Raw genomic sequence first — 56633 nt, forward strand, 5'->3', positions numbered from 1 at the left:
GCCGTGAAGCCGGCGTGCTGATTTCCTTTGGCTCGCAAGTGACGGCCGGGGCGCAAAGCCAGGGCCTGACGGGCAACTACACCACTGAAGAAGGCTTGAATGCACTGCTCAAAGGCAGCGGCCTGCAAGCCCGCGCCGAGGGTAACAATGCCTACAGCCTGCAACCGCTGAACGCCCCGGCCACCCTGGAGTTGGGTACCTCCAATGTGGTCGGCGACTGGCTGGGCGATGCCGCGCAAACCAATGTCTTCGAACACCCCGGCGCCCGTGATGTGATCCGTCGCGAAGAGTTCGAGCGCCAGGGCGCCACCCAGGCCCGCGATGTGCTCAACCGCATTCCCGGGGTCAATGCTCCGGAAAACAACGGCACCGGCAGCCACGACATGGCGCTGAACTTCGGCATTCGCGGACTCAACCCGCGCCTGGCGTCACGTTCGACCGTGTTGATGGACGGGATCCCGGTGCCCTTCGCACCGTATGGCCAACCGCAACTGTCGTTCGCGCCGATCAGCATGGGCAACATGGATGCGGTGGACGTGGTGCGCGGCGGCGGCGCCGTGCGTTACGGGCCGCAGAACGTCGGCGGCGTGGTCAACTTCGTGACCCGGGCGATTCCCGATGCGCCGACCGTCAAGGGTGGCCTGCAGACCGAGACCAGCCCGTCCTCCAGCCATGATGGCTTCAAGACCACCGGCAACCTGCTGGCGGGCGGCACCGCCGACAACGGCCTGGGCGGCGCGATTCTGTATTCCGGCACCCGTGGCGGTGACTGGCGCGAACACAGCGACACACAAATCGACGACCTGATCCTCAAGGGCAACTACCAACTGGATGAGGCCAACAGCTTCAATGCCATGGCCCAGTACTACGAAGGTCAGGCCGATATGCCCGGCGGCTTGAGCACTGCGGCCTACAAGGCGGACCCGTATCAATCCACCCGCCCCTACGACAAGTTCTGGGGCCGCCGTACGATGTTCAACGTCGGCTATCGCTACCAGGAAGACCGCCGCGAATTCACCGTCAACAGTTTCTTCACCAAGACCTTGCGCAGCGGTTATCTGGACCAGGGCAGCTTCCTCTCGCTGTCCCCGCGCGAGTATTGGGTACGCGGCCTGGAAACACGCCTGGCGCAAGGCTTCGACCTCGGCCCGACCAGCCATGAAGTGGGCATCGGCTACCGCTACATCAACGAAGCCGGGCACGAATTGCGCTACCGCACGCCGATCAGCGCCAACCAGCAATTGCCCAACACCGACAGCCGCAACGACCGCGATACTCGGGGCGGCACCGAAGCCAATGCGTTCTTTGTCGACGACCGGATTGATATCGGCAAGTGGACCGTGACCCCTGGCATCCGCTACGAAATGATCAAGTCGCAACAGACCAACAACCTGACCAACGTCAAATACAAGGGCGACTACAACACCGCCTTACCAGCGTTGAACGTGCTCTATCACCTGACCGACGACTGGAACCTGTACGCCAACACCGAAGGTTCCTTCGGCAGCGTGCAGTACAGCCAGATGCCCAACCGTGTGAGCAGCGGCGCGGTCAAGCCAGAAAAGGCCCGCACCTGGGAAGTCGGCACGCGCTACGACAACGGTGCGCTACGTGCGGAAATCGGCGCCTTCCTGATCAACTTCGACAACCAGTATGAAAGCAACCAGACCAACGACTCGGTGATCGCCCGGGGCGAAACCCGCCACCAAGGCATCGAGTCCAGCCTCAACTACGCCCTCGACGGTTTGAGCCCGGCGCTGGCCGGTTTTGATGTGTACGCCAGCTATGCCTACGTCGATGCAACCATCCGCGAAGACGGCCCGAACAAAGGCAACCGCGTGCCGTTCTCGTCCAAGCACAAAGGCACCCTGGGCGTGGGTTATACCGAAGGCCAATGGAAGTTGAACCTGGACAGCACCTACCAGAGCAGCCAGTTCGCCGACAACGCCAACACCCAGGCCGAAAGCGCTGATGGCAGCACCGGGCGCATCCCCGGCTACATGCTGTTCAGCAGCCGCGCCGCCTATGATTTCGGCCCGCAGTTATCAGATTTGAATGTGGCGGTGGGGGTGAAGAACATCTTCAACACCCAGTACTACACCCGCTCGTTTGACGACAACAACAAGGGCAAATACGTGGGTGAGCCGCGTACGGTGTACGTACAGACGTCGGTCGCGTTCTGACGGCCGGACTACCGGCTTTTTGTAGGAGCGAGCTTGCTCGCGAAAAACCTGAGGGTAATGCGGGGAATCAGGTTCCCCGCGTTATCGTTGACGCCCTTCGCGAGCAAGCTCGCTCCTACAGTGAAGCGTTCATCAGATACAAAAAAACGGGCCTGCATCTGCAGGCCCGTTTATTTGGGGTTGAAAAACACTCAGCAATCAGCTGTTAAGCGCAGCCTGTTCGTTTTCCAGGAATTCCTCTTCAAGCCCGGCATCATCGACTTGGTTGTTTGGCGTGCTTTTCTCTGCACGCGGCTTGCCCTGCAGCCTGCCGAACAGATTACTCAGCGCGTGTTCCAGCTTGGTGGCCGCCCCGTCGATCGCCTGTTCCAGGGTGTCGGCTTTCTGAAGCACCGAAATCGGTTGATGACCCTTTGGCCGCGCTTCCAGGCGGCAACTCAAATCGTGGGGGCCCGGCTTGTCGCCGTTCTCATCGCGCAGGTAAACCTCGACGCGGGTCAGGTCTTCTTCATAACGTTCGAGCGTGCTCTCAATGGTAGTACGTACCCACTCCTCCAGTCGGATGCTGCTTTCAATATGGTTGTCGCTGTTGACTTGGATTTGCATAGTGTTTCCCTTATTTCAGCTAGCTCGCCAGAGGTCACAACTGCAACACCGATGCGGTGAAACCATGACCTCTTGATTACACAATTGAGCACCTGACGGAACAATTCAACCCCTTTGCAAAGATAAATCCCACATTACAAATTAAGTCTGACAACCGCCCAAAGCGCTGTTATCGTCGGGAGTTGGGTACATCCTCCTACCTCAATAAATCCTCACAATTGCCCCTCTCCCAAGGGGTGCAATCCGCGAAAGATCCCCGCCTCTTCCACCAGCCAGTCATGCACCGCACGCACGCCCGGATGATTCAGTGCGCCTGGGGCATAGAGCAGCACATAACGTTTGTGATTCGGCACCGCGAGGCCGAACGGCACGATCAGGGTGCCACGCTCCAATTCGTCATTGAGCAGGGTTCTTCGGGCAATCGCCACGCCCATGCCGGCAATGGCCGCTTCGATGGTCAGGTGATTACGGTTGAAGGTGTGACCGCGCCGCACATCAGCGTCGTGATAGCCGATAGCGTTCAGGTAAAACTCCCACTCGGCGTACTCATAACTCCCACGCCAGGCGGTGATGTCGTGCAGCAGCGGGAAATGGGCCAGGTCGGCCGGCCCGTGCAGCGGCGGGCGCCCGCGCAACAGGCTCGGTGCACATACCGGGAATATCTGTTCGTCGAGCAAGGCTGTGGATAACAAACCAGGATAACTGCCGTCGTTAAGGTCGATGGCCAGGTCGAAGTCGCCTTCGTGCAGGGCAATGCTGCTGTCTTCAGCCACCAGGCGCAGTTGGATATCCGGGAAGCGCTGCTGCAAACGGGGCAAACGCGGTGTCAGCCATTTACCGAGGAAGGACGGAATGGAGCGCAGGCGCAAGGTACCGCTGATCATCCCCGCATCCAGGCGCTGCAACTCGGCATCGATGCTGCCGTAGGCCTCGCTCACCGTGATCGCCAAGCGCTGCCCCTCGGCACTCAATTCCACGCCGCGCGCGCGTCGATGAAACAGGCGAAAGCCCAGACGCTCTTCCAATTGGCGAATCTGCTGGCTGACCGCCCCTGGCGTGATGTGCAGTTCTTCGGCGCAACGGGTGAACGACAAATGCCGCGCAGCGCAGGCAAAGACGTGCAGCCAGACATAGGTCTGGGCATGAAGCGGGCGAGCCATAGAGTTTAGTCCTGCTAAAGGGTGTCTTAGGATAATTCGTTGGTCAGTGCCGATCTAGAGGCTCAGTATCGCGCCAATTCCGCTTGTCCTACAAAACATGGCAGCGATTCCTACTCCATTGCTTGTAAGGCTTTAGCATGGCTATCAGCGTTTTTGATCTATTCAAGGTCGGCATCGGCCCGTCCAGTTCCCATACCGTGGGCCCCATGCGGGCAGCGGCCACCTTCGCCCAGACCCTGATAGACCAGCAATTGCTGGAGCAAACCCAGCGCGTTGAAGTACGCCTGTACGGTTCTCTGTCCGCCACTGGCGTGGGCCACGCCACCGACCGGGCCTGCGTGATGGGGTTGATGGGCGAATGGCCGGATCGGGTTGACCCTACCTCGATCGGGCCGCGTATCCAGCAGTTGCGCGAATCAGGCCGATTGTTGCTTGCCGGTACCCAAGAAATCTCCTTCAACTGGCAGCACGACCTCCTGCTGCTGGAGGAAAGCCTGCCCTACCACCCCAACGCCATGTCCCTGCATGCCTACGGGACAGACGGCCTGTTGAGCGAACAGACCTACTACTCGGTGGGCGGTGGTTTCATCATCGAGGCCGCGGAAGCCGAGTCGGGCATTGCTCCCACAAGCGAAGTCGAACTTCCCTACGATTTTTCCAGCGCCGTTGAACTGCTGGCCCTGTGCAACAAACACGGCCTGCGGGTTTCCGAATTGATGATGGCCAACGAGCGCGCCTGGCGCAGTGACGCAGACATCCGTAGCGGCCTGCTGCATATCTGGTCGGTGATGCGCGAATGCGTCGAGCAAGGCCTGCGCGACGAGGGCATCTTGCCCGGCGGTCTGGATGTGCCGCGTCGTGCCGCCAAGCTGCACCGCAGTTTGCTGGAAATCGGTAAACCGAATGTGATCACTTCAACCTTGTCGGCGATGGAATGGGTCAACCTGTTCGCCCTCGCCGTCAACGAAGAAAACGCCGCCGGTGGGCGCATGGTCACCGCCCCCACCAACGGCGCAGCCGGGATCATCCCGGCGGTGTTGCACTACTACATGAAATTCAACGCCGACGCGTCTGATGATGATGTGGTCAATTTCTTCCTGGCGGCGGCCGCCGTCGGCATCCTGTGCAAGAAAAACGCCTCGATCTCCGGCGCCGAAGTCGGCTGCCAGGGCGAGGTCGGCTCGGCTTGCGCCATGGCCGCTGCGGGCCTGGCGGATATTCTCGGCGCCACCCCTGAGCAACTGGAAAACGCCGCTGAAATCGGCCTGGAGCACAACCTCGGCCTGACCTGCGACCCGGTAGGCGGCCTGGTCCAGGTGCCGTGCATCGAGCGCAACGCGATTGCCGCCGTCAAAGCCATCAACGCCACGCAAATGGCCCTGCGCGGTGACGGCAAGCACTTTATCTCCCTCGACCGGGTAATCCGCACCATGCGCGATACCGGCGCCGATATGCATGACAAATACAAAGAAACTTCACGGGGCGGCCTGGCCGTGAGCTGGGTGGAATGCTGAGGAGCATTCCCTGACCGCCCCAACGTGAGCCCGCGCAAAAATAATAACGAGGCAATAACGATGACCGATGTACGTACACCTGCTGCCGAAAATCCCGCTTCTGTCACGCAAACCGTAACAACCGGCTGGAGCAAGCACGACACCACCTGGATGCTCGGCCTCTACGGCACCGCCATCGGTGCCGGCACCCTGTTCCTGCCGATCAACGCCGGGGTCGGTGGCTTCTGGCCGTTGATCATACTGGCGCTGCTGGCCTTCCCCATGACCTTCTTCGCCCACCGTGGGCTGACGCGTTTTGTGCTGTCGGGCAAATCCGGCGACATCACTGACGTGGTGGAAGAACATTTCGGCGTCGGTGCCGGCAAGCTGATCACCCTGCTCTACTTCTTCGCCATCTTCCCGATCCTGCTGGTCTACAGCGTCGCCCTGACCAACACCCTCAGCAGTTTCATGGAACACCAACTGCACATGACGCCGCCGCCACGGGCGATCCTGTCCCTGGTGCTGATCCTCGGCCTGATGGCCATCGTGCGTTGCGGCCAGGGCGTGATCGTCAAGGCCATGAGTGTGCTGGTCTACCCGTTTGTCGCCGCCTTGCTGTTGCTGGCACTGAGCCTGATCCCCAACTGGAACGGCGCGTTCTTCGCCTCGGCCAGCGAGGGCATGCCGCTGCCGGCATTCTTCAAGACCCTGTGGCTGGCGATTCCAGTGATGGTGTTTTCGTTCAACCATTCGCCGATCATCTCGGCCTTCGCGGTAGACCAGAAGCGCGTGTACGGCGCCCAAGCCGAACGCAAGAGCAGCGGCATCCTGGCCATGGCCCACGGCATGATGGTGCTGACGGTGATGTTCTTCTGCTTCAGCTGCGTGCTGGCGCTGTCGCCGGCAGATCTCGCCGCCGCCAAGGCACAGAACATCTCGATCCTGTCCTACCTGGCCAACCACTTCCAGACCCCGGTCATCGCCTATGCAGCGCCGTTGATCGCGCTGGTGGCCATCACCAAATCCTTCCTCGGCCACTACATCGGCGCCAGCGAAGGCTTCCAGGGCCTGATCGTCAAATCCCTGCGCGGGCGCAACCGCACCCTGTCGGCGCGCTGGCTGGAACGTTGCACCGCCGTGTTCATGATCCTCAGTTGCTGGGCCGTCGCCACCTTCAACCCAAGCATCCTGGGCATGATCGAAACCCTGGGCGGGCCGATCATCGCGTGCTTGCTGTTCCTGATGCCGATGTATGCGATCCGCCGCGTGCCATCTTTGCGCCAGTATTCGGGCCAGGTGTCCAACGTGTTTGTGGTGCTGGTCGGGTTGATTGCGCTGTCTGCGGTCATTTTCTCGCTGGTGCCCTAAAACAGATCACCCTGTAGGAGCGGGCTTGCCCGCGATGGCGGTATGTCAGCCACTGAATGGTTGGCTGATCCACCGCAATCGCGGGCAAGCCCGCTCCTACAGGGGTCACTCATCGTCTGAAAGATACCTGTACGGCACGCCCCTTGCTGTACACCCTCTGAAGGAAAACGGAGCTTGTGACCGGTGGTCAGGCAACACGAACCAATCCCGATACCGGTCGTCAATCAGTGCATGTTCTTATCAGGCGGTAACGCACCATGGACAATCCTTTTCAGTTGATCACCGACACGTTCACCCCAAAGTACCGGGTCAACCTGAGCATCCAGCGCCTGGACGGCAGCATCATGCTGACCCTCTCCGACGACAGCGGCGTGGTTGCCAAACGCATGATCAGCGCCGAACAGCGCAACGACCCACAACGCCTCAAACGCCTGGTGCAAAGCGTGCAATTCGGCATTGCGATTGAACAGGGACACAGCGCCATGGAGATTCTGGCGGTGATGACCGACGGCGACAGCCACAAACTGCTGCAGCGCCCGCCGAGCAACCGGCCGCCGATCACGGCCGGACTCTGACTCAGGACTCGGACTTTTCCTTGACCGATGGGTAACGTGACGACGCAAAACGCACCACCAGGATGGCAAACGCCAACAACAAAATCCCGCCACACAGGTAAATAATCCCCAGGTCCGGGGCGTTGTGGTGGGACACGTCGCCGATCAGCAGACGGGTCAATGCGGTAATTGCCACGTAGAGCAGGAAGCGGATGGGCATGTGGTTGGTCTTGAAATAGATCCCCACCATGGCGCCCAGCTCCAGGTAGATAAACAGCAGCAGGATGTCATCCACACTGATGCCGCCTTTTTGCAACATGTCGATAAAGGTCATTATTGCCGCATAGGCGGTGATTGCACCGATACCAAACAGCGCCAGATAGTGAAACGCCTCCACCGCCAGATTGCCCAGGGAATCTGCGTTCGCGTGCAAGCTTTTGCGCACTTTGTCGGCCCACTTCATTTCTGTCATTGCTCACCACCACTGTTTAAAAATAGCCAACCCGGCCAACACCTGCCTCGTGCCTCACGGCGGATCGGATAATGCCCGTTCGGCGTGACGATAGTTAGGCATGCAGAAAAAAGGCCAGGGATTGCAGAGTGAGATGATAGCCAGTTGACATTAGGCACTTCAATCAACGGAATGCTTTGCGACCTTGGCGTCAATCAGGGCCCGCATTTCTGCCATGACCTGATCATGAGGGATGCCTGGGTGACCGTCATCCAGAGCTGCTTGAACTTGAATGCGAAACCAGCGGTCGTAGCTGTCGACTTGCTCTTGGCTATCTGCGGGGAAATCTGAGGAAAAGGAAGTATCCATAAAAACTCAAAGCCTATACCAGTTTTGTAGGAGCTGGCTTGCCAGCGAAGAACCTGAGAACCGCGCGGGGTATCAGGCACCCTGCGTTATCGTTGACGATTTTCGCTGGCAAGCCAGCTCCTACAGATTGGCATTAACTTATGCGACCTGCTCCAGCGCTCGGTCCACCAGCAAACCGCTCATCTCCACCAACTGGTGAACCGCCAGCAGCAAGCTGCGCTGTGAGCCATCAAGGTCGAATGCCAGTGTGCTTGCCATTTCACGGGCACTGTTCAAGGTTTCGCTGGCGTTGACCAGTAAGGTTTGCGTATCAGCCCGAGGCGTTACGCTGAAAAGCGTCGCGGGCGGTTCCGGAGCAGGTTGAGGCGATTCAGGCCGCAGGTAGTGATCAATGGCCCGATTAGCTGCTGCTTGCAGCCGAGTGTCATTGCGTGAGTTGTCTGGGGGGTTGGGGGAGTTCTTTTTCATGGCGTATCTCTTCTTAATCGAATGGATATCCACCGCCGTCTGCCGCCAAGCAGATTGGGTGACGGATTGCACAAGGTTGGCGGACCGGTAAGAAGAAACCCAGCACCCCGAAGGGTCCCTGCGCAACCCGCCATGACACAAGAAAGCAGGCGTAAAAACGCCAGCAGTCTTATTGGGGGTTATTGCGCTATCTTCTACCGGGCCGCCAAGCCCACTCGCTGCATACGCAGCGCCCGAGGAAGGTAAGCCACCGGACAAATCCAGCGCAACCCCGGCAAGTTGTCAGAAATTTCCGCTGTAGCAAAGCCCCATTTCCCGACTACATTAAAAAGCTGCTACCCAAACCCCCTGGATTGGCTTATTCTTTTAGCTGTATATAAATACAGTAGTCGCAATAGACAACTATCGTGAAGGCATGTGAGGTGGTGAATGGCCGTCGAAGTGGTATACCGCAGCAGCCGAGATCTGGAGCGTTTGTTCATGGATAAAGCCGAAGCTGACCGTCATGACAAGATGCTTGAACTCGCTGAGTTGCTGGCAGAAGTGTTGCAAAAAGCCGTGCCGTCCCTGAGCGAGCAGCAGGTGGAGGAAGCCGGGATCTACATGGCGAAGAATCGCGATGTGTTTGCCAAGGCGTTCAAGAGCCAGCCGGATGCGTTGTCCGAATTGCTGAACCCTCCGGCGGAATAACGCCCGAATCTAACAGGCCCTGACCCGATGGTTCAGGGCCATTTTTATGTGCAGTAGTCCAAACTAGTCTCCTTGCTGGAACCCGAATGTCGTGCCCGCCACATAGTGGATATGTCGTGGGCAATTTCGCTCACTCGGTGAAAGCATACTCTGCGAACGTGCGCCGACACTCTGACAGTGCTCGCAGAAAGGGGAGGATGGATGGATAGTTTTTCAGCCTCAGACCGTGGTGGGAGGCCGTTTTACACAGAGGGAAAACCTGCTGCATTCCAGTGGGGAGCACAGGGGCAGCCGGTTGACCAAACAGCTCATCATCCCCCGTCAAGGGCCAATGTTGCCGCCCAGTCTCGGTCGATCAACTTTGGCCCGGGCAACTATACAGCTTCGCCATCTACAGCCATGTCTTCAGCGGCCCCGGCCTATAAGGAAGATCACCTTATACCGTCTGCCTGGAGGCGCGGTGGTACCCAGTCGCTTTTCGCCCCCTCAACGGCCTCATCCACACGGGCGGAATATTCTGACGATTCCAGGTCTTACGACTCCAGTTCAGGCACAAAACCGAAGGATATCTGGGGTGGATTTACTCAAGGGGAAAACGGGGACTGTCTTACGATTTCGGGAATCAAGGCGGCAATGATGCGTTTTGGCCAGAAACCAGCTGACGTATTCAAGGAAGTAAAAGAAGCTGGCGACGGTTATGACGTAACGATGCGAGATGGCATGAAGGTGCATTTGTCCAAGGATGAATTGGAGCAGGCGACGGCAAACTCCAAGATCAAAGGTGATGATCCCGAGATGATGAAAGATGCAAACTTTATGTATGCCGTGAGTGCCAAACGGGCACAGATGGAAAATAACGATGGCACGGCTGCACAAAGTTTTGCTAAGGCGTTGGAAACGCTTAAAGATGGTGAAGATGGGAACGAAGGCCTCATGCGCCTGGGCCTGAAAGATCATATAAAACAGGGCTCCGTCAGTGACTTGCAAAATGGCGCAATCGGCATAGTGAACAGGGAGGTTACTAACCCCAAGGGAGAAACCGGTGGGCATTCGATGGTAGTTGTGAATGGTATTGAAGAGTTGTGGGGCACGCGAAATGGGCTAGTTACCCATGGCGATGTATTTCTCTTGACCTGACACCCTCCTCGCGGCGCTTAAGCCTGTTTCAATAGGTGTCCACGGCACAGGTCCTCGCTTGAAGGACCTTTTGACAGGCGTTCAAGAGTACAACAGGCGTTCGGCCAGTGCGTCCGCCACCCGTGCAGGCGAGCGTTTTTCGGCCTGGGCATGGCCGAAGATTTCGGTCAGGCGTGTGCCGATGTTCGACAGGTGCGCGGTGATGGTCGCCAGGTCTGCACCGCCGTGCTTGAGGGCGACGTAGATCAGGCCGCCGGAGTTGATCACGTAGTCCGGCGCGTAGAGGATGCCGCGCGCCTCCAATTGGTCGGCCACGGGCAGGTGGGTCAACTGGGCGCTGGCCGAGCCGGCGACGGCGGCGCAGCGCAATTGGGCGACGCTCTGGCGATTGAGGACGCCGCCCAGGCCGCAGGGCGCGAGGATGTCGCACGGGGTGCTGAGCAAGGCGTCGTTGGCAATCGGGTGGGCGCCCAGTTGCTCCATGGCCAGTTGCACTTTGCCAGGGTCGATGTCGCTGACCAGTAATTCGGCACCGGCGGCGTGCAGTTGTTCGGCCAAAGCGTAGCCGACGTTGCCCAGCCCCTGGATTGCCACGCGCAGGCCTTCCAGGTTATCGCTGCCCAGGCGGGCCATGGCGGCGGTGCGGATGCCGGCGAATACGCCCATGGCCGCATGGGGTGAAGGGTCGCCGGAGGCGGTGGTACTGGTGACGAAACGGGTGTGCTGGGCAATGCAGTCCATGTCGGCCACGGAGGTGCCACTGTCGATGGCGGTGATATAGCGGCCATCGAGTTGCTCGATGCATCGGCCAAAGGCTTCGAACAGCGCGGCACGGCTTTGCACATGGGCCGGTCGGACGATCACCGCGTTGCCACCGCCCACCGGCAGACCCGCCAGCGCGGCCTTGTAGCTCATGCCTTGGGCCAGGCGTGCAGCGTCGGCCACGGCGCTTTCGTCGTCGGGGTAGGACAGGTAACGACAACCGCCCAGGGCCGGCCCCAGGCGACTGCTATGGATGGCAATGACCGCCTTCAACCCGGTCACCGGGTCAACGCTCAGGTGCAGGGATTCAAGGCGGGTGCTGTGCATGAGAGCAAACATCGTCGTCGAGCTCCCGAATCACTTCTAGTTGTCGCCAAGTATAGGCCGACGGCAAAAGGTTGCTGGAATGCGCGGGAATAAGCAGGCGGTAATTACAGGCTTTGTGACATAACCCGGTAGGTGGTTTCTCAAGAAGCTGGACGAAAGTTCTCGGCAAGGCTAAAACGGGACATCCGTCGGAGAACGTTATGAATCCCCGCCAAGCCTTTTTCGAATGTCTACACCGCTCGCCTCCGGCGCTGTTTGAAGCTGCGTTATGGATCGCTGCCGAGCACGACCCGGCCGTGGTCCCACAAACGATCCTGGCTGACTTCAACCGGCTGCAACAACAGGTCAGCCTCGGCATGCCGCTGTTGCCCGCCGATGAATTGGGCCAGCCATTGCTGCGGATGATGAATGAACTGGGGTTCGCCCAGGATGACTTTACCCCCTTGCGCCCCGCCGCCGCGCTGCTGGACAAGGTCTTGCAGCGCCAGCGCGGGCAGCCCCTGGCCCTGGGCCTGATTGCCCTGGAATTGGCGCGGCGTCTGGAAATCCCCATGGTGGGGGTGAACTTTCCAGGCCACTTTTTGCTGCGGGTGATCGGTGCCGATCATTTGCTTGACCCCTGTGGCGGGCGACGGCTGTACCCCAACGACTGCCGCGAACTGCTGCAACGCCAGTACGGTCCCAACCTCAAGTTGCAAGCCAGTCACCTGCATAGCGCCGAACCGCGACTGATCCTGCAACGACTGTCGCGCAACCTGCGGCAGTTGCACCTCACCCATGACAATCACCTGGCGGCGCTGATTGACGCTGAGCGGGTGGTGGAGCTGGGCAACGCCAATGCTGCCGACTATCTGGCACGGGCCAGCCTGTATAAACATCTGGACTGCCCGAATGCCGAGCGTTTTGACCTTGAGCATGCGCTGTTGCTCAGCGAGGACCCGGTGCAGCGGCTGAGACTGACGGAACGCCTGGGCCACCTGCCACCTGGCGCGGTGGTGCATTGAAAGGGGCCGACCGTTAAACCGCGTCGCCCCCATCGCTGCCTCGCCGGGGCTCGACAGCTCCCACAGGTAAGCAGGGTGCTCCTCAGGTTTTGAGAATATCGCCACGCAGCGAATCTTTTGGCGTCGTGGCCCCGGGCGAACGCACCTGAATGATCAGCAACGCCGCAATCACTGCCGGAATCGCACAGAAGAAGAAAATCTGCTGCACCGGCACCTGCATCGCCAGCAGCATGCTGCCAAACAGCGGCCCCAGGATCGAACCAAAGCGCCCCACGCCCAGGGCCCAGCCGGTGCCGGTAGCCCGCACATGGGCCGGGTAGAAGTTGCTGGCAAACGCATTGAGGGTCAACTGGCCGCCAATGATGCAAAAGCCTGCGGCAAACACAAACGCCACCAGGTAGCGCGGGTTGTCATGGTTGAGCCCCAGCAGGATTGTGCACACCGCAGCGCCGGCCAACACTCCCGAGAGCAGGCGCACTTTGCTTTTCAGGCGGTCGGCAAACCAGGCCATGCCAATCGCGCCCAGGGTGCCGGCGAACAGGAACATCGAGGTCACCAGGTTGGCTTTGTTCAACGTCATGCCACTTTCCAGCAGCAGCGACGGTAACCAACTGATCATGAAATACAGCAGGATCAGGCTGACAAAAAAGGTCGACCAGATCAGCAGCGTTGGCCGTGCATAACCGTTGCGAAACAACTCCACCACCGTCAGTTTGCTGCCCTGCTCCTGGCGATTCTGTTCCTCGCTCGCCGCTGGCGCCTGCCAACCTGGCAGCATGCGCGCCGTGACTTTTTGCAGGCGCGTATAAGGCGGTGCATCGCGCAACAGGCGCGGCAGGGATTCAGGCAGTAGCCATGCCAGGAACGGAAACAGCAGTAGCGGCGTCACGCCCCCCGCCAGGAACACGGCCTGCCAGCCGAAGCTGTCGATAAAACCCGCCGCGACAAAACCACCCGCCGCACCACCGAAAGAGAAACCACACGCCGCCAACGTCACCATCAAGGTGCGCATGCGCGGTGGCGAATACTCCGACATCAGGGCCATGGCGCTGGGCATCGCCCCGCCCATGCCAATGCCACAGATGAACCGCGCGACCATCAGCGTTTCGAGGGAATTGGCGAACACCATCAACACCGTGAGGCTGGCATAGATCAGTACGCAAGCGAGCAGGATGCGGCGCACGCCGAAGCGGTCGGCCAGGGGTGTCACGGCCAGGGAACCCAGGGTCAACCCCAGCAGGTTGGCGCTGAACACCGGGCCAAAAGCGGCTTTTTCCAGGCCCCAGTCCTGGGCCAGCGCCGGAACCACGTAGCCCAGCACCTGGGCGTCGTAGCCATCGGTGACCAGCAACAACGCCAACAACAGGAGAATCAACCACTGGTAGCGCGACACCGGACGGGCGTCGAGTGCCGCGCGAAAGCTGGCAATCTGATTGTGCATCGCAAGGTACCTGTATTGTTTTTATGGGTATCACTTGTGGGAGCAGGCAAGCCAGCTCCCACATTGATTTAGGGGGTGTCAGGTTGGTTTGCGGGGTGGGCCTGGATGAATGCGGGGTGTTTGGCTGCCAATGCAGCGACCCGCAGGATTCGTGGGTAGCCATCCAGTGCCACCTTGAAGCGCTCTGCCGCATACAGCTGCGGAATCAGGAATGTATCCGCCATCCCCGGCTGCTCGCCGAAGCAGTAACCCTGATCGCCGATCAATTGCTCCACCGCGCCCAGGCCCTGGCTGATCCAGTGCCCGATCCACTCCAGCAACTGCGCCTCGTCATGCCCCCACTGGCGCAGCAGGTTCTGGGTACTGGAGTTGTGCAGCGGGTGAATGTCACAGCCGATGATCGACGCCACCGCGCGCTCATGGGCACGCATCGCCAAGTCCTTGGCGAGCAGCGGCACCTGTGGATAACGTTCGTCCAGGTACTCGATGATCGCCGGCGACTGGATCAACAGTTCGCCTTCGTCGGTACGCAAGGCCGGCACCCGGCCCTGCGGGTTGATCGCCAGGTACTCGGGCTGGCGGTTGGCGCCACCCTTGGGCACCAGCAGGTTGACCGGCAGCGCGGTGAAACCCAGGCCCTTGAGCGCCAGGGCAATCCGCACCCGGTAGGACGCCGTGGAACGGTAGTAGGTATAGAGTTCCATGCCCCTGCCCTCTTAGCGCGCCGCGACCACAGTGCCACGGCATTCGCCAAAGCCGATGGAGGCAAATCCATCACGCTGGCAGCGGGCACGCAGGATGATTTCGTCGCCGTCTTCAAGAAACTTGCGCACCTCACCGGAGGCCAGTTCGATTGGCTTTTTCCCGCCTTCGGTGATTTCCAGCAGGCTGCCGAACTGGCCTGCCGCAGGGCCCGACAAGGTGCCCGAACCAAACAGGTCGCCGGCCTGCAGTTGGCAGCCGTTGACGCTGTGGTGCGCCACCATTTGCGCCACGGTCCAGTACATGTGCTGGGTGTTGCTCAGGGTCAGGCGATGGGCTGGCAGGTTCTGCTCGCGCATCGCGGCGGTGGTCAGCAGCACTTCCAGTTCGATGTCAAAACCGCCACCGGCTTGATCGCGCTTGTCCAGCAGGTACGGCAGCGGTTGTGGGTCGCCGGCCGGGCGGGCGGGCTGGGCCTTGCGGAACGGCTCCAGGGCTTCGGCGGTGACCACCCACGGCGAGATGCTGGTGATAAAGCTTTTTGACAGGAACGGCCCCAGCGGCTGGTATTCCCAGGCCTGGATGTCCCGGGCCGACCAGTCGTTGAGCAGGCAGAAACCGGCGATGTGATCGGCCGCATCACCAATGGCAATCGAGTCGCCCATGGCATTGCCCTGGCCAATCCAGATCCCCAGTTCCAGCTCATAGTCCAGACGCGCGCAAGGGCCGAAAGTCGGTTCGGTCTGACCGGCTGGCAGGGTTTGCCCCTTGGGCCGGCGTACGTCGGTGCCGGACGGGCGAATCGTCGAAGCCCGGCCGTGATAACCGATCGGCACGTACTTGTAGTTGGGCAGCAGCGGGTTGTCGGGGCGGAACAGTTTGCCGACGTTTTGCGCGTGTTCGATGCCGACGTAGAAGTCGGTGTAATCGTTGATTTTCGCTGGCAGGTGCATCTGGCAATCGGCAGCCAGTGGCAGCACCTGGGCGCCCAGGCCTTGCAGTTGCGCTTGCTGGCTGCTGCCCTCGGCGAGCAGTTCCAGCAGGCGGGCCCGCAGGGCAATCCGTGGGGCACGGCCCAGTTCGAAGAAGGCGTTCAGTTGGCCGTCCGCCATGGCGTCGACGGCGCGGCGGGCATCCCCGTCAAACAGCTCACGGGCCGCTTGCAGATCAAAAATATGTTCGCCAATCGCCACACCACTGCGCGGTGCCGAACCGTTGAGGCTGAAGATGCCCAGGGGCAGGTTCTGCAGGGGGAAATCCGTGTGACCGTTGGCCGAGGCCACCCAACTACGGGTGAGAGTGGACTGAGTCATGGTTTATCTCCGATTCGGGTTGAAGGTTGCCGGCAACGTGGCCCAGCAAGCGTCGTAAGTGTTTTGCAGTTGCGGGCAGTCCAGGGCAAAGCGGGTCGGGCGCAGCACCTGGCTGGTCTCGAACATGAAGGCCATGGTGTTATCGATCTTGTGCGGCGCCAGGTCCGCGGCGATGGCCTTGGTGCAGGTCTCACCATCCGGGCCGTGGGCGCTCATGCAACTGTGCAGCGACGCGCCACCCGGCAGGAAGCCTTCGGCCTTGGCATCGTAGGCGCCCTGGATCAGGCCCATGTATTCGTTCATCAGGTTGCGGTGGAACCACGGTGGACGGAAGGTGTTCTCGGCCACCATCCAGCGCGGCGGGAAGATCACGAAGTCGAGGTTGGCCAGGCCGTGGACGCTGGTGGGCGAGGTCAACACGGTAAAGATCGACGGGTCCGGGTGATCGAAACTCACCGTACCAATGGTGTTGAAGCGGCGCAGGTCGTATTTGTACGGCACGTTGTTGCCGTGCCAGGCCACCACGTTCAGCGGCGAATGGTCCAGGGTGCAGCCCCACAGCTCGCCGAGGAATTTCTGCACCAGGGGTGTGGGTTGCGAGAGGTCTTCGTAGTGGGCGACCGGGGTCAGGAAGTCCCGCGGGTTGGCCAGGCCATTGCTGCCGATCGGCCCCAGGTCGGGCAGGCGCAGCGGTGCTCCGTGGTTTTCGGCGACGTAGCCGCGCGCCTGGGCATCCAGCAGCTCGATGCGGAACTTCAGGCCCCGCGGCAGCACGACGATTTCCAGCGGCTCGACTTCCAGCACGCCCAGCTCGGTGGCAATGCGCAGGCGACCTTGCTCGGGAACGATCAACAGTTCGCCGTCGGCATTAAAGAACACCCGCTCCATGGAGCGGTTGGCACAGTAGTGGTAGATGCTGATGCCGGAAGGCTTTTCAGCACCGGCGTTGGCCACCATGCCCACCAGCCCATCGATAAAGTCGGTAGGTTCTGCGGGAATATCCAGCGGGTTCCAACGCAGGCGGTTGGGCGTCACCTCGCCCAGCGGGCCACCGGCCAGTTGCCGTTCCAGCTTGATAAATGCAGGGTGATTGGCCGACGGCTGGATGCGGTACATCCAGGTGCGCCGGGCTTCGCTGCGCACCATGGTGAAGGCGGTGCCGGAGAACAGTTCGGTGTACAGCCCGTAGGGCGCTTTTTGCGGGGAGTTCTGGCCGACAGGCAGGGCGCCAGGCAAGGCTTCGCTGGCGAATTCATTGCCAAAGCCCGATTGGTAGGCCAAGGAATCAGGGGACATGATGCCTCCTCAAGTGGAGTGAACAGCACAACGCCGCCCTCTTGAAGAAGCCTGCGCACGCTGTCGTTATTTTTATCGTAATCCAATTACGCATAACGTAATTTGATTGGTAGGGAGCGTCAAGCTATAAAGACCGCCATTCGTCTCTGGGATACACGCCTGCCATGGAAAAGCCGCTCGCTACCCGCGACACCGGTAAACAGAAAGTCCGTTCGGCCGAGGTCGGCACCGACATCCTCAAGGCCCTGGCTGAACTGTCGCCGGCCACGTCCCTGTCGCGCCTGGCCGAACATGTGCAGATGCCGGCCAGTAAGGTCCACCGTTACTTGCAGGCCCTGATTGCCTCGGGTTTTGCCGAACAGAACACCGCCACCAACCATTACGGCCTGGGCCGCGAGGCCTTGCGCGTGGGGCTGGCGGCGCTGGGTAGCATGGACGTGCTGAAAGTCGCCACCCTGCCCCTGGCGCAGTTGCGCGATGAGTTGAATGAAACCTGCTTTCTCGCGGTGTGGGGCAACCATGGCGCGACCGTGGTGCATATCGAACCGGCGGTGCGCGCGGTCACGGTGGTGACGCAACTGGGGTCGGTGCTGCCGCTGCTCAGCTCATCCACGGGGCTGGTGTTCAGCGCCTTCTTGCCCGAGCGGGAAACCGTGGACCTGCGCGAACAGGAAATCCAGGCCGGCACCGCCCATGCACTGGCGGACAATCAGGCGCATGCGCAAACGTGCGAGCAAATTCGCCAGCGCGGCCTGCACTTTGTCCATGGCTTGCTGATGCCGGGGGTCGATGCGCTATCGGCGCCGGTATTCAATGCGATGGGGCAGGTGGTGGCGGTGATGACCGTGGTGGGGCCGACGTCGTTATTCCATGCCGATGAAGATGGGCCGGCGGCCAGGCAATTGCTTGCCGCGAGCCAGGCGGTGAGTTGGCGCATGGGCTACCAGCCCTGACAGAAACGCGAGCCCGCTCCCACATTTTGATCTGCATTGCCTGGAGTAATCAGGCCATCAGGCCCAGGGCCTTGGCCTTGGCCACTGCCTGGGTACGGCGCTCCACCCCCAACTTGCTGTGGATCCGCCGTGCATGGGTCTTCACGGTGTGCAGCGAGATAAACAACAGATCGGCAATTTCCAGGTTGGAATTGCCCAGCGCAATCAGTTGCAACACCTCCAACTCCCGTTGGCTCAGCGGGTTTTCTCCAGGTGCCGCCACCGTCTCCTGAGGTTCAAGCCCCAGCTCACTGAGCAGCCCAGGTTGGCGCAGGCGCAGTTCACGCACCGCCTGCTGCACCTGGCAGCGCGCCGCCAGGGCCAGCCCGTTTTGCAGCGAGCGCACCGCCAAGGCACGCTCCCCCAGTTGCCAGGCCACCTCGCCCAACACCAACTGCAACTCCACTTCCAGGCACTGCATGCCACGTTCGCGAGCGGTGTCCAGCAAGGCCATAAGCCGAGGGATCGGTTGATCAGCCTGGCGCAGCTTCACCTGAGCCAGCACCAATAGGTATTCCAGCCTGGGGATCAGCTCCAGGGTCGCCGGCGGCGCCTGTTTCGCCAGGGGGCCATGAAAGTGGCGCAGCACTCGGCTGACGGCTTCCAGGGTCAGTTCGGCGCGCCCCTGCTGCAACCAGAAATGCCCGCTGAGCAACAGCAACACGGCCCGGTAGACCGTGTCGGGAACATGCCGGCGCTGCATCAGGCGCTCGGCGTCGCGCAACTGGATAAATGCCTGGGCATAGTCGCCGCGGTTGGCCGCCAGCATCGCCAACCCGAGAAACCCATAGAGCACGCGTTTGTCCTGGCTGTGCAGGCACATGCCCAGGCCGGCTTCGAGGCACTCGGTGGCCAGGGCGTCGTGCCCCTGGCGCAATGCCAGGTGTCCACGCCGCAGGGCGATCCGGCCCATCAGCGGCCCGGCCTTTAGACGCTGCTGGGCCAGCATCGCCTGCACGCCTTCCAGCAGGCTTTGGGCCCGATACGGGGCGCCCCGCTGCTCCAGCAATTGCGCATGGTCAAGTTCCAGCACCGCCTCCAGCAGCAGTGAACCATGGGCCCGCGCCAGGCATAGCGCCTCGCGGTTCAGGGCCTGCGCCACGTCCAGTTCGCCGCGCAACAACGCTTGCTGGGTCAACCCGGACAGGCACATCAGGCGCGATGTCCAGGCGCTGTCCGGCAGATCATTCAAGGCATCGAGAAAATGCGCCCGCGCCCGCGCCGCTTCGCCTCCCAGGTGCAACAGCCAACCCCACTGCGCCTGCCAGCGCGCCAGCAAATGCCGTTGCAAGGCGGCCGTGGGTTGCGGGGTGAAACGCGCCAGTTGATCAATGCATTGCGCAGCCTGGTCGAAACGCCCGGCAAACAGCAAGGCAGCCGTGACCAGCCCCACCAGTTGCGCCGAGCCGAGCATCAACTCATCGCCGTGTTGCTCATGCAGGCGTAACAACAACACCGCATTCTGCTGGCGGAACAGGTCTTGGAAACTGAAGTGCTCCAACAGGCTGACCGCCACTTCGTATTCCTCAGCCAACAGCGCCTGCTCAAACGCCGCCTGCCAATCCTGCGCGGCGGTGAACCATTGGCAGGCGCGCCGGTGCCAGGAGCGCCGGGCCGGCCAGGGTTCGTCGCGCAGCAGTTGGGCCAGGGGGGTGAAGACTTGCAGCCAGTCCGGCGAGTCTTCCCAGGGCTCGATAAACGCACCCAGGGCCTGAAGATCACGCAGGTAGTCGGCGCCATCGCCAAACCCGAACAAGTGCTCGCACAACCCCGGGTTGAAACGCGGCAGGTGCGCCAGGACACGCCAGGCTTCCTCCAGCTCGCTGGGCAAAGTGCTGAACAGTTCGTGTTGCAGGTAGTCGAGCAAGGTCTGCGAGCGACCATGCCAGGCGCCGCTGTCGGGATGGCTGTCGCCTTCAAGCAGGGCGATACGCACGCCGGCGCACCAGCCGGCGCTGAACTGCAGGACCTTGTCGGCGGTCTGCCCGGCACCGGCGTGATGCTCGATCAGTTGCTGGACCTCTTGCTGATCGAACGCCAATTCCGTAGTACCGCACTCCCACAGCTCATCATCGAGCAACAGCCGCGGCCAATTGCAGGCAGGCCGACGCCGCGCGCCCAGCCACCAGATCAAGGCCGGGCTGCTGGCCGCCAACACGCGATCGAGCAAAGCATCCAAGGCCGGCGCCGCCACCCGGCAATAGTCATCGAGAAACAGCCAGGCCGGCGCTTGCCAGCGGCTCAGGTCCAGCAACAGGCTGGCTTCGTCGACAAACGCCAGGCCCAGGCTTTGTGCCAGGCGCTGGCACAAATCCAGCGGTTCCAGGGCGGCACCATTGAGTGGCAACCAATACACCAGGCAGTTTGCCGGAGCCTGCAGAGCGCATTCGGCCAACAAGGCGCTCTTGCCACTGCCGGCCGGCGCACACAGCAATTTCACCCGCGCCTCGGCATGGAGCAACGGCTCGGCCAGGCGTGGGCGCAGCAAATGGTGGCAAGACAAACGCGGCATGAATCCAGGGCGATCCAGGCGACGGGTCATGGCGGTCATTCCAGCGTCCCTTTTTTATTGTTATGCGGCGTGCGGTCTACCGTAGTCCTGTCAATGGGCGTTGTTGAAGAAGTATTCAGCGGGCTGATTGCCGGACATAAAAAAGCCGGGTTTCAAATGAACCCCGGCACAAAATCTGAATACTGAAACACGGTCAAATGTGGGAGCGGGCCCGCTCCCACAATCAGCGCACGCCGGAGGCGCGCAAGGCTGCCGGGGTGTAGTCCGCTGCCTTGGCTTTGAAGCCAACCACGAAGCTGCTCTTCTCCTCGTTCTTCATGCCCAGGGCGATGTAGCGCCCGGCGATGATGTCGTACAGGGTCTCGACGGTGTAGGCCGGGATCTGGTTGTTGTAGTAGAACTGCGCATGCCCTTCGGCCACGCGCCACAGTTGGCCACGACCGTCATAGTGGTCGGCCAGCGCCACCTGCCAGCTGTCTTCGTCGATGTACATGTGGCGCTTGGCGTAGATATGCCGTTCGTTTGGCTTGACCGTGCCGATCACTTCCCACACCCGGTGCAACTCGTAGCGGGTCAGGTCCTGGTTGATGTGGCCGGCCTTGATGATGTCGTCGTATTTGAGCGACGGCGAGTCGAGCTTGTAGGCGTTGTAGGGAATGTACATTTCCTTCTTGCCCACCAGCTTCCAGTCGTAGCGGTCTGGCGCGCCGGAGAACATGTCGAAGTTATCCGAGGTACGCAGGCCGTCGGATGCGGTGCCCGGCCCATCGTAGGCCACTTGCGGCGCACGCCGTACGCGGCGCTGGCCGGCGTTGTAGATCCAGGCCAGGCGCGGCTCCTTCACCTGGTCGAGGGTTTCGTGCACCAGCAGTACGTTACCCGCCAGGCGCGCGGGTGCGGTGACCGACTGCTTGAAGAAGGTCAGCACGTTGGCACCCTTGGCCGGGTCCATGTCCGGGATCAATTGCGGCACCGCCAACTCTTCCTCGAAGCGGATCGGCGTGTAGCTGCCGTTGGTCTGCGGGGTGGCCTGGGTGATGATGCGCCGCAGGTTGCCACCGTGGTAACGGGTGATGTGGTTCCACAACACCTCGACGCCAGTCTTCGGGATCGGGAAGGCGTAGTAACGGTTGCCGGTGAAGTTCTCCAGGCCGTTGCCGTCGTTGATCGACTTGACGTTGAGTGCGCTGCGCTTGATCGATTCGTAGATATCCTCGGGCAGGTTGACCGTACGGTGAGTGGTGTAGACCGGGATTTTGTAGGTCTCAGGGTAACGTTTGAACATCGCCACCTGCCCATCCGACAGCTTGTCCTTGTACTTGTCGACGGTGGCGGCAGTGATCACGAACAGCGGTTTTTCATTGGCAAACGGGTCGGCCAAAAAGCCCTTGCTGTCCACCGCGCCGGCGTTTTTGGGGATGCCACCGGTCCAGGCTGGAATCGAGCCATCGGCATTACCGGCCTTTTCCGCGCCCATCGGGGTCAAGGTGCTCCCCAGCTTGGCGGCTTCTTCCGGTGACACGGCGGCCATCACGTTGGCGGCCAACAGGCTGAGGGCCAGCACACCGCACTGCAAAATCATCTTACGCATGGTTGTTGTCCTTGTTCTTTTTAAGCCGAATCAGAAGTTCACGCCGAAGCTGAGGGCGAGGAAGTCGCGGTCGGTCAGGGTGTTGTAGTCACCGCCAAAAAAGTCGGTGTAGCTCAGGCTCGCGGTGTAGGTGTTGCGGTAGTCCGCATCGACCCCGACGCTGAGCGCCTTGGCCCCTTCGTTGAACAGGCCGTTGGGGCCGTAGCCCTTGACGTCATGGGACCAGGACAGGTTGGGCTTGAAGTTGATCCCGGCGATCACGTTGTTGTAGTCCAGGATCGCCCTGGCGCGATAACCCCAGGACGTCGCCGTGACGAAGCCATCGGTATCACCACCAAAGCCGTATTGGCCGTAGACCGAATCGCGGCCGTAGCGCAGTTTGGTTTTGTTCTCCAGCCCGCCGACCCGCACGATGGCCGCCTCGCCCACCACGGTCAGGCGTTCGGCGCCCAGTACCTGGTCGAAGAATTGGGTCATGGTGGTCTGGAACTGGGTGATTTCCTTGCGCCGGTAGCCCGTATTGTCGGCACCGAATGAGCTTTTGATCGGCGAGGCGGCGTTGCCGGCAATTGGATTGACCAGGGCCAGGGTCAGGTCCGTGGTGTTGAGTTGCACGGGGGCGTTGGGGCGGTAGCTGATTTCCCCGGTCCAGGCCGTGCCGGTGGGCAGGGTCGTGGAGAAGCTGGCGCCGTACAGGCGAATGTCTTCCGGGTACTCCAGGTAGTACTGGCCGCGTCCGAGCATCACGCTCTGCGCCAGGCCGGCGCCGCTGCCGGGGGCAATGCCGTTGGCCGCGTTGATGATATTGCCGATGGTCGCAAGGTTAGTGTTGGCCGTGAGGGTGCCCACGGTCGGCGTGCGGCTGTGGTAGTTCATAAAGTACAGGCCGTACTCGGTGTCATCGCCAAGCCAGCGCAAGGCCATGCCGAACTGCCCGGAATCCCGTGCATCACGGTCGGCGGCGCGGCGCACGATCACCCCTTCATTGGTCACCCCAAAACCCTGGCCGAACGCGGCGGCCACCGGTTGCAGCGGACGGATCGCCGGGCTGCCGACGGTGTAGTTGTCGGTGCAGCCATCGGCCGCCACGTCACCTCCAAAGAAGGTGCCGCAGTTGTCCAGCACGGTCTGGTCCCATTCCAACTGGTAGAAACCTTCCACGGTCAGTTGGTTGGTCAGGCCCTGGGACGCGAACAGCATGTTGACTGGAATCAGGCCCTCCTTGATCTCGGCGCCCGGACGACGAAAGGCCGAGACGTCGATGGGGTTGATGCTGTTGATGGAGTTGCCGATGAAGGTACTTTCGCCCCAACTGACCACCTGTTTACCGGCGCGCACGGTGCCCGGCAGGTCCCCCAGGGAATAGTTGTGATAGACGAAGGCATCGAGGATCTGCGCACCGCTGGATTTGGAGCCTTCCTTGCGGTTGTGGTCGCTGATCGGCTTGAACTCGCGGTCTTCGTCCTTGAGCTCGAAGTCGTACCAGTATTTGCCCCGCACAAACACACCGGTGTCGCCGTACTTGAGCTCCAGGTCGTGCAGGCCCTTGAAGATTTTCGAGAACGTCTCGCCCTTCTTGAAGTTCTGGCGCCCATCATCCCCAGTGGAAGCCTGGCCACTGCCGCCATTGACCGTGCCCACCAGCTTGCGATCGGCATCGCGCATGCCCCAACTGGCACCAACCGACAGCGACGAGTCGAATTGCCCTTCGATCTCGCCGATGTTGAATGAAACAGCCTGCGCCTGAACGCAGCAACCCAAAGCAACCGCAGCGGCCAGCGCCTGTGGCCTGAAGATGGCGCGCATTGTTGTTTTTGTCATGCGTCTTCCTAGGGTGGTGTGACAGAAGGCCCCACCCTACTGCCCGCCATCAGGAGCGATAAGCGCACCAAGGAGGTATTCGTTTTGTCGCTCGAAAGGATTAACACAGGCTCTAGCGTGGGTATTGGCGGGCCTATCGACGCAGTGGATGAAGCGCTATCAAGAGAATGGATAACCCCCTCTCCCTCCCGCCCCCTGTAGGAGCGAGCTTGCTCGCGAAGAACGTTAACGATGACGCGTTTTGCCTGGTTTAACGCGGCGCCCTGAAGTTTTTCGCGAGCAAGCTCGCTCCTACAGGGGGCAGGCACTGTTGTTGTTTTGGTAACAGTCCTTGTCCTGAATCAGTATTTTTCATTCCGTTACAAGGGACTATTCTTACCGAACTTTCAGAACAAACCATGTGTTTCCTGGAAGCCAGTCTTCAACAGATTGAAGCGTATTTTCAGTCTGTTACCCGTGTTCACTGACGTTGATTTGTAGCTCCTTGATCCAACGTCTTACTTCGGCCGCTGCTGATGCAGCGGCCTTTTTTATGCCTGAAATAAAACGGGGCGCCATCAGCGCCCCGCAGGATTGAATGTTTTTCAGGTAACGATCACAGGCTGTATTTCTGCAGGTTGTCCATCATCTCCTTTAAGGCTTCGATGTTGTCCTTGGGATGGGCCGCGCCTTCAAAGTCGCAGATCTGCTGCCAGTGCACCGCCACGTCATCTGGCGAGAAGCCAGCCTCGGGGTCAAAGCCTACGCCCAGGCTGCGCTCCCAACGGGTCTTGCCGATCCAGCCGCCGCCCACTTCAAACAACCCGGAAGTTTCCTGGCACGCCTCGCTGCCCAGGAACACCACCAGCGGGCTGACCAACTCGGGCTTGAGGCGTTCGAACACTTGTGGCGGGATCAGGCCTTCGGTCATGCGCGTACCGCCAGTGGGCGCGATGGCATTGACCAGGATGTTGTTCTTGCGCCCTTCCAGCGCCAGGGTCCGGGTCAGGCCATACAGGCCAAGCTTGGCCATGCCGTAGTTGGACTGGCCGAAGTTGCCGTAGATGCCGGAAGTGGACGCCGTGAAGATCACCCGGCCGTAGCCTTGCTCGCGCATGTGCGGCCAGGCGGCGCGGGTCACTTTGTAGGCGCCTTCGACGTGCACCCGGTAAACCAGGTCCCAGTCGCCGTCTTCCATTTTATGGAAGGTCTTGTCGCGCAGGATCCCGGCGTTGTTCACCACCACGTCGATGCGGCCAAACACATCGAGGGCGTGTTGCACGATCTTTTCGCCGTCGGTCACCGAATCATGGTTGGCCTCGGCAATCCCGCCGGCCTCGCGAATCTCGGCCACCACACGGTCGGCGGCCGACGCATTGGCGCCTTCGCCCTGAGTCGAGCCACCAAGGTCGTTGACCAATACTTTGGCCCCGTGCCTGGCGAACAACAGCGCATGGGCACGACCCAAACCGCCACCGGCACCGGTGACGATCACGACTTTATCTTGGAACTGCACAGACTCACTCATAGGGAACTCCAGCAAAGACAGTGGACGATGGGCTGAGTGTCGGGCACGGGGCTTCTGGTCACAATAAATACGGGCGGGGGTGAATGGTGCGCAATAAGGTACGGGGATGATCGGCTCGTGTAGGAGCTGGCTTATGTGGGAGCTGGCTTGCCTGCGATTGCATCACCTCGGCGCAACTGATTTACCGAGGAGCCCGAATCGCAGGCAAGCCAGCTCCCACACAAGCCAGTTCCCATAGGCGATCTTGGTTGTTTTCAATGCCCTCGCGAAATGCCAGGTAATGCTTGAGCACCTGCACCGGCGCTTCGACCTGCGGGTAATGGCCGATATTGGGCAGCAATACCGTGTCGGCATCCGCTATCAGCTCGCGATAACGCGCGACCATATGCGCACCGGAAATCGGGTCTACCTCGCCATCGATCACCCGCAACGGCACCTCGCCGCGTTGCATGGCCGCCACCCAGCGCTCGCGTTGTTGACGGCGCTGGGGGATGTAGGCGATGAGTTTGTGCAAGATCCGCGGGCCACCGTTGTTTTCGATCAGGCTCCAGAAATCATCCAGGGCACTTTCACTGGGGCGGGTCGCCGGGCCAAAGATCTGTTTGAAGCTGTCGGCCAGGGCGTTGCGCCCAAAGGCGCGACCGATCATCCACCCCAAGGGGCTGAGCAACAGTTTTTGCACCAGCGCCGCACGATGGGTCTCGGGGAACAACCCGCCATTGAGAAATACACAACTGGCCAGTTGGAACCTGCCCTCGTAGTGCCGGGCGAGCAGTTCCTGGGCCACACTGTCGCCGTAGTCATGGGCCATGACATGCACCGGCTGCCGCACCCGCAAATGGGCCAGCAGGGCCTGTTGCAGGTCAGCCTGTTCCAGCAGGCAATAGGTGTGATCCAGAGGCTTGGCCGAGTCGCCGAAGCCGAGCATGTCGCAGGCGATCACCTGGTTGCGCTGGGCCAGGGGTTGCCAGAGGTAATGCCAATCCCAACTGGCACTGGGGAAACCGTGGATCAGCAGCAATGGCTCACCCTGCCCGGCCACCCAATAACGGATGGTCTGCCCGCGAAAGACAAAGCTCTGCCCGCACTTGCGCCAGGCACTCAGGGGAATCTCTGTCAGCGGCATCAGAGTCGGTATCCAGGGTCTTGTTGGTCGAGCTTACGCAACAGCGCCGGCCAGGCCAGCGCGCCGCCCATGCCTTGGGCGCTCTTGGTCACGCCGGCAATCATCGCCTTGGCACCCGCGAGAATCTGCGGCTCGATGGCGATCAATTCGGCTCCGCCGTTTTGCGCCAGCACCTGGATATCGCAGGCACGCTGGAAGGTGAACATCATCAAGAACGTATCGGCGATGCTCGCGCCACAGGTCAACAGGCCATGGTTGTGCAGCATCAGGAAATTGTTCGGTCCCAGGTCGGCTTGCAGGCGGGCCTTTTCCTCGTGGTTCAACGCCACGCCTTCATAGGCGTGATAGGCCAGGCTGGACAGCACAAACAGCGACTGCTGGCTGATGGGCAATACACCTTGCTTCTGCGCCGACACGGCCACGCCGGCGGCGGTATGGGTGTGCAGCACGCAGACCACGTCGTGGCGTACTTCGTGTACCGCACTGTGGATGGTGTAGCCCGCGGGGTTGATTTCGTAGGGGCTGGCCATCAACTTGTTGCCGGCCTGGTCGACCTTGACCAGGCTGGAGGCGGTGATTTCGTGGAACATCAGCCCGAACGGATTGATCAGGAAGTCTTCGGTGCCCGGCACCTTGGCCGAGATATGGGTAAAAATCAGATCATCCCAGCCATGCAGGGCCACCAGGCGATAGCAGGCTGCCAGGTCGACACGGGTCTGCCATTCGGCAGCGCTGACCTGGTCTTTTACACTCTGTGTCGATTGAACAGGGGCTAGGCTCACGGCAATGACCTCGACGCTGTGGTGTTCTTATTATTTTGGGGTGAAGGGCCAGTCTAGTCAGACCTTGGGCAAGCCGTAGTTGCGTTGGCAGCCAGCTTGATGACCGAGCGGGTCAACCGTGAGGATAGTTCGGATTCGTACAATGTGGCGTCAGAGAAGCGACGCCAATAGAGGTGCGGCAACCACTGGAGCAACACCCCGCCGAGCATGACCAAGGACGTGGCGTTGCTGCGAGAGTTCCCGATCAGCCGCGCAGGGCCGTGACCAGGTCTGCCAGCCAGGGCTCGGCGTCCGCTTCGGGGGTGACGCTTTCGCTGGCATCCAGGCGCAGCATCGGCAGCACTTCGCGTACGCCCAGCTCGCCAAACAGCTCACGCATTTGCTCCCCGCCACCGCAGAAGGTGTCGCCATAGCTGGCGTCGCCCAGGCCAATCACCGCCCCCGGCAATCCGCGCCAGGCGCCAGGCAATTGATCGCGGATGGTCGAATACAACGGCATCAGATTGTCCGGCAACTCACCCATGCCGGTGGTGGAGGTGACGGCCAGGAAGGCATCCGGGGCGAAGGCCTGCACATCGGCCAGGGTCGCCCGCGGGTTATGCCAGGCCTCGAAACCGGCGGCGTTGAGTATCTCCATGGCGTGGCGGGCGACTTCTTCTGCGGTGCCATAGACCGAGCCGGAAAGGATGGCGACTTTCATCAATCTGATCCTGTAGTTGAGTGAAAACCTGAGATATTAACAGCTTCACACTATTGAACAGCAGCCAGTGGAAAGCTTGGCGGGTTGTCTTACACTGCCAGGCCCACAAACAAGCAATGGATCGCTCGATGATTAACGCCAAGCTGATGCAAATGGTGGTCAACGCCTCCAACGACGGGATCGTCGTGGCAGAAAGGGAAGGCAAGGACAAGCCACTGATTTACGTGAACCCGGCCTTCGAACGCCTGACTGGCTACGCCCTGGACGACATCCTTTATCAGGATTGCCGCTTCCTGCAATCGGGCGACCGCGATCAGCCGGCCCTGATGGCCATTCGCGAAGCCCTGGACAGTGGCGGCGCGTGCCGGGAAATCCTGCGCAACTACCGCAAGGACGGCACGCACTTCTGGAATGAACTGTCACTTTCGACGGTTTACAACAATGCCGACAAGCAAACCTACTTCGTCGGCGTACAAAAAGATGTGACGACTCAGGTCAAGGCCCAGCAGCGTGTAACCCAGTTGGAAGCCCAGGTGGCCGAGCTTACGGCCCAGTTGGCAGCGCTCCGGGCGACGAGCGGATCTAACAAACTTTAGAAAATGCGGTCTTTAGAGTGATAATCGCTTTTACCACGCCTTTCCTTGAGCCAGATCAATGCAACGCGACGCGCTTTTGACGCAGGACGAGCTGGAGTTCATCCAGAGCATGCACCACAACCCGCAACTGAATGTGCGGGATGTATCGTCGAGCCTGACGGTCAACGGCGGCGCGCAGATCCGTGACCTGCTCACGCGGCTTGCAGCCCATGAGCAGGTGACGATCCAGGCACAATTCGATAACCAGCAAATGACCTTTCCACTGCAACTGGTGGAAGACGAGTTCCATGCCTTGCACTTGCGTCTTGGGGTCCCGAGCATTTTCGAGGACGGGCCGATGATCCGGCCCTGGCGCCTGGTGCTCGAAGAGCCGGTCGCCCTGGAAAACGTCAGGGGCCAGCCGGGTGCGTTGTGGGTGCATGAAGTGTCGTTCAAGGGCCTGCTGGTGCAGTCCCGGGGCCGCAGCAAACCACCACGGACGTTCTCGATGTGGTTCAGCCCGTCGGGCTACGAGCGGATTGCGGTGCGTGGCACACTGGAGCGCGAGACCGCTCGCGGCCTGTTTGCCTACCGCTTGAACCAGACCGATGTGGATGAAACCGAACGCCTGCGCCAGTTCATCCTGCAACAGCATCGCCTGGCCCACCCCGAAGTGCATGCCTGATTTCAGGTATCCAGGGTTCCACCAAGAAACTGTTGCAAGCGCCGCTGCATCAACCGTCCTTCATTGCCCAGGCAACCGATTGCGCTGCCGGCCAGTTGCTGCTCGGCCATGTCCGCGGCATCACCGGCCAGCAGCAGCGGGCATTCCAGGGTCAGGGCCAACCGTTCCAGGCGCTTGGGCAGTTCCTGGGTCGGTGAACGGTTAGAGAACAGCACCAGCGCCTGCGGGCGCGTCTTCTCGCAGATCAGCGTCAACTCATCAAGGGGCTGGCCCACGCTCAGCACATGAACAGCCAGTTCATCACCACTGAACATGAGCCCTGCGACCAGCAATTCCAGCTCCCGGCATTCACCGGCAATGGCCGCCAGCAATACCTGCGGTGTGCGACCTGCGCGGGTCACTTGCAGGCGCTGGGAAACCCGCGCGCGCAGGAAGCTGTCGAAAAACAGCCATTCGCTGGCTTGGCCGAAACGCCCCTGATGCCGCAACAACTGGTGCCAAAAGGGCATCAGGATGTCCTGGAACACCACCGCAACGGGGTACGCCGCAAAAATCTGGCCGTAGAGGCGTTCCAGTTGCAAGTCATCAAAAACGCCAATGGCGAGTTGCAACTGCTGCTGCCACTGCGTCCATTCGTGTTCACCGCTGCCGCCCTGCAACTGGCGCTGGGAAGAGGCCTGAGCATCGTCGCGCGCGAGGATTTTGCCAACTTTGCTGACCGCCACACCACGCTCGATCCAATCCATAACTCGATGAACGGTCTCGATGTCCTTCTGCGTGTACAGCCGGTGCCCACTTTCGGTGCGCACCGGCTGGATCAAACCATAACGCCGCTCCCACGCCCGCAGGGTGACCGGATTGATACCTGTCAATCTTGCGACTTCACGAATCGGGAACAACTCATCGGTAACGGACGGGTCGCCTTGTTCAAGACCGTGGGAGAGTGCTGTGATTACAGACATCAATGAACCAAAAGTTTATGCATAGTTGGATCCCATTTAACGCTTATCTACCTGTCTTTTTCAAGGGATCCGGCCAGCCGTCCAATGTTGCTGGCGTATTTCGTCAAATCAGGAATAATCCTTGCCTGTTTTTTTGCGTAGCCGCCCTACCCCGCGGTTTCGCCAGGGACGCCACCTACCCGGTGCAGCGCTCCCACATATTCGGAGATACACAATGTCTACCCTACCCGTCACCTTGATGGTCGCGCGCCGCGCTGCCCAAGGTCGTTATCAGGACATGATGAGCTGGCTGCGTGAAGGCGAGCAACTGGCTACCGACTTTCCCGGCTACCTGGGCTCAGGCGTGCTTGCACCGCCGGCCGATGGCGGCGAATTCCAGATCATCTTCCGCTTCGCCGACGAAAAAACCCTGCACGCCTGGGAGTTCTCAGCCTCGCGCAGCGCCTGGCTCGGACGTGGCAGCGAGTTGTTCGCAGACCCCATGGAGCATCGCGTCAGCGGCATGGAAGGCTGGTTTGGTGCCGTGGGCCAGCGCCCGCCGCGCTGGAAACAGGCCGTCGCCATCTGGCTGGCGTTTTTCCCGGTATCGCTGCTGTTCAACTTTGGCCTTGAACCGCTGCTGACCGAGCTGGGCATGTTCAGTCGCGTGCTGGTCAGCACCCTGGCCCTGACGCCATTGATGGTCTATCTGTTCATCCCCTTGTCGACCCATCTGCTGGCAGGCTGGCTCAATCCTGCACCGTCACGGGTCAAACCTGCCGAAGCAACCGTTTGAGCCCATCCGCAACAGGCCGGTCGCTGGTATAGTTTTAGCTTGCCCGCGACCCGAGCCTCCCATGACCGTCACCCCCGCCCCGATCCTGATTACCGGCGCCGGCCAACGTGTCGGCCTGCACTGCGCCCTGCGCCTGCTGGACGACAACCAACCGGTGATCTTCAGCTATCGCAATGAACGCCCTGGCGTACAGGCCTTGCGCGAGCGTGGCGCGATTGGCGTATTTGCCGATTTCTCGTGCGAGGCCGGTATCCTGGCGTTCATCAGCGAACTCAAGACCCATACCGACAGCCTGCGGGCGATCGTCCACAATGCCTCGACCTGGGCTGCAGAAACACCCGGTGACGAAGCCCACGCCTTTATCGATATGTTCAGCGTACACATGCTTGCGCCGTACCTGATCAACCTGCATTGTGCAGACTTGTTGCACCGCTCGACACTGGCCGACATTGTGCACATCAGCGACGATGTCACCCGCAAGGGCAGTCGCCAGCACATCGCCTACTGCGCCACCAAGGCCGGGCTCGACAGCCTGACCCTGTCCTTCGCCGCCCAATACGCGCCCCGGATCAAGGTCAATGGCATCTCGCCGGCCATGGTGATGTTCAACGACAGCGACGATGCGGCCTATCGTGCCAAGGTCCTGGCCAAGTCGGCACTGGGTATCGAACCCGGGCCCGAGGTGATTTACCAGAGTGTGCGTTACCTGCTGGACAACCCTTATGTAACCGGCACCACCCTGACCGTCAACGGCGGGCGGCATGTCAAGTAAACCCGAACGCCAGCCGCCTGGGGTTCCTGCAACTGATTGGACGGAGCAAGTAGCAATGCCACAACTTCAACCAGGTATGGCGCGCATCCGGGTCAAGGACCTGTGTCTGCGCACCTTTATCGGCATCAACGAGGATGAGATCCTCAACAAGCAGGACGTGTTGATCAACCTGACCATCCTGTATGCCGCACAAGACGCCGTGCGCGACAACGACATCGACCACGCCTTGAACTACCGCACCATCACCAAGGCCATCATCGCCCACGTCGAAGGCAATCGCTTTGCCCTGCTCGAACGCCTGACCCAGGAACTGCTGGACCTGGTGATGAGCAATGAGTCGGTGCTGTATGCCGAGGTTGAAGTCGACAAGCCCCATGCGCTGCGCTTTGCCGAGTCGGTATCGATTACGCTCGCGGCCAGCCGTTAACCCCCTGAATCTGCGTGAACCCTATGACCGATCAACAACGCCTGGAACTCGAAGCTGCTGCCTTCCGCCGACTGGTGGCGCACCTGGACAGCCGCAAGGATGTGCAGAACATCGACCTGATGAACCTTGCCGGGTTCTGCCGCAACTGCCTGTCCAAGTGGTACAAGGCCGAGGCCGATGAGCGCCAGATCGAGGTCAGCCTTGATGACGCCCGCGAAGTGGTCTACGGCATGCCGTACGCCGAGTGGAAAGCCCAATACCAGCAAGAAGCCAGCGCCGAACAACAAGCGGCGTTTGCCAAAGGAAAAACCCATGACTGACCTGAACACCCTGCGCGACAGCCTCGACAGCGGCGAACACCTCTTTGCCGATACCCTGGCCTTTATTGCCGCCGGCTACGACTACCAGCCACAGGCCTTCACCAATGGCAGCGTAGAAAACGCCGCAGGGCAGAACGAAGGTTCGTGCAAGACCCTGGGCCTGGCGCTGCTGGAGGGCTTGAGCGACCAGCAAGCGCTGCTGGCGTTCGGTGAGCATTACCGTTCGGTACTGGCCACGCCTGAGGGCAATGACCATGGCAATATCCGCGCATTGATCGAGCATGGCCTGGCGGGTGTGAAGTTTGTCCAGCCGCCTTTGACCCGCCGCTGATCCCGCTTGCAAACCCGGTCAATGTGGGAGCCGGGCTTGCCCGCGATGGCGGTGGTGGCTGTCACACCGCCGTCGCAGGCAAGCCAGCTCCCACATTGATTGGATTGCCAGATTGAGATTGCGGTGTTCGTCCAGTTACACACAAAAAAACCGGCCTTTTGGCCGGTTTTTTTATTTCAACGGTTTTAGCAAGAAACGTCTTTCAACCCGTCGAGGTAACGCTCGGCATCCAGGGCCGCCATGCAACCGGCGCCGGCCGAGGTGATGGCCTGGCGGTAAACGTGGTCAGCCACATCGCCAGCAGCAAAGATGCCTTCCAGGTTGGTCGCGGTGGCATTGCCTTCACGGCCGCCCTTCACCACCAGGTAACCGTCCTTGGCTTCCAGCACACCTTCGAACAGCGAAGTGTTCGGGGTGTGGCCGATGGCGATGAACACGCCGTCGACTTTCAGCTCGTCGAAGCTGCCATCGTTGTTTTTCAGGCGGGCACCGGTCACGCCCATGTTGTCGCCCAGGACTTCATCCAGGGTAGCGTTGAGCTTGAGGATGATCTTGCCTTCGGCAACTCGCGCGTGCAGCTTGTCGATCAGGATCTTCTCGGCGCGGAAGGTCTCGCGGCGGTGAACCAGGGTCACGGTGCTGGCGATGTTGGCCAGGTACAGCGCCTCTTCCACCGCCGTGTTGCCGCCACCGACCACAGCCACTGGCTTGTTGCGGTAGAAGAAACCGTCGCAGGTCGCACAGGCCGAAACACCCTTGCCCATGAACGCTTCTTCCGAAGGCAGGCCCAGGTAACGGGCGCTGGCGCCGGTGGCAATGATCAGCGCGTCACAGGTGTAGACGCCGCTGTCGCCGGTCAGGCTGTAGGGCTTTTTCGAGAAATCCACGGCATTGATATGGTCGAAGACGATTTCGGTCTCGAAACGCTCGGCGTGCTCTTTCATGCGTTCCATCAGCACCGGGCCGGTCAGGCCGTGGACATCGCCCGGCCAGTTGTCGACTTCAGTGGTGGTGGTCAACTGACCACCCGCCTGCATGCCGGTGATCAGCAACGGCTTGAGGTTGGCCCGGGCCGCGTAGACCGCAGCGCTGTAACCGGCAGGGCCGGAACCGAGAATAATCACTCGCGAATGACGGCTATCAGACATGACTCACTCCTATCGACCGCCCGGACTACAGAGCGGCTGGAATAAAAAAGGACCGCGAAGCACTTGGGGAAGGCTTGAACTCGCGAGGTCCTGAAAAATAATGGGTGCAGCGTATAGAGGGGGGCAAGATTAAGGAAATACGGAATAACAATCCAGCTCATAGGTGGTCTCTATTCTGTACCCCCTATTAATCGACATGTTTGTTACCGTTAATGTCGACTCGCTGACCGCGCTTTCACCACTTTCGCAAAGCCGGTAAGGTCGGCGCGTTTGCCCTTTTACCCGGAGTTACCCATGCCCGCCCCCGTTCTGTCAGGCCCACAATACCTGCGCGAAGGCCTGAAACTGGTCTTGAGCCCAGGCCTGCGTCTGTTTGTCCTGCTGCCCCTGGCGATCAACCTGATACTGTTCGTCGGATTGATCTATTTTGCTGGTCATCAGTTCAGTCTATGGGTCGACACCTTGATGCCGACGCTACCCAGTTGGCTGAGCTTCCTCAGTTACATCCTGTGGCCGCTGTTTGTGCTGCTGGTGGCCTTTATGGTGTTTTTCAGCTTCACCATGCTCGCCAATATCATCGCGGCGCCCTTCAATGGTTTTCTCGCGGAGAAGGTCGAAGTGGTGGTGCGCGGTACCGATGACTTCCCGGCCTTCAGCTGGGCCGAACTGTTCGCCATGGTCCCGCGCACACTGGCGCGGGAAATGCGCAAGCTCGGTTACTTCCTGCCACGCGCCATCGGCCTGTTTATCCTGTCGTTCATTCCCGTGGTCAACCTGATCGCCGCCCCCCTGTGGCTGCTGTTCGGGGTATGGATGATGGCGATCCAATACATCGACTACCCAGCCGATAACCACAAACTGGGCTGGAACGAAATGCTCGCCTGGCTGCGCCAGAAGCGCTGGCAGAGCATGAGTTTCGGCGGGATCGTCTACCTGGTGCTGCTGGTGCCGGTGGTCAACCTGCTGATGATGCCGGCGGCGGTGGCGGGCGCCACATTGTTCTGGGTGCGCGAGCGCGGCGCCGAAACCCTGCTGGCGGAAAAACCCTGATCGGTTCGATTGACCTGGATCATGACGATTTACCCACATAGAGCACATGGTTATTAAAACGATAAGCCTGTGGGGAGCAAGCCATGTACAGACCGTTGATGCTGATGTTTGGGTTGATGTTGGGCGGTGAGGCCTGGGGGGCCGCAGCCGCCAGCGAGCCGATCCTGCCGGTGCAGCCGGCGAAAATCACTGACGCCGCCAAGGTCGAGTTGGGCAAGCAATTGTTCTTCGACCCGCGTCTGTCCAAGTCCGGTTTTATTTCCTGCAACTCATGCCACAACCTGAGCATGGGCGGCAGCGACAATCTGCCCACCTCCATCGGGCATAACTGGCACCAGGGGCCGATCAACTCACCGACGGTGCTCAACTCCAGCATGAGCGTCGCGCAGTTCTGGGATGGCCGCGCGGCCAACCTGCAAGAACAGGCCGGCGGCCCGATTGCCAACCCCGGCGAGATGGGCTTCACCCATGACCTGGCCGTGGACGTGCTGCGCTCGATCCCCCAATACCAGGCCGCGTTCAAGAACGTGTATGGCGATGGCGGCATCAAGTTCGACGATGTAACCAACGCTATCGCGGCCTTCGAAGAGACCCTGGTCACCCCCAACGCCCCGTTCGACCGCTGGCTGCTGGGCGATAAAACAGCCATCAGCGCCACGGCAGCGCAGGGCTACCAGTTGTTCAAGAGCATCGGCTGCGTGGCCTGTCATAACGGCGAGGCGGTCGGTGGCAGCACCTTCCAGAAAATGGGCATGGTCGAACCCTACGCCACCAAAAATCCGGCCCAGGGCGTGGCGGGCCTGACCGGCAAGGATCAGGACCGGATGATGTTCAAGGTGCCGACTTTGCGCAACGTCGCCCTGACCTACCCCTACTTCCACGACGGTGCCTACTGGAACCTGACCGAAGCGGTGGACGTCATGGCCCGCCTGCAGCTGGGGCGCAAGTTGAGCACCGATGAGGTCAGCCAGATTGTCGCGTTCCTCGACACCCTGACCGGCGACCAGCCGGACTTCAAACTGCCGATCCTGCCGCCGTCCTCGGCCAAGACCCCGCGTCCTACGCCGTTCAACTAAACCAGTAGCGGGTCCTGTCGTCATAAATCCGTCATTGCGATGACACAATGACGACATGGCCTGCGCCGACACTGGCTGCATGACGACCGCTTTCCTGAATATCACCCTGATTACCGAAACCTTCCCACCGGAAATCAACGGCGTGGCCAATACCCTTGGTCGCCTGTGTGACGGGTTGCGCGCACGTGGGCATCAGGTGGAACTGGTGCGCCCGCGCCAGGGTGGCGACCAGAGTCGCCCCAGCGACGACGGCCTGTTGCTGTGTCGCGGCTGGCCCTTGCCGGGGTATCCCGGCCTGCAATGGGGCCAGTCCTCAATGCACAAACTGCTGCGCCGCTGGAAGCGCCGGCGCCCCGATGTGCTGTATATCGCCACCGAAGGCCCACTGGGCCTGTCGGCCCTGCGTGCGGCACGGCGCCTGGGGATCAGCGTGGTCAGCGGCTTTCATACCAACTTCCAGCAGTACTCCAGCCAGTACGGCCTGGGCATGCTCAGCCGGGTACTGACCCATTACCTGCGCTGGTTCCACAACCGTTCCACCCTGACCCTGGTGCCCAGCGTCAGCCAGCGCCTGGAGCTGGAGCGCCGCCACTTCGAGCGCCTGGACCTGTTGTCACGCGGCGTCGACAGCCAACTGTTCCACCCGGCCAGACGTGACAATGCCCTGCGTGGGCAATGGGGGCTGGGCAATGAAGATATTGCAATCGTGCATGTCGGGCGCCTGGCGCCGGAGAAAAACCTGGGGCTGCTCAAACGCTGCTTCGACGGGTTGCAGGCGACTTATCCACAACGTCGTTTGAAGCTGATCGTCGTCGGCGACGGGCCGCAACGCGAAGCGCTGGCCAAGGCCCTTCCCAATGCGATTTTCTGCGGGGCGCAACGCGGTGAGGAATTGGCCCGACACTATGCCTCCGGGGATCTGTTTCTGTTCCCCAGCCTCACCGAAACCTTTGGCAATGTGGTGCTGGAAGCGATGGCATCGGGGCTGGGCGTGGTGGCCTATGACCAGGCGGCCGCTACCCAGCACATCCGCCATGGCTACAGTGGTGCGGTGGCTATGCCAGGGGACGAAGATGGTTTTTGCGATGCGGCCAGTTGGTTGCTGGAAGAGCATGAGCTCCTTCGCAGGGTACGACTCAACGCTAGGCAACACGCCAGCCGTCAGGGCTGGCCGGCGATTATCGAACAGTTTGAAAGGCAGTTGCGGGGCGTCTGTGCAGCACACTTTACTGCACCATCCTTACCTTTTCCCCCATGAATGCTCGCCACTTGCCAGATCATTGAGCCCGTGCAATTTGTTACCTGATCTCAAGGAACGCTGAGTTTGTTTATTGCCACTGAACGTTGACCTAGGTAGCGCTGGCCAAACACCGTGTGTGCATACCGAGGTTAGCTTGAACAAACTCCATAGCCAAAAGGTTCATATCTATGCACATCAATACTCAATCCCCTGCATTGGCGAATTTAGATTCCTATACCAAGCCCCGCCCCTTTCCCGAAGACACCCCACAGGAAAAAAACATACAGCAGAATCAAGTCGCATATGATAAACCGAGTAATCCAGGAAGCACTAAACTCGGGGACCCGCAACGCGCTCCAGATCGACCTTTCGTCAATAATATGACCAAGCCGAACATCTCACCAGCAGGCTGACTCCAATAGCAGCCTGCCAGTGAGTCGCCCCATCGTCGGCTCACTGGCGGGCAACCGCGATGCAACCCGTCATCGCAGGGTCGTCAACGCCTCACGACTGAACGGCAAAATATCGCCTTCACGCCCTTCACGCACCTTCAACGCCCAATCCGGATCCACCAGCAGCGCCCGGCCCACAGCCACCAGATCGAACTCATCGTTGTTCAAGCGCTCCAAGAGTTTTTCCAGGCTCGCCGGCTGTGCGATTTTGTCGGTGTTGACCATGAACTGCAGGAACTCACCGTCCAGGCCGACACTGCCCACGGTGATTGTCGGTTTGCCCGTGAGCTTGCGGGTCCAGCCCGCCAGATTCAGCTCGGAGCCATCAAACTCAGGCTCCCAGAATCTGCGGGTGGAGCAATGGAAAATATCCACACCGGCGTCAGACAACGGCTTGAGAAACTCCCCCAACGCCTCAGGGGTTTGCACCAGACGCGCGGTGTAATCCTGCTGCTTCCATTGGGAGAAGCGGAAAATGATCGGAAACTCAGGACCTGTTGCGGCCCGAACGGCCTGGATCAACTCAATGGCAAAGCACGAACGATTGGCCTGGCTGCCACCGTATTCATCGGTGCGCTGGTTGCTGCCTTCCCAGAAGAACTGGTCCACCAGATAACCGTGGGCACCGTGGATTTCCACGCCGTCCATGCCAATGCGTTGGGCATCCTTGGCAGCCTGGGCGAAGGCCGCGATCACCTCCTTGATATCCTGGACGGTCATACCGTGGACCACCACGTTGCCATCCTTGAGTTTTTCCATCGGGCCATAGGCCGGCACGCTGGCATCCGGCTCGGTGCCGATGCGCCGCACGCTACCCACGTGCCACAGTTGCGGAACAATCTTGCCACCTTCGGCATGCACCGCATCGACGACTTTCTTCCAGCCGGCCAATGCCGCTTCACCGTAGAAATGCGGAACGTTCGGGTACCCGTTGGAAGCCTGATGGCCCACCACCGTACCTTCGGTAATGATCAGCCCTACACCCGCCGCCGCACGGCGACGGTAGTACTCGATCACTTTGGCGTTCGGCACGCCACCGGGAGAAAACGAACGGGTCATCGGCGCCATGACCACGCGGGTCGGCAATTGCAGTGCGCCGAGCTGGAAAGGTTTGAACAAGGCTTGGACAGGCATGGGAGCACTCCGCGGCAGATGGATTTTATGATGCGGATAATATGGCGCACGCGGAGGGCTGGGTAGCACTATTGATTGCGGTGATTAAGGTGCAAAAGCCGGGAGCTACACAAAACACTGTAGGAGCCAGCTTGCTGGCGATGGTCGTTAACGGTGATGTTGTCTACCTGACACCCCGAGGTGTTCTTCCAGGCGCCATCGCCGGCAAGCCGGCTCCTAAGTAGGTCAGACCAAGGCTTTTTCGATGGCTTGGACGATCGTGGGGTCATCAGGCGCTGTGCGCGGGGAGAACCGCGCCAAAACCCGCCCATCTTTGCCCAGCAGGAACTTCTCGAAATTCCAGGTGATATCCCCGGGAAACTCGGCGCCCTCACCCGCCAATAGACGGTACAACTGATGGCGATCAGGACCGTTCACATCCAACTTGCTGCCCAATGGAAAGGTCACGCCGTAGTTGAGGCTGCAAAATTCGCGGATTTCTTCCTCCGTTCCCGGCTCCTGCCCCGCAAACTGGTTGCACGGCAAGCCCAGTACGGTAAACCCCTGGTCCTTGTATTGCTGGTAGAGGTTTTCCAGCGCGGCGTATTGCGGGGTCAGCCCACATTTGGAGGCGACATTGACCACCAGCACGACTTGCCCCTTGTAGGGCGCCAGAGGCAGCTCCTGACCATCCAGGGCTTTGAGTTTCAGGTCGTGGAAAGCACTCATGACAAACTCCAGATTTCCCATATTCTTCGTAACGGCCATTCGAGATTACAACCGTCAAGTCGGCAAGAATAGCCGCCAATCAAAAAAGGCGCCCGAAGGCGCCTTTCTTTTCAACTGACTGGCATCGCCCGTCAATTAATGGTGGTGACCACCTTCGCCGTGCACGTGGCCGTGAGCCACTTCTTCCTGGGAAGCGTCGCGGATGGCAACGATCTTGACCTGGAAGTTCAGGCGCTGGCCTGCCAGCGGGTGGTTACCGTCAACGGTCACGTCGTCGCCGTCCAGGTCGCGAATGGTCACGATCTGCATCTGGCCATCCGGCGCGGAAGCGTGGAACTGCATGCCCACTTCCAGCTCATCGACGCCTTCGAACATGCTGCGGCTCAGGGTGCTGACCAGTTCGGCCGAGTACTCGCCGTAGGCATCTTCAGGTTCTACGGCAACGGTCAGCTCATCACCAACGTTCTTGCCTTCCAGGGCCTTTTCCAGGCCTGGGATGATGTTACCTGCGCCTTGCAGGTAGACCAGCGGCGCGCCGCCGGCGGAGCTGTCGATGACCTCACCAGCGTCGTTGGTCAGGGTATAGTCGATGGAGACAGCCTTGTTAGCGGCGATCGTCATGGGGCGAGACCTTTTGCATAAGAATGAAGAACGGACAAGTCTAAACAAGGATTTGCCCGAAAGCGAACAGAACCCGGACAGACGGGGTCGATCCAGTGACCCGACGGTCGCAGGATTTCAGCAGGACGCAGACGGACACTGGGTTGTCGCGTTGTCCTGCGGCCATACGCAGCACCTGCGCCACCAGCCGCCCTGGCAATCCCGGGCCTGGGTCCTTGACCCGGCGCAACGCCTGGCAAAAATAGGCCAGCCCTTTGCCTGTGGCTGGTGTGCGCAGGGCCCGGATAACGATACCCTTGGCACCTGATTCGCGGTCGACGCTCAACCATAGAGCGCCACCCAAGCCATGCACCTCCAGAGAATTCGCATGCAGACTTTTTTTATCGCGCCCACCGATTTTGGTGTGGGTCTGACCTCCATCAGCCTTGGGCTGGTGCGTACCCTTGAGCGGGCCGGGCTGAAAGTCGGCTTCTTCAAGCCGATTGCCCAGCCGCACCCTGGCGACACCGGGCCTGAACGCTCCACCGAGCTGGTGGCGCGCACCCACGGTCTGAAACCGCCACAACCCCTGGGCCTGGCCCATGTCGAGCGAATGCTCGGCGATGGCCAGCTCGATGAACTGCTCGAAGAAATCATCACCCTTTACCAGCAGGCCGCCGTGGGCAAGGACGTGCTGATTGTCGAGGGCATGGTGCCAACCCGCAGCGCCAGCTATGCGGCCCGGGTCAACCTGCACCTGGCCAAAAGCCTGGATGCCGAAGTCATCCTCGTCTCGGCGCCGGAAAACGAAGTACTGACCGAACTGTCCGGTCGCGTGGAATTACAGGCGCAACTGTTCGGCGGCCCGAAAGACCCGAAAGTGCTCGGCGTGATCCTCAACAAGGTGCAGACCGACGAAAGCATGGAAGCCTTCGCCGCCCGCCTCAAGGAGCATTCGCCGTTGCTGCGCAGTGGCGATTTCCGCCTGCTGGGCTGTATTCCGTTCCAACCGGAGCTCAATGCGCCGCGCACCCGTGACGTGGCCGACCTGATGGGCGCCCAAGTGCTCAATGCCGGTGACTATGAAACCCGGCGCATGACCAAGATCATCATTTGCGCGCGCACCATGCGCAACACCGTGGAACTGCTCAAGCCCGGTGTCTTGGTGGTGACGCCGGGAGACCGTGACGACATCATCCTCGCCGTCAGTCTGGCCGCAATCAATGGCGTGCCCCTGGCCGGTCTGTTGCTGACCAGCGACACCCTGCCCGACCCGCGCATCATGGATCTGTGCCGTGGCGCGTTCCAGGCCGGGTTGCCGGTGTTGTCGGTGAGCACTGGCTCCTACGACACCGCCAACCAGCTCAACAGCCTGAACAAGGAAATTCCGATTGATGACCGCGAGCGCGCGGAGATCATCACCGACTTCGTCGCCAGCCATCTGGACGCGCGCTGGTTGCACCAGCGTTGCGGCACGCCACGGGAGATGCGCCTGTCACCGGCGGTGTTCCGCTACCAGTTGATCCAGCGTGCCCAGGCGGCCAACAAGCGCATTGTGTTGCCCGAAGGCAGCGAGCCGTTGACCGTGCAAGCCGCCGCCATTTGCCAGGCCCGGGGCATTGCCCGTTGCGTGTTGCTGGCCAAGCCGGCCGACGTCGAAGCCGTGGCCCGTGCCCAAGGCATCGAGTTGCCCGAAGGCCTGGAGATTCTTGACCCGGACCTGATCCGCGAGCGTTATGTCGAACCGATGGTGGCGCTGCGCAAGAGCAAAAGCCTCAACGCACCGATGGCCGAACAGCAACTGGAAGACACCGTGGTCATCGCCACGATGATGTTGGCGCTCGATGAAGTGGACGGCCTGGTCTCCGGTGTCATCCACTCCACCGCCAATACCATCCGCCCGGCCTTGCAACTGATCAAGACCGCACCGGGCTGCACCCTGGTGTCGTCGGTGTTTTTCATGCTGTTCCCCGAGCAGGTGCTGGTGTACGGCGACTGCGTGATGAACCCGCACCCAAGCGCGGCGGAACTGGCGGAAATCGCCCTGCAAAGCGCCGACTCGGCCGCCGCCTTCGGCATCACCCCGCGGGTGGCGATGATCAGCTATTCCAGCGGTGACTCGGCCAGCGGCGAAGAGGTGGAAAAGGTCCGCGAAGCCACCCTGCTGGCCCACGAACAACAGAGTTCGCTGCTGATCGACGGCCCGTTGCAGTACGATGCCGCCGCCAACGAAAGCGTCGCCCGACAACTGGCGCCCAATAGCCAGGTGGCGGGCAAGGCCACGGTGTTTGTGTTCCCCGACCTCAACACCGGCAACACCACCTACAAGGCGGTGCAACGCAGTGCCGATTGCGTCAGCCTCGGCCCGATGCTGCAAGGCCTGCGCAAACCTGTGAACGATCTGCCCCGTGGGGCCCAGGTGGATGACATTGTCTACACCATCGCCCTGACCGCGATTCAAGCCGCCAACCGACCTATGGATATCTAAATGCTGGATTTTCTGCCTGCCGCCGTGCGCGGGGTGATCGCCTCGCTGCTGCTGGCGTTGAACACGATCCTGTTGTGCTCGTTCCTGTTTATCGTCGCGCTGTGCAAGCTGCTGCCGTTTGCCAAGCGCTTGAGCGAGTGGCTGATGAACCACACCCACGAGGCCTGGATCAGCAATAACAAGGCCTGGATGAACCTGGTGCGCCGTACACGCTGGCACCTCAAGGGCCTTGAGGGGCTGGATTACCAGCACTCGTACCTGGTGACCAGCAACCATCAGAGCTGGGTCGACATCATGGTGTTGCAGTACGTGCTCAATCGTCGCATCCGCCCGCTGAAGTTTTTCCTCAAGCAGGAACTGATCTGGGTGCCGGTGATTGGCCTGGCGTGGTGGGCTTTGGGCTTCCCGTTCATGAAGCGCTACACCAAGGCCTATCTGGAAAAACACCCGGAGAAGAAAGGCAAGGACCTGGAAACCACCCGCAAGACCTGTGCGAAGTTTCGCGACAACCCGGTCGGCATTTTCAACTTTGCCGAAGGCACGCGATTTACCGAGGGCAAGCATGCGCAGCAGCAGTCGCCGTTGCGCTACCTGCTCAAACCCAAGGCCGGCGGGATTGCCTTTGTACTGGATGCCATGGGCGAGCAGTTGAAGTCGCTGGTGAACGTGACCATTCACTACCCTGGCGGGCGTCCTGGTTATTGGGACCTGCTGTGCGGCAATGTGCGGGAGGTGGTGGTGCAGTTTGAAGAGGTGCAGATCCCGGCCGAGTTCATTGGCAAGAATTATGAGCAGGATGGGGAGTATCGGGCGGCGTTCCAGGGCTGGATCAATAACCTGTGGACTGAAAAGGATGCCCTTTTAGACCAGCTTCACACGGATTATCCTGCCTGTCGCTGAGCAAAAATGTGGGAGCGGGTTGTTTTCAAAATCCCACAAAAAGCCCGCCACCGAGTAATCGGTGGCGGGCTTTTTGTGACAGCGAGGTTTAGATCGCGCCGCGCTGGCGCAGCAGTTCCAACACCTGCTTGACGCTGTCGTCCACCGACAGGGCCTGGGTGTCGATCACCAGGTCGGCATTCAACGGCACGTCGTACGGGAACGACTCGCCGGGGATGTTATCCCCACCGGCTGCGTACAAACCTTGCGGGTCACGCTCGGCACACACCAGCGGCGATGCCTGCACATACACGGTGAGCAAGCGATCACTGCCGATCAACGCCTTGGCCTGTTCACGGCCTTCGGCATCCGGCGCAACAAACGCGGCCAGGGTCAGCAGGCCGGCTTCGTTGAACTGACGCGCCACGTGGGCGGCACGACGCCAGTTCTCGGTACGCCCGGCACGATCCTGTGGCAGGCCTTTGTTCAGGTCATGCCGCAGGTTCTGCCCATCCAGTACAAACACCGCACGACCCATGTCGAACAGCTTGCGCTCGACTGCGTAGGCCAGGGTGCTCTTGCCTGCGCCCGACAGGCCACTGAACAACACGGTGGCCGGCTGCTGGCCGAAACGTTGCGCACGCTCTTCGGTGGCCACGTGGGCCAACTTGCCATGTTGCGCCGCGCCGCCATGGCCGACCGGTGGCGCGATAATCATGCCCGCCGCCACGGTGCCGTTGGTCAAACGGTCGATGACGATAAAGGCGCCAGTGGTGCGGTTGCTGGCGTAACCGTCCAGGGCGATGGCCGCGTCGAGGCTGACCTTGACCCGGCCGATCTCGTTCAACTGCAAGGCACTGGCCGGACCTTCTTCCAGGGTGTTCACGTCCACGCGATGAACAATGCTGGTGATCGAGCCCGGCACGTAGCTGGTCGCACGCTTGATGTCGTATTTCTTGCCCGGCAGCATCGGTTCCTCGGCCATCCACACCAGCATGGCGTCGAAGGCGTCGGTCACTTGCGGCACGTTGTCGGCATGCACCAGCAGGTCGCCACGGGAGATGTCGATCTCGTCTTCCATGGTCAAGGTCACGGCCTGGCCGGGACCTGCGTGTTCCAGTTCACCTTCGAAGGTGACGATGGACTTGACGCGACTGCTCTTGCCCGACGGCAACACCACAACCTCGTCGCCCTTGTGCACCACGCCGCTGGCCAGGGTGCCGGCAAAGCCACGGAAGTTCAGGTTCGGACGGTTGACGTACTGCACCGGGAATCGCAGGTCGGTGTAGTTGCGGTCGTTGGCGATCTCGACGGTTTCGAGGATCTCCATCAGCGACTGGCCGGTGTACCAGGGCGAACGCTCGCTCTTGTTCACCACGTTGTCGCCCTTGAGCGCCGACATCGGCACGAAGGCCAGGGTGCTCGGCTTGAACGCGATGCCGTCGGCAAACTTCAGGTAATCGGCCTTGATCGACTCGAACACGCTTTGGTCAAAGCCATTGATGTCCATCTTGTTGACGGCCACCACAATGTGTTTGATGCCCAGCAACGAGGCGATAAAGCTATGGCGCCGGGTCTGGGTCTGCACGCCGTAGCGCGCGTCGATCAGGATGATCGCCAGGTCACAGGTGGACGCACCGGTGGCCATGTTGCGCGTGTACTGCTCATGGCCTGGAGTGTCGGCAATGATGAACTTGCGCTTGGCGGTGGAGAAATAGCGGTAGGCCACATCGATGGTGATGCCCTGCTCACGCTCGGCCTGCAGGCCGTCGACCAGCAACGCCAGGTCGATGTCGTCACCGGTGGTGCCGACTTTCTTCGAATCACGGGTGATGGCTTCCAGGTGATCTTCGTAGATCATCTTGGAGTCGTGCAACAGGCGCCCGATCAAGGTGCTCTTGCCGTCGTCGACGTTGCCACAGGTCAGGAAGCGCAGCATTTCCTTGCGTTCGTGCTGGCCCAGGTAGGCGAGGATGTCCTCGCTGATCAAATCAGATTGATGCGACATGACAGCCCCTTAGAAATAGCCTTGACGTTTTTTATCTTCCATGGAGCCTGCGCCATCGTGGTCGATGACCCGGCCCTGGCGCTCGGAAGTTCGCGTCAGGAGCATTTCCTGGATGATGTCCGTCAGCGTCTCGGCTTCGGACTCCACCGCGCCCGTCAACGGGTAGCAGCCAAGCGTACGGAAACGTACTTTCTTTTTGACGATGCGGGCTTTGTCTTCGTCGGACAGGTGTTCGAGGATCCGGTCATCGTCGATCATGATCAACGTGCCGTTCTTCTCGATCACATCACGCTCGGCGGCGAAGTACAGCGGCACGATCGGGATGCCTTCCAGATAGATGTACTGCCAGATGTCCAGTTCGGTCCAGTTGGACAACGGGAACACACGGATCGACTCGCCCTTGTTGACGTTGCCGTTGTAGACGTTCCACAGCTCCGGGCGCTGGTTTTTCGGGTCCCAGCGGTGCTTGCTGTCGCGGAACGAGTACACGCGCTCTTTGGCACGGGATTTCTCTTCATCGCGACGGGCGCCGCCGAAGGCTGCGTCAAAACCATGCTGGTCCAAGGCCTGTTTGAGGCCTTCGGTCTTCATGATGTCGGTGTGCTTGGCGCTGCCGTGGGTGAACGGGTTGATGCCCTGCGCCACACCGTCCGGGTTGACGTGAGTGATCAGGTCCAGGCCCAGTTCCTCGACCATGCGGTCGCGGAACTTGTACATTTCCTGGAATTTCCACTGGGTGTCCACATGCATCACCGGGAACGGCAGCTTGCCCGGGAAGAATGCCTTGCGCGCCAGATGCAGCATCACGGCGGAGTCTTTGCCGATGGAGTAGAGCATTACCGGGTTGTCGAACTCAGCGGCAACCTCACGGATGATGTGGATGCTCTCCGCCTCCAGCTGTTTCAGATGCGTCAGTTTGTCGACCATGGCTACTCACGGGAAAACGATTCTTTTTGGACGGCCTGCGGGCCGTGTTCGAGCGAGGCATGCTAGCACAGCACCTTCTTCTATTCAGGGAGCTGGATAGATCGAAACGGTATATGAATATGCCGCCGAGTTTGGCGTGGAACGCGGACAAATGTGGGAGGGGGCTTGCTCCCGATTGCAGTGTGTCATTCAACAGATTGGTTGACTGAACCACCGTAATCGGGAGCAAGCCCCCTCCCACATTTGTTCGGTGGTATCTGTCAGATCGGGTTGGGGCAGTCGATGAACAGATGTTCCAGGGCAAAGCGTCGGGCCAGGTAATCCCCCAGGGCCTGCACGCCATAACGCTCGGTGGCGTGATGGCCGGCAGCGATGAAGCTGATGTCGTTTTCCCGCGCGCTGTGGAAAGTCTGCTCCGACGCTTCGCCGCTCAAGTACAAATCGACCCCGGCCGCCACGGCCTGGTCGATATAACCCTGGCCGCCGCCCGTGCACCAACCGACGCGGCGGATCATGGCGCTGCCTTCGATCAGCAGCGGCTCGCGGCCCATGGTTTCCTGCACGCGGCGGGCGAAATCCCGCGCCGACAGCGGTTCCGCCAGGGAGCCTACGAGGCCGACGACCTTGAGGTTGTCCGGGTCCAGCGGGCCTTCGACGGTGATGTCCAACTGGCGGGCCAACTGCACGTTGTTGCCCACGTCCGGGTGCAGGTCCAGCGGCAGGTGATAGGCCAGCAGGCTGATGTCATGCTTGAGCAGGGTCTTGAGCCGGCGCTGTTTCATGCCGGTGATGCAAGGGTTTTCGCCCTTCCAGAAATAGCCATGGTGCACCAGCACCAGGTCCGCCTCGGCTTCCACCGCGGCATCCAGCAACGCCTGGCTGGCGGTCACGCCACTGACAATGCGCAACACTTGCGGCCGGCCCTCGACCTGCAGGCCGTTGGGGCAGTAGTCGGCAATTTTCGCGCTGTTCAAGTAGCGATCCGCTTCTTCAACCAGGGTGCTCAGGGCGACGGCCATAAAAGACTCCTAAATATCCCGTTCAGAGGCGCTCGCGGCCTCGTATAATGCGCGACATTATGGGCGCTCCCACGCCCCCTGCAACCTGTCAGGACTTACTTGATGCTCAAGGCGCTGCGTTTTTTTGGATGGCCATTGTTGGCCGGCGTGCTGATCGCGATGCTGATCATTCAGCGTTATCCGCAATGGGTCGGCCTGCCAAGCCTGGACGTCAACCTGCAACAAGCACCGCAAACCAGCGCGGTGCAACAAGGCCCGGTGACCTATGCCGATGCGGTGGTGGTCGCGGCGCCCGCCGTGGTCAACCTGTACACCACCAAGGTCATCAACAAACCGGCGCACCCGCTGTTCGAAGACCCGCAGTTCCGGCGTTTTTTCGGCGACAACTCGCCCAAGCAGCGGCGCATGGAATCAAGCCTCGGCTCCGGGGTGATCATGAGCCCGCAAGGTTACATCCTGACCAATAACCACGTGAGCACCGGCGCCGACCAGATTGTGGTGGCCCTGCGTGATGGCCGCGAAACCCTGGCGCGGGTGGTGGGCAGCGATCCGGAAACCGATCTTGCAGTGCTGAAAATCGACCTGAAGAACCTGCCATCCATCACCATCGGCCGCTCCGAAGGCCTGCGGGTCGGTGATGTGGCCCTGGCGATCGGCAACCCGTTTGGCGTCGGCCAGACCGTGACCATGGGCATCATCAGCGCCACCGGGCGCAATCAGTTGGGCCTCAATAGTTACGAAGACTTCATCCAGACCGACGCGGCGATCAACCCAGGTAACTCCGGCGGCGCGCTGGTGGATGCCAGTGGCAACCTGACGGGCATCAACACCGCGATTTTCTCCAAGTCCGGCGGCTCACAGGGCATCGGTTTTGCGATCCCGGTGAAGCTGGCGATGGAAGTGATGAAGTCGATCATCGAGCACGGCCAGGTAATCCGTGGCTGGCTGGGGATTGAAGTGCAACCGCTGACCAAGGAGTTGTCGGAGTCCTTTGGACTGACCGGGCGCCCAGGCATCGTGATCGCCGGTATCCTGCGCGGCGGTCCGGCGGAAAAGGCCGGGATGCAGGTCGGCGACGTGATCCTCAGCATCGACGGCGAACCGGCTGGCGATGGCCGTCGGTCAATGAACCAGGTGGCGCGGATCAAGCCGACGGAAAAGGTCGCGATCCAGGTGATGCGCAACGGCAAGGAAATCAAGTTGCTGGCCGAAGTGGGCCTGCGTCCACCGCCTGCACCGGTGAAAGAGCAAGAATAAAGGCCTCACCTTAAAGAGATATATTCTCAATGGTCATGTTATATTATTTCAATATTGATATTGGAATGTTAGACCATGACGTCTCGAAAGTTTGCCCCCCTGGCCGGTCTCGCCTTGGGGTTGCTGGTGGACCCGGTGTTTGCAGAAGACACCAACACCCTTGAACTGGGCACCACCAGCATCACCGGCGAGGCGTATGAGTCCGCCACCGGCCCGGTCAAGGGCTATCGCGCGACCCGTTCGGCCAGCGCGACCAAGACCGACACCGCCCTGCGGGATATTCCACAATCGATCAGTGTGATCCCCGCCAAAGTGCTCAAGGACCTGGGCAGCAACAACGTCGAACGCGCCCTGGAATTTGCTGGCGGCGTGTCCAAGCAGAACAACTTTGGTGGCCTGACGCTCTACGAATACAGCGTGCGCGGCTTCACCACCTCGGAGTTCTACCAGGACGGTTTCAGCGCCGCCCGTGGTTACCCCAGCACCCCGGACACGGCCAATATCGAACGCATCGAAGTGCTCAAGGGCCCTGCCGCCAGTTTGTATGGCCGTGGCGACCCCGGCGGCACCGTGAATATCGTCACCAAGAAACCCCAGCCCGAAGCCTTCACCACTGTGCAGACCAGCGCTGGCAGTTGGGACCGCTACCGTACCGCCCTCGATATCAACACCCCGCTGGACAGCGAAGGCACCGTGTTGTCGCGGGTCAACCTGGCGGTGGAAGACAACCACAGCTTCCGCGACCACGTGCAGAGCAAGCGAGTGTTTGTCGCGCCGTCTTTCAGCTGGCAACTGGACCCGGACACTAGCCTGCTGGTGGAAAGCGAATTCGTGCGCCACAGCTCGACCTTCGACCGTGGCATCGTCGCGCCGAATAACCGTTGGAGCGGCATGTCCCGCTCGACCTTCCTCGGCGAGCCCAACGACGGTGATATCGACAACCACAACAACCGCCTGCAAGCCACCCTCGAACATCACCTGAACGATGCCTGGCAACTGCGCCTGGCCAGCCATTACAAACAAGGCAGCCTGTGGGGCTACGCCTCGGAAAACCGCGCACTGAATGCCGACGGGCATACCATCAACCGCCGCTACCGCGAGCGCTCCATGGGTTGGCATGACAGCATCACCCAACTGGAACTGCGTGGCCGGTTCGATATCGGCAGTTGGCAGCATGAGTTGCTGATCGGCACCGAGTACGAGGACTACCGCAAGAAAGAGCGCGTCACCGCCATCGCCGGCAGCTATCCCATCGACATCTACAAGCCGATCTACGGCCTGGCCAAGCCCAATGGCCAGCGCTCGGGCAGTGACTTCCTTGCCCAGACCAAAAGCCAGGCGCTGAACCTGCAGGATCAGATCATCTTTACCGACCGCTTGCGCGGCATGCTCGGTGCGCGCCTGGAGCACGTTGAACAAAGCTCGGATAACTTCACCAACGGTAAAAAAAGCCAGAAAACCCACGACGTCATAACCCAGCGCGCCGGCCTGTTGTACCAACTGACACCGCAAGTGGGGGTGTTCGCCAACGCCTCCACCTCATTCAAACCGCAAAGCGAGCTGGACGCGGCCGGGGATTTCCTCAAGCCCGAGGAGGGCGTCGGTTATGAAGTGGGGATCAAGAGCGAGCTGTTCGACGACCGCTTGAGCACCACCCTCGCCGCCTTCCATATCGACAAGGAAAACACCCTGGCCACGGACCCGGCCACCGACACCAAACGCGCCATCGGCAAGGCCCGCAGCCAGGGTTTCGACCTGCAATTGACCGGGCAACTGACTGACGCCGTGCGAGTGATTGGCGCCTTTGCCTATATCGACGCCGAAGTGACCAAGGGTGACAAAGATATCCCCACCGGCAGCCGCATTCTCGGCGTGGCCAAGCGCAGTGGCAGCCTGTTGGGCGTGTATGAGTTCCAGGATGGCGCCCTGCGCGGTTCTGACCTTGGCGCAGCCTTTACCTATGTCGGCGACCGCTCCGGCGAAGCCGGCAAAAGCTTTGAATTGCCGGCCTACCACACCGTCGACCTGCTGGCCCATTACAAGGCCAGCGATAACGTAACCGTTGGCCTGAACCTCAACAATCTGTTCGACGAAAAGTACTTCGAGCGCTCCTTCAGCAACTACTGGGTCGCCCCCGGAGAGCCACGTAACTTCACCGTCAGCCTGACCCTCAACCTGTAAAAGGACCTCACCATGCAAGCGCTCAAATCATTGGCCGTACTCGGCCTGCTGTTCGCCACCCAGGTATCGGCCCATGGCTTGTGGACCGAGCAACGCCGTGGGCATATCGAAGTGGTCTACGGCCACGGTGCCGAGGACGAAGCCTTCAAGGCGAATAAGGTCAGCGGTGCCTGGGCCTATGACGCGAGTGGGCGGATGATCCCGGTGACCGTGCAGCGCCTCAACGACCAGGCGCGCCTGCAGCCGCTCAAGTCCCCTGCCGTGCTGGCCGTGGCGTTTGATAATGGCTTGTGGTCGCAAACCCCGGACAAGAAATGGGTGAACCAGGGCCGCAGCCAGGTCCCCGGCGCCATCGAAACCACCCAGGCCCTGAAGTACAGCCTGGCGATCTATCAGGCCGGGGCGAAGCTGCCCAGCCTGGATCAGTTGAAAATGGTGATCGTACCCGAGGTCGACCCACTGACTGTCGGCCCAGGCAAGCTGCTGCCCGTGCGCGTGCTGATCGATGGCAAGCCTGCGGCCGGGATCAAATTGATTGGCGACTACCGCAGCGCGCCGAACACCTTGAGCACCGAGACCGACCAGGATGGCCGGGCCCAGGTACTGGTGCGCAACGAGGCGTTGAATGTGATTGCGGCGCAGGTGGAAGTACCGGTCAAAGGCGATAGCGAGATTCAGACCCGCGCGCTGTTCAGCTCACTGACCTTCCTTGGCCAACCGCACCACGAATAAACACTACTGAACCCTGTAGGAGCTGGCTTGCCTGCGATGCAGGCACCTCAGTGTGTCAGTCACACCTCGGTGATGCTATCGCAGGCAAGCCAGCTCCCACACAAGCCCGCTGCCACGTTAGAGGCTGACGGGGGCTCTTTCACACAAGGTATTGAGCGCCGCCGCCCACTGCGGATCATCATTGAGGCACGGTACCAATACCAACTCCTCGCCCCCGGCTTCGCGAAATTGCTCCAGCCCGCGATCACCAATCTCTTCCAGGGTCTCGATGCAATCGGCGACAAACGCCGGGCACATCACCAGCAATTTCTTCACACCCTGCCGGGCCAGCGCTTCCAGGCGGGCTTCGGTATAGGGTTCGATCCATTTCGCCCGGCCCAGGCGCGACTGGAACGCCACCGACCATTTATCGTCCGGCAGGCCCATGCGCGCAGCAAAGTCGCGGGCGACGCTGAAGCATTGCCCGCGATAACAGGTGGTGCGCACTTCAGGCGAGGCATTGGCGCAGCAGTCACCCGCGCCTTCGAGCGAATGCCCGGGGTTGAGTTTGTTCAGGTGCCGCTCCGGCAGGCCGTGGAAGCTGAACAGCAGGTGATCATAATCCTGCTGCAGATGTGGCTTGGCACTGGCCACCAGGGCGTCGAGGTATTCCGGCTGGTCGTAGAACGGTTGCAGGATCGAGAACTGCAGGTCGAGCTGCTTGTCCCGCACCACTCGCCGTGCTTCTTCAATCACGGTCGTCACGGTGCTGTCGGCGAACTGTGGGTACAACGGCGCCAGCGTGACCTTGTGGATGCCCTGCCCGGCCAGACGGCTCAGCACGCTCTCGATTGAGGGCTCGCCATAACGCATCGCCAGCTCCACCGGCCCCTGGGTCCACTGGGCGGTCATCTGCTGTTGCAGGCGCCGGCTGAGCACGACCAGCGGCGAGCCCTCGTCCCACCAGATCGAGGCGTAGGCATGGGCCGACTGTTCGGGACGCTTGATCAGAATCAGCGACACCAGCAAGCGCCGGACCGGCCACGGCAGGTCAATCACATACGGGTCCATCAAAAACTGATTGAGGTAGCTGCGCACATCGGCCACCGAAGTGGACGCCGGTGAACCCAGGTTGACCAGTAACAACGCGTGATCCGTCATGCAACATCCTATCTCTAGAGGCGGCTGGACAAGTCGTCCAGGGCCGCGTGCAACTCAGTGAACTGAAAAGTGAAACCGTCAGCCAACAACCGCTCGGGTAGCGCCTTCTGCCCGCCCAGCAACAGGCCGGACAACTCTCCCAACCCTACCCGCAAGACAAACGCCGGCATGGGCATGAACGCCGGGCGGTGCAGGACCTGGCCCAGGGTCTTGGCGAACTCGCGATTGCGTACCGGATGCGGCGCGCAGGCATTATAAGGACCGCTGGCATCAGGTTTGTGCAGAAGAAAATCAATCAGGGCGATTTGATCCTTGATATGCACCCACGGCATCCACTGCCGACCGCTGCCGATAGGACCGCCCAGGGCCAGTTTGAACGCCAGCACCAGCCGCGACAAAAAGCCGCCCTCAGCCGCTAGCACCAGGCCAGTACGCACCAAAACCACCCGCAAGCCCAATGCCTCGGCGCGCTGGGCGGTTTCTTCCCAGGCGATGCACAACTGGCTGGGGAAATCGTCCTGCACCGGGCCGCTGGCTTCGGTCAACTCGCGCTCACCGCCATCGCCGTACCAGCCCACCGCCGAACCGCTAATCAAGAGCGCAGGTTTCACCGCCAGGCCCTCAAGCCAGGCCAGCAAGGTTTCCGTCAGACTGATCCGGCTGCTCCACAGCAACGCCTTGCGCTTGTGCGTCCAGAGACGATCGGCAATCGGCGCACCCGCCAGGTTGATAACCGCGTCCACCGGCTGCGTTATGTCCTGCAAACGGGCGACACCCTGCACCGGCTCACCACACAACCTGGCGACTTGCGCGGGGTTGCGGCTCCAGACCGTCAACCGATGCCCCTGGGCGCTCCAGTGCTGGCAGAGCTGGCGGCCGATCAGACCCGTACCGCCGGTCAGCAAAATATGCATGAGATCTTCCTCCTGTAGCGTTGGCCGGGCATCGCTGGTCTATTTTATATGCAGGGATCTTTTTAATTGGCCAGACCTAGGCTTAACCATAGGTCACGCCACACGTTAAGGCATGCCGAAACTTATACCAAAAAACAATATTGTACAGCTATTGGTGTCGGCGTAGTCTGTACCCAAAGGTAAAACGAGGCCTCCCATGACTGTTCCCATCGCGATCATCGGTACCGGCATCGCCGGACTTTCGGCCGCCCGAGCGTTAAACGATGCCGGGCACGTTGTACAACTCTTCGATAAAAGCCACGGCAGTGGCGGGCGCATGTCCAGCAAGCGCACCGAGGCCGGCGCACTGGACCTGGGCGCACAGTATTTCACCGCGCGCGACCGACGCTTCGTCAATGAAGTGCAACGCTGGCAAGCCAATGGTTGGGCTGCCGAGTGGGAGCCGCAGCTCTACAACTGCCAATCCGGACAACTGAGCCCCTCCCCTGACGAACAGACCCGCTGGGTCGGCACCCCGCGCATGAGCGCTATCACCCGCGCACTGCTCGATGACCTGCCAGTGGAGTTTGGCTGCCGTATCACCGAAGTGTTCCAAGGCCAGCAGCACTGGAACCTGCTGGACGCCGACGGCGACAATCATGGCCCCTTCAGCCATGTGATTATTGCCACACCGGCGCACCAGGCCACAGCCCTGCTGGCTGCGGCGCCCAAACTGGCGAGCACGGCGGCCGGGGTGAAAATGGACCCGACCTGGGCCGTCGCCCTGGCCTTCGAAACGCCATTGGATACCCCGATGGAAGGCTGTTTCGTACAAGACAGCCCCCTCGACTGGTTGGCCCGCAACCGTAGCAAACCAGGGCGTGACGCCACGCCGGACACCTGGATCCTGCACGCCACCAGTGCCTGGAGCAAACAGCACCTGGACTTGCCCAAGGAAGCCATCATCGAGTTGTTGCACGGCGCCTTTGCCGAACTGCTGCACTGCAGCATGCCGGCACCCTCCTTCAGCCTTGCCCACCGCTGGCTGTATGCCCGGCCTGCTGGCGGCCATGAATGGGGAGTATTGGCCGATGCCGACCTGGGCCTGTATGTCTGTGGCGACTGGTGCCTGTCGGGCCGGGTCGAAGGTGCCTGGCTCAGCGGCCAGGAAGCGGCGCGGCGCCTGCTTGAACACCTGCAATGAACCGCATCAATCCGGCGAAGTTGCTGTTATCAAAATGGACAGCAACCCGCCCTCGGCACAAGGAAAAGCATTTCCTGGTCACCGAGCTGTTCCGCGATGAACAAGGCACGGTACTGGAGATTGAACTACAGGCCGTGCTGACCCGACGGGCAGAACGCCTGGCCTGGCACAACCTGCAAGATGCCGAGCACTGGAAAATGGGTTGGAAGTAACCTCGACCGAAAAACCTGTACAAAATATTTGACTTGTACACATCAAAACCTATGATGAGATTAGTTGTACAGGAAATAATCCCTGTACAGGAATTTTGCAGAGGTTTGCCATGCCCAGCCCCGCGCCCACCACCGGCAAACCCAGGATCGCCATCAGCGCCTGCCTGCTCGGCGAGAACGTGCGTTTCAATGGCGGGCACAAGCAATCGCCCCTGTGCAGCCAGGCACTCGCCGACTACTTCGACTTTGTGCCTCTGTGCCCCGAAGTCGCCATCGGCCTGGGCGTCCCCCGCGAGCCGATTCGCCTGGTGGGCGACCCGCAACAACCGCAAGCCGTGGGTACCGTCCACCGCGACTTGAACGTGACCGGCGCACTGGACGCCTATGGCCAGGACATGGCCGCCGAGCATACCGACCTGTGCGGCTACATTTTCATGCAGAAGTCACCGTCCTGTGGCCTGGAGCGGGTCAAGGTCTACCGCGACAACGGCACCCCGGTCGATGGTGGCGGGCGTGGGATCTATGCCCAGGCATTCTGCGCCCGTCACCCCAACCTGCCGGTGGAAGAAGATGGCCGCCTGCACGACCCGGTGTTGCGGGAAAATTTCCTGACCCGGGTGTTTGTCTACGCCACATGGCAGCAATTGCTTGTTGAAGGGCTGACCCGTCACCGTCTGCTGGCCTTCCACACGCGCTACAAATACCTGTTGATGGCCCACAGCCCGGCCCACTACAAAAGCCTGGGCAACCTGTTGGGCAGCATGGGCAAGGGCTGCGACCTGCAAGCCCTTGCCGCTGACTATTTCAGCAAGCTAATGAGCGCACTGAAAAAGTGCGCCACCCGCGGCACCCACTCCAACGTGCTGCAACACATCAGCGGTTACCTCAAGCAGGTCATCAGCGCTGAAGACAAACAGGAAATGCAGACCCTGATCGGCCAATACCGTCACGGCATCGTGCCACTGGTGGTACCGCTGACCCTGCTCAAGCATCACTTTCGCCAACACCCGGACCGCTACATCGCGCAGCAGGCGTACCTGCAACCGCATCCGGAAAACCTCAGCCTGCGCAATGCGATTT

54 protein-coding genes (2 of these 54 only partly in view) are annotated in these 56633 nt (G+C 60.7%); 27 read left to right on the forward strand and 27 right to left on the reverse strand.

Annotated features, from left to right (window positions below; all coding sequences use genetic code 11):
- Positions 1–2183, forward strand: the 3' portion of a protein-coding gene (gene fecA, locus H097_RS04345; RefSeq protein WP_032857662.1) for a TonB-dependent Fe(3+) dicitrate receptor FecA. It extends 163 nt beyond the left edge of the window; only the last 2183 of its 2346 coding nucleotides appear in the window; the start codon falls outside the window, past its left edge; the stop codon is at positions 2181–2183.
- 198 nt (positions 2184–2381) lie between these two features.
- Here the strand turns inward: fecA and H097_RS04350 are convergent, their stop codons facing one another.
- Both H097_RS04350 and H097_RS04355 read right to left on the reverse strand, forming a co-directional pair.
- The gene (locus H097_RS04350) at positions 2382–2789 is read right to left on the reverse strand and encodes an HPF/RaiA family ribosome-associated protein (RefSeq protein WP_032857663.1); all 408 of its coding nucleotides are present in this window, start codon (positions 2787–2789) and stop codon (positions 2382–2384) included.
- Between the two features lie 212 nt (positions 2790–3001).
- On the reverse strand, positions 3002–3949 hold the full coding sequence (locus H097_RS04355) for a LysR substrate-binding domain-containing protein (protein ID WP_032857665.1): 948 nt from the start codon (positions 3947–3949) through the stop codon (positions 3002–3004).
- 137 nt (positions 3950–4086) lie between these two features.
- Here H097_RS04355 and H097_RS04360 point away from each other — a divergent pair, with 137 nt between their 5' ends.
- From H097_RS04360 to H097_RS04370, 3 genes are all read left to right on the forward strand, one after another.
- Positions 4087–5463 carry an L-serine ammonia-lyase gene (locus tag H097_RS04360; protein WP_032857666.1) on the forward strand — a complete coding sequence of 459 codons (1377 nt, stop codon included), beginning with the start codon at positions 4087–4089 and terminating at the stop codon, positions 5461–5463.
- A gap of 60 nt (positions 5464–5523) precedes the next feature.
- On the forward strand, positions 5524–6813 hold the full coding sequence (locus H097_RS04365) for a serine/threonine transporter (RefSeq protein WP_032857667.1): 1290 nt from the start codon (positions 5524–5526) through the stop codon (positions 6811–6813).
- A gap of 257 nt (positions 6814–7070) precedes the next feature.
- Entirely contained in the window at positions 7071–7388 is a 318-nt protein-coding gene (locus H097_RS04370) for a DUF3509 domain-containing protein (RefSeq protein ID WP_029295538.1), read from the forward strand.
- A 1-nt stretch (position 7389) separates the two neighbouring features.
- Here H097_RS04370 and H097_RS04375 read toward each other — a convergent pair whose 3' ends face one another.
- From H097_RS04375 to H097_RS04385, 3 genes are all read right to left on the reverse strand, one after another.
- Positions 7390–7839: a phosphate-starvation-inducible PsiE family protein gene (locus H097_RS04375; protein WP_032857668.1), complete on the reverse strand. Its 450-nt coding sequence runs from the start codon at positions 7837–7839 to the stop codon at positions 7390–7392.
- Positions 7840–7998: 159 nt separating this feature from the next.
- A complete protein-coding gene (locus H097_RS04380) occupies positions 7999–8187 on the reverse strand; it encodes a hypothetical protein (RefSeq protein ID WP_032857669.1) in 189 nt (62 codons plus the stop codon).
- 138 nt (positions 8188–8325) lie between these two features.
- Positions 8326–8655, reverse strand: a complete 330-nt coding sequence (locus tag H097_RS04385; protein WP_032857671.1) for a DUF6124 family protein — start codon at positions 8653–8655, stop codon at positions 8326–8328.
- A gap of 429 nt (positions 8656–9084) precedes the next feature.
- On the opposite strand from H097_RS04385, the gene H097_RS04390 reads away from it, so the two are divergent.
- Positions 9085–9345 (forward strand): YebG family protein, encoded by a 261-nt coding sequence (locus H097_RS04390; RefSeq protein ID WP_010564043.1) that lies wholly within the window; start codon positions 9085–9087, stop codon positions 9343–9345.
- A 201-nt stretch (positions 9346–9546) separates the two neighbouring features.
- Positions 9547–10482, forward strand: coding sequence for a hypothetical protein (locus tag H097_RS28110; protein WP_156356774.1), 936 nt, complete (start codon positions 9547–9549; stop codon positions 10480–10482).
- 81 nt (positions 10483–10563) lie between these two features.
- On the opposite strand, the gene H097_RS04400 is transcribed toward H097_RS28110, so the two are convergent.
- Positions 10564–11583, reverse strand: a complete 1020-nt coding sequence (locus H097_RS04400; protein ID WP_032857674.1) for a Glu/Leu/Phe/Val dehydrogenase dimerization domain-containing protein — start codon at positions 11581–11583, stop codon at positions 10564–10566.
- A 188-nt stretch (positions 11584–11771) separates the two neighbouring features.
- Between H097_RS04400 and H097_RS04405 the strand changes: the two genes are divergently transcribed.
- Entirely contained in the window at positions 11772–12575 is an 804-nt protein-coding gene (locus tag H097_RS04405) for a transglutaminase family protein (protein ID WP_032857675.1), read from the forward strand.
- An 82-nt stretch (positions 12576–12657) separates the two neighbouring features.
- Here H097_RS04405 and H097_RS04410 read toward each other — a convergent pair whose 3' ends face one another.
- From H097_RS04410 to hmgA, 4 genes are all read right to left on the reverse strand, one after another.
- Positions 12658–14016 carry an aromatic acid/H+ symport family MFS transporter gene (locus H097_RS04410; RefSeq protein ID WP_032857677.1) on the reverse strand — a complete coding sequence of 453 codons (1359 nt, stop codon included), beginning with the start codon at positions 14014–14016 and terminating at the stop codon, positions 12658–12660.
- A gap of 68 nt (positions 14017–14084) precedes the next feature.
- The gene (maiA, locus tag H097_RS04415; RefSeq protein WP_032857679.1) at positions 14085–14720 is read right to left on the reverse strand and encodes a maleylacetoacetate isomerase; all 636 of its coding nucleotides are present in this window, start codon (positions 14718–14720) and stop codon (positions 14085–14087) included.
- Between the two features lie 12 nt (positions 14721–14732).
- A complete protein-coding gene (fahA, locus tag H097_RS04420; RefSeq protein ID WP_032857682.1) occupies positions 14733–16031 on the reverse strand; it encodes a fumarylacetoacetase in 1299 nt (432 codons plus the stop codon).
- 3 nt (positions 16032–16034) lie between these two features.
- The gene (hmgA, locus tag H097_RS04425; RefSeq protein WP_032857684.1) at positions 16035–17327 is read right to left on the reverse strand and encodes a homogentisate 1,2-dioxygenase; all 1293 of its coding nucleotides are present in this window, start codon (positions 17325–17327) and stop codon (positions 16035–16037) included.
- A 164-nt stretch (positions 17328–17491) separates the two neighbouring features.
- On the opposite strand from hmgA, the gene H097_RS04430 reads away from it, so the two are divergent.
- Positions 17492–18280 carry an IclR family transcriptional regulator gene (locus tag H097_RS04430; protein WP_032857685.1) on the forward strand — a complete coding sequence of 263 codons (789 nt, stop codon included), beginning with the start codon at positions 17492–17494 and terminating at the stop codon, positions 18278–18280.
- Positions 18281–18329: 49 nt separating this feature from the next.
- Here the strand turns inward: H097_RS04430 and H097_RS04435 are convergent, their stop codons facing one another.
- The 7 genes from H097_RS04435 to H097_RS04465 all read right to left on the reverse strand — a co-directional run bounded on the left by H097_RS04435 (position 18330) and on the right by H097_RS04465 (position 28358).
- Positions 18330–20870, reverse strand: a complete 2541-nt coding sequence (locus H097_RS04435; protein WP_032857687.1) for a LuxR C-terminal-related transcriptional regulator — start codon at positions 20868–20870, stop codon at positions 18330–18332.
- 184 nt (positions 20871–21054) lie between these two features.
- Positions 21055–22422 carry a DUF1329 domain-containing protein gene (locus H097_RS04440; protein ID WP_032857690.1) on the reverse strand — a complete coding sequence of 456 codons (1368 nt, stop codon included), beginning with the start codon at positions 22420–22422 and terminating at the stop codon, positions 21055–21057.
- Between the two features lie 30 nt (positions 22423–22452).
- Positions 22453–24243, reverse strand: coding sequence for a DUF1302 domain-containing protein (locus tag H097_RS04445; protein WP_032857692.1), 1791 nt, complete (start codon positions 24241–24243; stop codon positions 22453–22455).
- Between the two features lie 595 nt (positions 24244–24838).
- On the reverse strand, positions 24839–25750 hold the full coding sequence (locus H097_RS04450) for an SDR family oxidoreductase (protein ID WP_032857693.1): 912 nt from the start codon (positions 25748–25750) through the stop codon (positions 24839–24841).
- Positions 25751–25931: 181 nt separating this feature from the next.
- Positions 25932–26876, reverse strand: a complete 945-nt coding sequence (locus tag H097_RS04455) for an alpha/beta hydrolase (RefSeq protein WP_050593305.1) — start codon at positions 26874–26876, stop codon at positions 25932–25934.
- Positions 26876–27658, reverse strand: coding sequence for a class II aldolase/adducin family protein (locus H097_RS04460; RefSeq protein ID WP_032857695.1), 783 nt, complete (start codon positions 27656–27658; stop codon positions 26876–26878). The genes H097_RS04455 and H097_RS04460 overlap by 1 nt, the downstream gene beginning before the upstream one ends.
- A 244-nt stretch (positions 27659–27902) precedes the next feature.
- Positions 27903–28358, reverse strand: coding sequence for a flavodoxin (locus H097_RS04465; RefSeq protein ID WP_032857698.1), 456 nt, complete (start codon positions 28356–28358; stop codon positions 27903–27905).
- Between the two features lie 128 nt (positions 28359–28486).
- Here H097_RS04465 and H097_RS04470 point away from each other — a divergent pair, with 128 nt between their 5' ends.
- Both H097_RS04470 and H097_RS04475 read left to right on the forward strand, forming a co-directional pair.
- Entirely contained in the window at positions 28487–28954 is a 468-nt protein-coding gene (locus H097_RS04470) for a PAS domain-containing protein (RefSeq protein WP_032857699.1), read from the forward strand.
- A gap of 58 nt (positions 28955–29012) precedes the next feature.
- Positions 29013–29618 carry a hypothetical protein gene (locus H097_RS04475; protein WP_032857702.1) on the forward strand — a complete coding sequence of 202 codons (606 nt, stop codon included), beginning with the start codon at positions 29013–29015 and terminating at the stop codon, positions 29616–29618.
- 2 nt (positions 29619–29620) lie between these two features.
- On the opposite strand, the gene H097_RS04480 is transcribed toward H097_RS04475, so the two are convergent.
- Positions 29621–30580: a MerR family transcriptional regulator gene (locus tag H097_RS04480; protein WP_032857704.1), complete on the reverse strand. Its 960-nt coding sequence runs from the start codon at positions 30578–30580 to the stop codon at positions 29621–29623.
- A gap of 214 nt (positions 30581–30794) precedes the next feature.
- Here H097_RS04480 and H097_RS04485 point away from each other — a divergent pair, with 214 nt between their 5' ends.
- The 5 genes from H097_RS04485 (at position 30795) to H097_RS04505 (ending at position 33205) form a co-directional block, all read left to right on the forward strand.
- Positions 30795–31355: an antibiotic biosynthesis monooxygenase gene (locus H097_RS04485; protein ID WP_032857705.1), complete on the forward strand. Its 561-nt coding sequence runs from the start codon at positions 30795–30797 to the stop codon at positions 31353–31355.
- A 61-nt stretch (positions 31356–31416) separates the two neighbouring features.
- The gene (gene folM / locus H097_RS04490) at positions 31417–32127 is read left to right on the forward strand and encodes a dihydromonapterin reductase (protein ID WP_032857707.1); all 711 of its coding nucleotides are present in this window, start codon (positions 31417–31419) and stop codon (positions 32125–32127) included.
- A gap of 55 nt (positions 32128–32182) precedes the next feature.
- On the forward strand, positions 32183–32554 hold the full coding sequence (gene folX / locus H097_RS04495) for a dihydroneopterin triphosphate 2'-epimerase (protein ID WP_032857710.1): 372 nt from the start codon (positions 32183–32185) through the stop codon (positions 32552–32554).
- 23 nt (positions 32555–32577) lie between these two features.
- Positions 32578–32874, forward strand: a complete 297-nt coding sequence (locus tag H097_RS04500; protein ID WP_032857713.1) for a DUF1244 domain-containing protein — start codon at positions 32578–32580, stop codon at positions 32872–32874.
- On the forward strand, positions 32867–33205 hold the full coding sequence (locus H097_RS04505; protein ID WP_032857715.1) for a HopJ type III effector protein: 339 nt from the start codon (positions 32867–32869) through the stop codon (positions 33203–33205). Before H097_RS04500 ends, H097_RS04505 begins: the two co-directional genes overlap by 8 nt.
- 185 nt (positions 33206–33390) lie before the next feature.
- Here the strand turns inward: H097_RS04505 and trxB are convergent, their stop codons facing one another.
- Entirely contained in the window at positions 33391–34353 is a 963-nt protein-coding gene (gene trxB / locus H097_RS04510) for a thioredoxin-disulfide reductase (RefSeq protein ID WP_032857717.1), read from the reverse strand.
- Between the two features lie 294 nt (positions 34354–34647).
- On the opposite strand from trxB, the gene cysZ reads away from it, so the two are divergent.
- The 3 genes from cysZ (at position 34648) to H097_RS04525 (ending at position 37737) form a co-directional block, all read left to right on the forward strand.
- Complete coding sequence (cysZ, locus tag H097_RS04515; protein WP_032857719.1) at positions 34648–35403, forward strand: sulfate transporter CysZ; 756 nt, start codon at positions 34648–34650, stop codon at positions 35401–35403.
- An 83-nt stretch (positions 35404–35486) separates the two neighbouring features.
- A complete protein-coding gene (locus tag H097_RS04520) occupies positions 35487–36479 on the forward strand; it encodes a cytochrome-c peroxidase (protein WP_032857720.1) in 993 nt (330 codons plus the stop codon).
- Positions 36480–36558: 79 nt separating this feature from the next.
- Complete coding sequence (locus tag H097_RS04525) at positions 36559–37737, forward strand: glycosyltransferase family 1 protein (RefSeq protein WP_032857832.1); 1179 nt, start codon at positions 36559–36561, stop codon at positions 37735–37737.
- Positions 37738–38201: 464 nt separating this feature from the next.
- Here H097_RS04525 and H097_RS04530 read toward each other — a convergent pair whose 3' ends face one another.
- The 3 genes from H097_RS04530 to H097_RS04545 all read right to left on the reverse strand — a co-directional run bounded on the left by H097_RS04530 (position 38202) and on the right by H097_RS04545 (position 40634).
- Positions 38202–39305 carry an NADH:flavin oxidoreductase gene (locus H097_RS04530; RefSeq protein ID WP_032857722.1) on the reverse strand — a complete coding sequence of 368 codons (1104 nt, stop codon included), beginning with the start codon at positions 39303–39305 and terminating at the stop codon, positions 38202–38204.
- Between the two features lie 225 nt (positions 39306–39530).
- The gene (locus H097_RS04540; RefSeq protein ID WP_032857725.1) at positions 39531–40013 is read right to left on the reverse strand and encodes a glutathione peroxidase; all 483 of its coding nucleotides are present in this window, start codon (positions 40011–40013) and stop codon (positions 39531–39533) included.
- 135 nt (positions 40014–40148) lie between these two features.
- Complete coding sequence (locus H097_RS04545; protein ID WP_003188398.1) at positions 40149–40634, reverse strand: peptidylprolyl isomerase; 486 nt, start codon at positions 40632–40634, stop codon at positions 40149–40151.
- Here H097_RS04545 and H097_RS04550 point away from each other — a divergent pair.
- Genes H097_RS04550 through H097_RS04560 form a run of 3 tightly spaced genes read left to right on the forward strand, consistent with a single transcriptional unit; the run spans position 40603 to position 44001 of the window.
- Positions 40603–40941: a DUF3565 domain-containing protein gene (locus H097_RS04550; RefSeq protein ID WP_082445526.1), complete on the forward strand. Its 339-nt coding sequence runs from the start codon at positions 40603–40605 to the stop codon at positions 40939–40941. The genes H097_RS04545 and H097_RS04550 overlap by 32 nt on opposite strands.
- A gap of 60 nt (positions 40942–41001) precedes the next feature.
- The gene (gene pta, locus H097_RS04555; protein WP_032857730.1) at positions 41002–43101 is read left to right on the forward strand and encodes a phosphate acetyltransferase; all 2100 of its coding nucleotides are present in this window, start codon (positions 41002–41004) and stop codon (positions 43099–43101) included.
- Positions 43102–44001 carry an acyltransferase gene (locus H097_RS04560; RefSeq protein ID WP_032857732.1) on the forward strand — a complete coding sequence of 300 codons (900 nt, stop codon included), beginning with the start codon at positions 43102–43104 and terminating at the stop codon, positions 43999–44001.
- A gap of 88 nt (positions 44002–44089) precedes the next feature.
- Here the strand turns inward: H097_RS04560 and cysN are convergent, their stop codons facing one another.
- The 3 genes from cysN to H097_RS04575 all read right to left on the reverse strand — a co-directional run bounded on the left by cysN (position 44090) and on the right by H097_RS04575 (position 47934).
- Positions 44090–45988: a sulfate adenylyltransferase subunit CysN gene (cysN, locus tag H097_RS04565; protein ID WP_032857734.1), complete on the reverse strand. Its 1899-nt coding sequence runs from the start codon at positions 45986–45988 to the stop codon at positions 44090–44092.
- 9 nt (positions 45989–45997) lie between these two features.
- Complete coding sequence (cysD, locus tag H097_RS04570) at positions 45998–46915, reverse strand: sulfate adenylyltransferase subunit CysD (protein WP_032857736.1); 918 nt, start codon at positions 46913–46915, stop codon at positions 45998–46000.
- Between the two features lie 260 nt (positions 46916–47175).
- On the reverse strand, positions 47176–47934 hold the full coding sequence (locus tag H097_RS04575) for a Nif3-like dinuclear metal center hexameric protein (RefSeq protein ID WP_032857738.1): 759 nt from the start codon (positions 47932–47934) through the stop codon (positions 47176–47178).
- A 102-nt stretch (positions 47935–48036) separates the two neighbouring features.
- On the opposite strand from H097_RS04575, the gene algW reads away from it, so the two are divergent.
- The 3 genes from algW to H097_RS04590 all read left to right on the forward strand — a co-directional run bounded on the left by algW (position 48037) and on the right by H097_RS04590 (position 52104).
- The gene (algW, locus tag H097_RS04580) at positions 48037–49191 is read left to right on the forward strand and encodes a Do family serine endopeptidase AlgW (RefSeq protein WP_032857740.1); all 1155 of its coding nucleotides are present in this window, start codon (positions 48037–48039) and stop codon (positions 49189–49191) included.
- Positions 49192–49266: 75 nt separating this feature from the next.
- A complete protein-coding gene (locus H097_RS04585) occupies positions 49267–51372 on the forward strand; it encodes a TonB-dependent siderophore receptor (protein WP_032857742.1) in 2106 nt (701 codons plus the stop codon).
- Positions 51373–51384: 12 nt separating this feature from the next.
- On the forward strand, positions 51385–52104 hold the full coding sequence (locus H097_RS04590; protein WP_032857743.1) for a DUF4198 domain-containing protein: 720 nt from the start codon (positions 51385–51387) through the stop codon (positions 52102–52104).
- A 117-nt stretch (positions 52105–52221) separates the two neighbouring features.
- Here H097_RS04590 and hemH read toward each other — a convergent pair whose 3' ends face one another.
- Positions 52222–53244, reverse strand: a complete 1023-nt coding sequence (gene hemH / locus H097_RS04595; RefSeq protein ID WP_032857745.1) for a ferrochelatase — start codon at positions 53242–53244, stop codon at positions 52222–52224.
- Between the two features lie 14 nt (positions 53245–53258).
- Positions 53259–54158 carry a TIGR01777 family oxidoreductase gene (locus H097_RS04600; RefSeq protein ID WP_032857746.1) on the reverse strand — a complete coding sequence of 300 codons (900 nt, stop codon included), beginning with the start codon at positions 54156–54158 and terminating at the stop codon, positions 53259–53261.
- A gap of 196 nt (positions 54159–54354) precedes the next feature.
- Between H097_RS04600 and H097_RS04605 the strand changes: the two genes are divergently transcribed.
- From H097_RS04605 to H097_RS04615, 3 genes are all read left to right on the forward strand, one after another.
- Positions 54355–55341 carry an FAD-dependent oxidoreductase gene (locus H097_RS04605; RefSeq protein ID WP_032857748.1) on the forward strand — a complete coding sequence of 329 codons (987 nt, stop codon included), beginning with the start codon at positions 54355–54357 and terminating at the stop codon, positions 55339–55341.
- Complete coding sequence (locus H097_RS04610; RefSeq protein WP_032857750.1) at positions 55338–55553, forward strand: TIGR02450 family Trp-rich protein; 216 nt, start codon at positions 55338–55340, stop codon at positions 55551–55553. Before H097_RS04605 ends, H097_RS04610 begins: the two co-directional genes overlap by 4 nt.
- 110 nt (positions 55554–55663) lie before the next feature.
- Positions 55664–56633 carry the 5' portion of a DUF523 and DUF1722 domain-containing protein gene (locus H097_RS04615; protein ID WP_032857753.1) on the forward strand. The gene runs 2 nt beyond the window's last position, so only the first 970 of its 972 coding nucleotides appear in the window; it begins with the start codon at positions 55664–55666; only part of the stop codon is in view: it crosses the right edge, with 1 base visible at position 56633.

The organism is Pseudomonas sp. FH4, assembly GCF_000510915.2.
In the GTDB taxonomy this organism is placed as follows: Bacteria; Pseudomonadota; Gammaproteobacteria; order Pseudomonadales; family Pseudomonadaceae; genus Aquipseudomonas; species Aquipseudomonas brenneri.

Excerpts from the sequence above, each read along its gene's own strand:
- H097_RS04350 (WP_032857663.1), bottom strand. The coding sequence starts at position 2,789 with ATGCAAATCCAAGTCAACAGCGACAACCATATTGAAAGCAGCATCCGA.
- H097_RS04355 (WP_032857665.1), bottom strand. The coding sequence starts at position 3,949 with ATGGCTCGCCCGCTTCATGCCCAGACCTATGTCTGGCTGCACGTCTTT.
- H097_RS04360 (WP_032857666.1), top strand. The coding sequence starts at position 4,087 with ATGGCTATCAGCGTTTTTGATCTATTCAAGGTCGGCATCGGCCCGTCC.
- H097_RS04365 (WP_032857667.1), top strand. The coding sequence starts at position 5,524 with ATGACCGATGTACGTACACCTGCTGCCGAAAATCCCGCTTCTGTCACG.
- H097_RS04370 (WP_029295538.1), top strand. The coding sequence starts at position 7,071 with ATGGACAATCCTTTTCAGTTGATCACCGACACGTTCACCCCAAAGTAC.
- H097_RS04375 (WP_032857668.1), bottom strand. The coding sequence starts at position 7,839 with ATGACAGAAATGAAGTGGGCCGACAAAGTGCGCAAAAGCTTGCACGCG.
- H097_RS04380 (WP_032857669.1), bottom strand. The coding sequence starts at position 8,187 with ATGGATACTTCCTTTTCCTCAGATTTCCCCGCAGATAGCCAAGAGCAA.
- H097_RS04385 (WP_032857671.1), bottom strand. The coding sequence starts at position 8,655 with ATGAAAAAGAACTCCCCCAACCCCCCAGACAACTCACGCAATGACACT.
- H097_RS04390 (WP_010564043.1), top strand. The coding sequence starts at position 9,085 with ATGGCCGTCGAAGTGGTATACCGCAGCAGCCGAGATCTGGAGCGTTTG.
- H097_RS28110 (WP_156356774.1), top strand. The coding sequence starts at position 9,547 with ATGGATAGTTTTTCAGCCTCAGACCGTGGTGGGAGGCCGTTTTACACA.
- H097_RS04400 (WP_032857674.1), bottom strand. The coding sequence starts at position 11,583 with ATGTTTGCTCTCATGCACAGCACCCGCCTTGAATCCCTGCACCTGAGC.
- H097_RS04405 (WP_032857675.1), top strand. The coding sequence starts at position 11,772 with ATGAATCCCCGCCAAGCCTTTTTCGAATGTCTACACCGCTCGCCTCCG.
- H097_RS04410 (WP_032857677.1), bottom strand. The coding sequence starts at position 14,016 with ATGCACAATCAGATTGCCAGCTTTCGCGCGGCACTCGACGCCCGTCCG.
- maiA (WP_032857679.1), bottom strand. The coding sequence starts at position 14,720 with ATGGAACTCTATACCTACTACCGTTCCACGGCGTCCTACCGGGTGCGG.
- fahA (WP_032857682.1), bottom strand. The coding sequence starts at position 16,031 with ATGACTCAGTCCACTCTCACCCGTAGTTGGGTGGCCTCGGCCAACGGT.
- hmgA (WP_032857684.1), bottom strand. The coding sequence starts at position 17,327 with ATGTCCCCTGATTCCTTGGCCTACCAATCGGGCTTTGGCAATGAATTC.
- H097_RS04430 (WP_032857685.1), top strand. The coding sequence starts at position 17,492 with ATGGAAAAGCCGCTCGCTACCCGCGACACCGGTAAACAGAAAGTCCGT.
- H097_RS04435 (WP_032857687.1), bottom strand. The coding sequence starts at position 20,870 with ATGACCGCCATGACCCGTCGCCTGGATCGCCCTGGATTCATGCCGCGT.
- H097_RS04440 (WP_032857690.1), bottom strand. The coding sequence starts at position 22,422 with ATGCGTAAGATGATTTTGCAGTGCGGTGTGCTGGCCCTCAGCCTGTTG.
- H097_RS04445 (WP_032857692.1), bottom strand. The coding sequence starts at position 24,243 with ATGACAAAAACAACAATGCGCGCCATCTTCAGGCCACAGGCGCTGGCC.
- H097_RS04450 (WP_032857693.1), bottom strand. The coding sequence starts at position 25,750 with ATGAGTGAGTCTGTGCAGTTCCAAGATAAAGTCGTGATCGTCACCGGT.
- H097_RS04455 (WP_050593305.1), bottom strand. The coding sequence starts at position 26,876 with ATGCCGCTGACAGAGATTCCCCTGAGTGCCTGGCGCAAGTGCGGGCAG.
- H097_RS04465 (WP_032857698.1), bottom strand. The coding sequence starts at position 28,358 with ATGAAAGTCGCCATCCTTTCCGGCTCGGTCTATGGCACCGCAGAAGAA.
- H097_RS04470 (WP_032857699.1), top strand. The coding sequence starts at position 28,487 with ATGATTAACGCCAAGCTGATGCAAATGGTGGTCAACGCCTCCAACGAC.
- H097_RS04475 (WP_032857702.1), top strand. The coding sequence starts at position 29,013 with ATGCAACGCGACGCGCTTTTGACGCAGGACGAGCTGGAGTTCATCCAG.
- H097_RS04480 (WP_032857704.1), bottom strand. The coding sequence starts at position 30,580 with ATGTCTGTAATCACAGCACTCTCCCACGGTCTTGAACAAGGCGACCCG.
- H097_RS04485 (WP_032857705.1), top strand. The coding sequence starts at position 30,795 with ATGTCTACCCTACCCGTCACCTTGATGGTCGCGCGCCGCGCTGCCCAA.
- folM (WP_032857707.1), top strand. The coding sequence starts at position 31,417 with ATGACCGTCACCCCCGCCCCGATCCTGATTACCGGCGCCGGCCAACGT.
- folX (WP_032857710.1), top strand. The coding sequence starts at position 32,183 with ATGCCACAACTTCAACCAGGTATGGCGCGCATCCGGGTCAAGGACCTG.
- H097_RS04500 (WP_032857713.1), top strand. The coding sequence starts at position 32,578 with ATGACCGATCAACAACGCCTGGAACTCGAAGCTGCTGCCTTCCGCCGA.
- H097_RS04505 (WP_032857715.1), top strand. The coding sequence starts at position 32,867 with ATGACTGACCTGAACACCCTGCGCGACAGCCTCGACAGCGGCGAACAC.
- trxB (WP_032857717.1), bottom strand. The coding sequence starts at position 34,353 with ATGTCTGATAGCCGTCATTCGCGAGTGATTATTCTCGGTTCCGGCCCT.
- cysZ (WP_032857719.1), top strand. The coding sequence starts at position 34,648 with ATGCCCGCCCCCGTTCTGTCAGGCCCACAATACCTGCGCGAAGGCCTG.
- H097_RS04520 (WP_032857720.1), top strand. The coding sequence starts at position 35,487 with ATGTACAGACCGTTGATGCTGATGTTTGGGTTGATGTTGGGCGGTGAG.
- H097_RS04525 (WP_032857832.1), top strand. The coding sequence starts at position 36,559 with ATGACGACCGCTTTCCTGAATATCACCCTGATTACCGAAACCTTCCCA.
- H097_RS04530 (WP_032857722.1), bottom strand. The coding sequence starts at position 39,305 with ATGCCTGTCCAAGCCTTGTTCAAACCTTTCCAGCTCGGCGCACTGCAA.
- H097_RS04540 (WP_032857725.1), bottom strand. The coding sequence starts at position 40,013 with ATGAGTGCTTTCCACGACCTGAAACTCAAAGCCCTGGATGGTCAGGAG.
- H097_RS04550 (WP_082445526.1), top strand. The coding sequence starts at position 40,603 with ATGGAGACAGCCTTGTTAGCGGCGATCGTCATGGGGCGAGACCTTTTG.
- H097_RS04545 (WP_003188398.1), bottom strand. The coding sequence starts at position 40,634 with ATGACGATCGCCGCTAACAAGGCTGTCTCCATCGACTATACCCTGACC.
- pta (WP_032857730.1), top strand. The coding sequence starts at position 41,002 with ATGCAGACTTTTTTTATCGCGCCCACCGATTTTGGTGTGGGTCTGACC.
- H097_RS04560 (WP_032857732.1), top strand. The coding sequence starts at position 43,102 with ATGCTGGATTTTCTGCCTGCCGCCGTGCGCGGGGTGATCGCCTCGCTG.
- cysN (WP_032857734.1), bottom strand. The coding sequence starts at position 45,988 with ATGTCGCATCAATCTGATTTGATCAGCGAGGACATCCTCGCCTACCTG.
- cysD (WP_032857736.1), bottom strand. The coding sequence starts at position 46,915 with ATGGTCGACAAACTGACGCATCTGAAACAGCTGGAGGCGGAGAGCATC.
- H097_RS04575 (WP_032857738.1), bottom strand. The coding sequence starts at position 47,934 with ATGGCCGTCGCCCTGAGCACCCTGGTTGAAGAAGCGGATCGCTACTTG.
- algW (WP_032857740.1), top strand. The coding sequence starts at position 48,037 with ATGCTCAAGGCGCTGCGTTTTTTTGGATGGCCATTGTTGGCCGGCGTG.
- H097_RS04585 (WP_032857742.1), top strand. The coding sequence starts at position 49,267 with ATGACGTCTCGAAAGTTTGCCCCCCTGGCCGGTCTCGCCTTGGGGTTG.
- H097_RS04590 (WP_032857743.1), top strand. The coding sequence starts at position 51,385 with ATGCAAGCGCTCAAATCATTGGCCGTACTCGGCCTGCTGTTCGCCACC.
- hemH (WP_032857745.1), bottom strand. The coding sequence starts at position 53,244 with ATGACGGATCACGCGTTGTTACTGGTCAACCTGGGTTCACCGGCGTCC.
- H097_RS04600 (WP_032857746.1), bottom strand. The coding sequence starts at position 54,158 with ATGCATATTTTGCTGACCGGCGGTACGGGTCTGATCGGCCGCCAGCTC.
- H097_RS04605 (WP_032857748.1), top strand. The coding sequence starts at position 54,355 with ATGACTGTTCCCATCGCGATCATCGGTACCGGCATCGCCGGACTTTCG.
- H097_RS04610 (WP_032857750.1), top strand. The coding sequence starts at position 55,338 with ATGAACCGCATCAATCCGGCGAAGTTGCTGTTATCAAAATGGACAGCA.